At 60.2% G+C, this 53971-nt stretch carries 53 protein-coding genes (1 of these 53 only partly in view); 24 read left to right on the forward strand and 29 right to left on the reverse strand.

All coding sequences use genetic code 11. From position 1 onward, the window contains the following. From CO676_RS18280 to CO676_RS18330, 12 genes are all read left to right on the forward strand, one after another. A protein-coding gene (locus CO676_RS18280) for an NAD(P)-dependent oxidoreductase (RefSeq protein ID WP_046120360.1) crosses the window boundary here: on the forward strand, window positions 1-711 show its 3' portion. The gene continues 174 nt to the left of window position 1, outside the view; only the last 711 of its 885 coding nucleotides appear in the window; its start codon lies off the left edge, out of view; its stop codon occupies window positions 709-711. 10 nt (window positions 712-721) lie between these two features. Next, window positions 722-1018 (forward strand): 3-keto-5-aminohexanoate cleavage protein, encoded by a 297-nt coding sequence (locus CO676_RS36790; RefSeq protein WP_210202622.1) that lies wholly within the window; start codon window positions 722-724, stop codon window positions 1016-1018. Beyond that, complete coding sequence (locus CO676_RS18285; protein WP_210202623.1) at window positions 996-1571, forward strand: 3-keto-5-aminohexanoate cleavage protein; 576 nt, start codon at window positions 996-998, stop codon at window positions 1569-1571. Before CO676_RS36790 ends, CO676_RS18285 begins: the two co-directional genes overlap by 23 nt. 28 nt (window positions 1572-1599) lie before the next feature. Beyond that, complete coding sequence (locus CO676_RS18290) at window positions 1600-2910, forward strand: MFS transporter (RefSeq protein WP_097522132.1); 1311 nt, start codon at window positions 1600-1602, stop codon at window positions 2908-2910. Next, window positions 2798-3496, forward strand: coding sequence for a dihydrofolate reductase family protein (locus tag CO676_RS18295; protein WP_097522133.1), 699 nt, complete (start codon window positions 2798-2800; stop codon window positions 3494-3496). The genes CO676_RS18290 and CO676_RS18295 overlap by 113 nt, the downstream gene beginning before the upstream one ends. Window positions 3497-3529: 33 nt before the next feature. Then, window positions 3530-4363 carry an oxidoreductase gene (locus tag CO676_RS18300; RefSeq protein WP_097522134.1) on the forward strand — a complete coding sequence of 278 codons (834 nt, stop codon included), beginning with the start codon at window positions 3530-3532 and terminating at the stop codon, window positions 4361-4363. A 10-nt stretch (window positions 4364-4373) separates the two neighbouring features. Then, complete coding sequence (locus CO676_RS18305; protein WP_046120356.1) at window positions 4374-5102, forward strand: haloacid dehalogenase type II; 729 nt, start codon at window positions 4374-4376, stop codon at window positions 5100-5102. Between the two features lie 19 nt (window positions 5103-5121). After that, window positions 5122-5937, forward strand: coding sequence for an SDR family NAD(P)-dependent oxidoreductase (locus tag CO676_RS18310; RefSeq protein WP_046120355.1), 816 nt, complete (start codon window positions 5122-5124; stop codon window positions 5935-5937). 368 nt (window positions 5938-6305) lie between these two features. After that, window positions 6306-7214, forward strand: a complete 909-nt coding sequence (locus tag CO676_RS18315) for an alpha/beta hydrolase (RefSeq protein WP_097522135.1) — start codon at window positions 6306-6308, stop codon at window positions 7212-7214. Beyond that, window positions 7211-7543 (forward strand): hypothetical protein, encoded by a 333-nt coding sequence (locus CO676_RS18320; protein ID WP_046120353.1) that lies wholly within the window; start codon window positions 7211-7213, stop codon window positions 7541-7543. The genes CO676_RS18315 and CO676_RS18320 overlap by 4 nt, the downstream gene beginning before the upstream one ends. A 77-nt stretch (window positions 7544-7620) precedes the next feature. Next, window positions 7621-8364, forward strand: a complete 744-nt coding sequence (locus CO676_RS18325; protein ID WP_097522136.1) for an SDR family oxidoreductase — start codon at window positions 7621-7623, stop codon at window positions 8362-8364. A 21-nt stretch (window positions 8365-8385) separates the two neighbouring features. Continuing rightward, entirely contained in the window at window positions 8386-8685 is a 300-nt protein-coding gene (locus CO676_RS18330) for a LysR family transcriptional regulator (RefSeq protein WP_245424348.1), read from the forward strand. A 658-nt stretch (window positions 8686-9343) separates the two neighbouring features. Here CO676_RS18330 and CO676_RS18335 read toward each other — a convergent pair. The 8 genes from CO676_RS18335 to tkt form a co-directional block, all read right to left on the reverse strand. Beyond that, window positions 9344-10789, reverse strand: a complete 1446-nt coding sequence (locus tag CO676_RS18335) for an NAD(P)(+) transhydrogenase (Re/Si-specific) subunit beta (protein ID WP_097522137.1) — start codon at window positions 10787-10789, stop codon at window positions 9344-9346. A gap of 13 nt (window positions 10790-10802) precedes the next feature. After that, window positions 10803-12374 carry a Re/Si-specific NAD(P)(+) transhydrogenase subunit alpha gene (locus tag CO676_RS18340; protein ID WP_179875541.1) on the reverse strand — a complete coding sequence of 524 codons (1572 nt, stop codon included), beginning with the start codon at window positions 12372-12374 and terminating at the stop codon, window positions 10803-10805. A gap of 145 nt (window positions 12375-12519) precedes the next feature. Next, window positions 12520-12993, reverse strand: coding sequence for an RpiB/LacA/LacB family sugar-phosphate isomerase (locus CO676_RS18345; protein ID WP_012707240.1), 474 nt, complete (start codon window positions 12991-12993; stop codon window positions 12520-12522). Then, the gene (locus tag CO676_RS18350) at window positions 12990-13775 is read right to left on the reverse strand and encodes a triose-phosphate isomerase (protein WP_097522139.1); all 786 of its coding nucleotides are present in this window, start codon (window positions 13773-13775) and stop codon (window positions 12990-12992) included. Before CO676_RS18350 ends, CO676_RS18345 begins: the two co-directional genes overlap by 4 nt. Next, entirely contained in the window at window positions 13772-14548 is a 777-nt protein-coding gene (locus CO676_RS18355) for a DeoR/GlpR family DNA-binding transcription regulator (protein ID WP_097522140.1), read from the reverse strand. The genes CO676_RS18350 and CO676_RS18355 overlap by 4 nt, the downstream gene beginning before the upstream one ends. A 34-nt stretch (window positions 14549-14582) precedes the next feature. Next, window positions 14583-15632, reverse strand: coding sequence for a class II fructose-bisphosphate aldolase (gene fba / locus CO676_RS35310; RefSeq protein ID WP_179875542.1), 1050 nt, complete (start codon window positions 15630-15632; stop codon window positions 14583-14585). Between the two features lie 6 nt (window positions 15633-15638). Beyond that, window positions 15639-16661, reverse strand: a complete 1023-nt coding sequence (locus tag CO676_RS35315; protein WP_179875543.1) for a class 1 fructose-bisphosphatase — start codon at window positions 16659-16661, stop codon at window positions 15639-15641. Next, window positions 16658-18649, reverse strand: coding sequence for a transketolase (gene tkt, locus CO676_RS18365; protein ID WP_097522141.1), 1992 nt, complete (start codon window positions 18647-18649; stop codon window positions 16658-16660). The genes CO676_RS35315 and tkt overlap by 4 nt, the downstream gene beginning before the upstream one ends. Before the next feature lie 199 nt (window positions 18650-18848). On the opposite strand from tkt, the gene CO676_RS18370 reads away from it, so the two are divergent. Next, the gene (locus tag CO676_RS18370) at window positions 18849-19829 is read left to right on the forward strand and encodes an aldo/keto reductase (RefSeq protein WP_097522142.1); all 981 of its coding nucleotides are present in this window, start codon (window positions 18849-18851) and stop codon (window positions 19827-19829) included. A 177-nt stretch (window positions 19830-20006) separates the two neighbouring features. On the opposite strand, the gene CO676_RS18375 is transcribed toward CO676_RS18370, so the two are convergent. Beyond that, on the reverse strand, window positions 20007-21020 hold the full coding sequence (locus CO676_RS18375; RefSeq protein WP_097522143.1) for an L-threonylcarbamoyladenylate synthase: 1014 nt from the start codon (window positions 21018-21020) through the stop codon (window positions 20007-20009). Between the two features lie 114 nt (window positions 21021-21134). Between CO676_RS18375 and CO676_RS18380 the strand changes: the two genes are divergently transcribed. The 8 genes from CO676_RS18380 (at window position 21135) to pgi (ending at window position 31250) form a co-directional block, all read left to right on the forward strand. After that, window positions 21135-22664 carry a sugar ABC transporter ATP-binding protein gene (locus CO676_RS18380; RefSeq protein ID WP_210202624.1) on the forward strand — a complete coding sequence of 510 codons (1530 nt, stop codon included), beginning with the start codon at window positions 21135-21137 and terminating at the stop codon, window positions 22662-22664. A 75-nt stretch (window positions 22665-22739) separates the two neighbouring features. After that, the gene (locus tag CO676_RS18385; protein ID WP_097522145.1) at window positions 22740-23726 is read left to right on the forward strand and encodes an ABC transporter permease; all 987 of its coding nucleotides are present in this window, start codon (window positions 22740-22742) and stop codon (window positions 23724-23726) included. 82 nt (window positions 23727-23808) lie between these two features. Continuing rightward, a complete protein-coding gene (locus CO676_RS18390) occupies window positions 23809-24747 on the forward strand; it encodes a substrate-binding domain-containing protein (RefSeq protein WP_245424349.1) in 939 nt (312 codons plus the stop codon). A 56-nt stretch (window positions 24748-24803) separates the two neighbouring features. Then, complete coding sequence (locus CO676_RS18395) at window positions 24804-25853, forward strand: aldo/keto reductase (RefSeq protein WP_097522147.1); 1050 nt, start codon at window positions 24804-24806, stop codon at window positions 25851-25853. A gap of 31 nt (window positions 25854-25884) precedes the next feature. Continuing rightward, on the forward strand, window positions 25885-26925 hold the full coding sequence (locus CO676_RS18400; RefSeq protein WP_179875544.1) for an aldo/keto reductase: 1041 nt from the start codon (window positions 25885-25887) through the stop codon (window positions 26923-26925). Window positions 26926-27402: 477 nt separating this feature from the next. Further along, window positions 27403-28269 carry an N-acyl homoserine lactonase family protein gene (locus CO676_RS18410; RefSeq protein WP_097522150.1) on the forward strand — a complete coding sequence of 289 codons (867 nt, stop codon included), beginning with the start codon at window positions 27403-27405 and terminating at the stop codon, window positions 28267-28269. A 34-nt stretch (window positions 28270-28303) separates the two neighbouring features. Further along, a complete protein-coding gene (gene oiaX, locus CO676_RS18415; protein WP_097522170.1) occupies window positions 28304-29566 on the forward strand; it encodes a 3-oxo-isoapionate-4-phosphate decarboxylase OiaX in 1263 nt (420 codons plus the stop codon). 58 nt (window positions 29567-29624) lie between these two features. Beyond that, window positions 29625-31250 carry a glucose-6-phosphate isomerase gene (gene pgi / locus CO676_RS18420; protein WP_097522151.1) on the forward strand — a complete coding sequence of 542 codons (1626 nt, stop codon included), beginning with the start codon at window positions 29625-29627 and terminating at the stop codon, window positions 31248-31250. A 77-nt stretch (window positions 31251-31327) separates the two neighbouring features. Here pgi and CO676_RS18425 read toward each other — a convergent pair whose 3' ends face one another. The 3 genes from CO676_RS18425 to CO676_RS18435 form a co-directional block, all read right to left on the reverse strand. Next, window positions 31328-32113 carry an SDR family NAD(P)-dependent oxidoreductase gene (locus tag CO676_RS18425; RefSeq protein ID WP_179875545.1) on the reverse strand — a complete coding sequence of 262 codons (786 nt, stop codon included), beginning with the start codon at window positions 32111-32113 and terminating at the stop codon, window positions 31328-31330. A 146-nt stretch (window positions 32114-32259) separates the two neighbouring features. Beyond that, window positions 32260-33141 (reverse strand): 3-keto-5-aminohexanoate cleavage protein, encoded by an 882-nt coding sequence (locus CO676_RS18430; protein ID WP_097522153.1) that lies wholly within the window; start codon window positions 33139-33141, stop codon window positions 32260-32262. A gap of 1 nt (window position 33142) precedes the next feature. Next, the gene (locus tag CO676_RS18435) at window positions 33143-34489 is read right to left on the reverse strand and encodes a four-carbon acid sugar kinase family protein (RefSeq protein ID WP_097522154.1); all 1347 of its coding nucleotides are present in this window, start codon (window positions 34487-34489) and stop codon (window positions 33143-33145) included. A gap of 137 nt (window positions 34490-34626) precedes the next feature. Here CO676_RS18435 and CO676_RS18440 point away from each other — a divergent pair, with 137 nt between their 5' ends. Together CO676_RS18440 and CO676_RS18445 are read left to right on the forward strand one after the other, a co-directional pair. Next, window positions 34627-35418 (forward strand): 3-oxoacyl-ACP reductase family protein, encoded by a 792-nt coding sequence (locus CO676_RS18440; RefSeq protein WP_046117946.1) that lies wholly within the window; start codon window positions 34627-34629, stop codon window positions 35416-35418. A gap of 150 nt (window positions 35419-35568) precedes the next feature. Beyond that, entirely contained in the window at window positions 35569-36270 is a 702-nt protein-coding gene (locus CO676_RS18445) for a FadR/GntR family transcriptional regulator (RefSeq protein WP_046117945.1), read from the forward strand. Window positions 36271-36390: 120 nt separating this feature from the next. On the opposite strand, the gene CO676_RS35720 is transcribed toward CO676_RS18445, so the two are convergent. The 7 genes from CO676_RS35720 to CO676_RS18475 all read right to left on the reverse strand — a co-directional run bounded on the left by CO676_RS35720 (window position 36391) and on the right by CO676_RS18475 (window position 43109). Then, entirely contained in the window at window positions 36391-36864 is a 474-nt protein-coding gene (locus CO676_RS35720) for a 3-keto-5-aminohexanoate cleavage protein (RefSeq protein ID WP_210202625.1), read from the reverse strand. A 31-nt stretch (window positions 36865-36895) separates the two neighbouring features. After that, a complete protein-coding gene (locus CO676_RS35725; protein WP_210202626.1) occupies window positions 36896-37273 on the reverse strand; it encodes a 3-keto-5-aminohexanoate cleavage protein in 378 nt (125 codons plus the stop codon). A gap of 187 nt (window positions 37274-37460) precedes the next feature. Then, the gene (locus CO676_RS18455) at window positions 37461-38183 is read right to left on the reverse strand and encodes a FadR/GntR family transcriptional regulator (RefSeq protein WP_179875546.1); all 723 of its coding nucleotides are present in this window, start codon (window positions 38181-38183) and stop codon (window positions 37461-37463) included. Window positions 38184-38601: 418 nt separating this feature from the next. Beyond that, entirely contained in the window at window positions 38602-39603 is a 1002-nt protein-coding gene (locus CO676_RS18460) for an AraC family transcriptional regulator (protein ID WP_097522172.1), read from the reverse strand. 439 nt (window positions 39604-40042) lie between these two features. Next, window positions 40043-41380, reverse strand: coding sequence for a TRAP transporter large permease subunit (locus CO676_RS18465; RefSeq protein ID WP_097522155.1), 1338 nt, complete (start codon window positions 41378-41380; stop codon window positions 40043-40045). Window positions 41381-41392: 12 nt separating this feature from the next. Beyond that, window positions 41393-41956 (reverse strand): TRAP transporter small permease subunit, encoded by a 564-nt coding sequence (locus CO676_RS18470; protein ID WP_097522156.1) that lies wholly within the window; start codon window positions 41954-41956, stop codon window positions 41393-41395. Between the two features lie 55 nt (window positions 41957-42011). Further along, window positions 42012-43109 carry a TRAP transporter substrate-binding protein gene (locus tag CO676_RS18475; RefSeq protein WP_097522157.1) on the reverse strand — a complete coding sequence of 366 codons (1098 nt, stop codon included), beginning with the start codon at window positions 43107-43109 and terminating at the stop codon, window positions 42012-42014. Between the two features lie 156 nt (window positions 43110-43265). Here CO676_RS18475 and CO676_RS35320 point away from each other — a divergent pair, with 156 nt between their 5' ends. Continuing rightward, window positions 43266-43550, forward strand: a complete 285-nt coding sequence (locus CO676_RS35320) for a hypothetical protein (RefSeq protein WP_097522158.1) — start codon at window positions 43266-43268, stop codon at window positions 43548-43550. Here the strand turns inward: CO676_RS35320 and CO676_RS18485 are convergent. From CO676_RS18485 to CO676_RS18530, 10 genes are all read right to left on the reverse strand, one after another. Further along, on the reverse strand, window positions 43523-44479 hold the full coding sequence (locus CO676_RS18485) for a LysR substrate-binding domain-containing protein (protein ID WP_097522159.1): 957 nt from the start codon (window positions 44477-44479) through the stop codon (window positions 43523-43525). The genes CO676_RS35320 and CO676_RS18485 overlap by 28 nt on opposite strands. 46 nt (window positions 44480-44525) lie before the next feature. Then, window positions 44526-46148, reverse strand: a complete 1623-nt coding sequence (locus CO676_RS18490) for a ribulokinase (RefSeq protein ID WP_348628072.1) — start codon at window positions 46146-46148, stop codon at window positions 44526-44528. After that, a complete protein-coding gene (araD, locus tag CO676_RS18495; protein ID WP_046117939.1) occupies window positions 46145-46855 on the reverse strand; it encodes an L-ribulose-5-phosphate 4-epimerase AraD in 711 nt (236 codons plus the stop codon). The genes CO676_RS18490 and araD overlap by 4 nt, the downstream gene beginning before the upstream one ends. Before the next feature lie 10 nt (window positions 46856-46865). Further along, window positions 46866-47840 carry a ribose ABC transporter permease gene (rbsC, locus tag CO676_RS18500; protein ID WP_097522160.1) on the reverse strand — a complete coding sequence of 325 codons (975 nt, stop codon included), beginning with the start codon at window positions 47838-47840 and terminating at the stop codon, window positions 46866-46868. After that, window positions 47833-49368 carry a sugar ABC transporter ATP-binding protein gene (locus CO676_RS18505; RefSeq protein ID WP_097522161.1) on the reverse strand — a complete coding sequence of 512 codons (1536 nt, stop codon included), beginning with the start codon at window positions 49366-49368 and terminating at the stop codon, window positions 47833-47835. Before CO676_RS18505 ends, rbsC begins: the two co-directional genes overlap by 8 nt. Before the next feature lie 48 nt (window positions 49369-49416). Further along, window positions 49417-50493 carry a sugar ABC transporter substrate-binding protein gene (locus CO676_RS18510; protein ID WP_179875547.1) on the reverse strand — a complete coding sequence of 359 codons (1077 nt, stop codon included), beginning with the start codon at window positions 50491-50493 and terminating at the stop codon, window positions 49417-49419. A gap of 86 nt (window positions 50494-50579) precedes the next feature. Then, window positions 50580-50984 carry a cupin domain-containing protein gene (locus CO676_RS18515; RefSeq protein ID WP_097522163.1) on the reverse strand — a complete coding sequence of 135 codons (405 nt, stop codon included), beginning with the start codon at window positions 50982-50984 and terminating at the stop codon, window positions 50580-50582. Further along, on the reverse strand, window positions 50981-51451 hold the full coding sequence (locus CO676_RS18520; protein ID WP_097522164.1) for a cupin domain-containing protein: 471 nt from the start codon (window positions 51449-51451) through the stop codon (window positions 50981-50983). Before CO676_RS18520 ends, CO676_RS18515 begins: the two co-directional genes overlap by 4 nt. Before the next feature lie 10 nt (window positions 51452-51461). Beyond that, on the reverse strand, window positions 51462-52964 hold the full coding sequence (locus tag CO676_RS18525; protein WP_097522165.1) for an aminoacyl-histidine dipeptidase: 1503 nt from the start codon (window positions 52962-52964) through the stop codon (window positions 51462-51464). A 332-nt stretch (window positions 52965-53296) separates the two neighbouring features. Then, window positions 53297-53971: SDR family oxidoreductase (locus tag CO676_RS18530; protein ID WP_097522174.1), on the reverse strand; the 675-nt coding region annotated here is incomplete at its 5' end.

Genomic DNA, 53971 nt, shown 5'->3' on the forward strand with positions numbered 1-53971 from the left:
GATGCTCTGTCGTCGATCGGCGCCGATACTTATGCTCGCGCGGAGCCCGGGGCGTTCGACGCGATCGTTCATCTTGCCAGCATGCCGCACCCGCGCATGAAGCCGGATGCCGAAGAGCTCCGCATCAACATGATGGCGACTTACAACGTGTTCGAGTCCGCGCGGCGTCTCGGCGTCAAGAACGTCATCTGGAGCGCGAGCGAGGTCGCCACCGGTATCCCCTACGACATGACCGACGCTCCCTATGTGCCCGTCGACGAAGATTATCCGATGCGTGGCTACAACGTCTATTCGCTGAGCAAGGTGCTCGGCGAGGAAATGGCGCGCCAATTCTGTCTCAACGATCCCGAGATGCGCATCACCTGCCTGCGCCTCTCCAACGTCATGAACCCCGAGGAGTATGAGGGATTCGAGGAGTGGCAGGACGACTCCACCAAGCGTCTCTGGAACTTCTGGACCTACATCGACAATCGCGACGTCGCCCAGGCGGTCGCGCTGGCGATCGAATATGACGTCCGCGGCAAGGACGAGTTCTTCATCACCAGCGATGAGACGGTGATGCGGACGCCGACTGCCGAGCTGCTCGACAAGCATTTCCCGAACATCGAGCGCCGCAAGACGTTTAGCGGCAACGAGGTGGTCATCTCCAATGAGAAGGCCAAGCGGGTGCTCGGCTATCAGCCGCAGCATCGCTGGACCGACAAGAAATAGGCCCCGAGCGATGGCGCGCAAACCGCTCATCATCGAAGCTCGGATCAACGAGTACACGCCGCGTAGCGAGAACAGACACATCCCGTTTTCGCCAGTGGAGATCGGCGAAGCTGCGGCGCGTGCCTGTGGGGCGGGTGCCAGCATCGTCCATTTCCATGCACGCCGCGACGATGGCTCACCCGACCACCGTGCCGAAACCTATGCAACGGCGATCCGCGCCATCCGTGAGCGGTGCGAAATCCTGGTCTGTCCGACGCTTGGCCAGATCACCGCTGGCGGCGAGGATGAGGGATCGGATCGCGCATAGCGAGGCGCTGGCGGGCGATCCCACCACACGTCCCGATATTGCGCCGATCGACACCGGCAGCACCTACATCGACCGGTTCGAACATGGCGGGTTCCGCTCCGGCGACCGGACCTGTGTGAACCGCACCGAGATGTTGCGCTTCTTCGCCGAACGGCTGCGCACGCTTGGCGTCAAACCGCAGTTCGTCAGTTGGGCTGTCCCCTTCACGCGCATGTTCGCGGCACTTCGTGAGATCGGCCACGTTGACGCGCCTGCGTGGTTCCTCTTCGAGTTGACGGATGGCGGCATTCTGGGCGGCCATCCTGGTACGATCGACGGTTTGGAGGCGCATCTACGCTTCCTTCCCGACGGACCGCTCGAATGGTCCCTCTCGAATAAAATCGGCAACGTGACCAGTCAGGCCGCGCTCGCCATCGAGCGCGGCGGTCACGGTTGGCCGGAACTCGGCTGCCCGGATAACAGCGCCGTCATCCAGTTCATCGCCAACCTGTCAAGCGCCATGGGACGCGAGGTAGCTTCAGTCGCACAAACCCAGGACATGCTCGGTCTGTGATCCGGGTAGCACGAGAAAGATAAGGACTATGACACAGGACAAGGTTGTTGCCGCCCCGCACGGCCTGGCGCCCGCTCAGATCGCGCTCGGCCTGGGCGGCCTCTTTATAGGAACCGGCGAGTTCGCCGCCATGGGGCTCCTGCCCGGCATGGCGCAGTCCGCCGGCGTCTCCATCCCGCAGGCCGGCAATTTCATCAGCGCCTATGCGCTCGGCGTCGTCATTGGCGCGCCGGCCCTGGCCATTGCGACGTCGCGCATGGAGAAGCGCAACCTACTGCTGCTTCTCGCCGCGATCGTACTGGTGGGCAATCTCGCCTCCGCAGTCACTCCGGGCTTTCTCGGCATCGCGGCTGCGCGCTTCGTCGCGGGGCTGCCGCATGGCGCCTATTACGGAACGGCCTCGATCGTCGCGGCAGCCATGGTGCCGCCCTCACAGCGCGCGCAGGCGATCGGCCGCGTTATGTTGGGGCTGGCCGCTGCCAACCTGTTCGGCGTGCCGCTGACGACGTGGCTTGGCCAGAGCTTTGGCTGGCAGTCGGCTTTCGCACTGGTCGCCGTTGGCGGCGCCTTGCTCTTCATCATGCTGCGCCCCCTCATTCCCGTGATCGAAGCGGACGAGGACGCAAGTCCACGGCGTGAGCTGTCCGCCTTCACCCGCCCGCAGATCTGGTTGACGCTCGCGGTTGCGACGATCGGCTTCGGCGGCATGTTCGCCGCCTACAGCTACATCACGCCGACCCTGGTTCAGGAAGCCGGCGTGGCCGTCGGCACGGTACCGCTGTTCCTCGCGGCGTGGGGCCTGGGCATGATCGTCGGCAACATGGCCGGCGGGTGGCTCGCGGACCGGGCACTGATCCCGTCGATTTTCGGCATCATCGTCTGGAACATCGTGTTCCTCGCCCTCTTTTTTCTCGCCGCACCCAACCCGATCCTGGCCGGCGCGTCGCTCTTCATGATCGGCATCGGGTTCGCGCTCGTGCCTGCGCTTCAGGCGCGCCTTATGGACGTTGCCCGCCAGGCGCAGTCCTTGGCCGCCGCGATGAACCATTCGGCCTTCAACCTGTCCAACGCGATCGGTGCGTGGACAGGCGGGCTCGCGATCGCAGGCGGTTACGGCTGGCCGTCGACCGGCCTCGTCGGCGCCGCGCTGGCGGCGGGCGGCTTGGCGATCATGACGGTCTCGGCGCTGCTGATGCGCCGTGCTGCCCCATCTCAGGAGACGAAATATGAAGCCTCACGTCATCTGCCACATGATGAGCCCGCTCGACGGTCAGCTCGTCGTCGATCAGTGGAGCCCGTCGACGGACCGCTCGTCGGACGATCTGGTTGCCGAATATGACCGCGTGCACGACGAGCTGGAATGCGATGCCTGGATCGCCGGGCGCGCGGTCGGCGAGGAGTTCGCGGATGGCGAGCCCCATCCGCCGAGCGATCATGGCGAGGTCGAAGGGCCGGTCCACGTCGCCCGTGCCGGCGCCGACGATTACGCCATCCTGATCGATCAGGACGGCAAGCTCCACTGGACCGGCCCTGAGGCTTTCGGCGCGCCGATCATCATGGTTCTAGGCCGCGATGTGCCGGATGCGCATCTGGCGGAGCTCGCTGCCGACGGCATCTCCTACATCGTCGCCGAGGGCGAGACGATCGACCTTGCCGCGGTCCTCGAGATCCTCGCCGATCGCTTCGGGATCAGGCTCTTGCTCCTGGAAGGTGGCGGCCGCACCAACGGGACGTTTTTCAAGGCCGGGCTCGTCGACGAGATCAGCCTGCTTCTCTTCCCTGCGATCGGCGGGCGCAGTGGCAGTCGGACCTTGTTCGAGGCCAGTCCCGACGGGCTTGCCGACCATGTTCGCCTCTCGATCAGCGCGAACGAAATGCGGCGCAATGGCGTCGTCCATCTCCGCTACTCCGTCTCCTACGTCTGAGACGGCTTCCCTCCAGCATATAAGGAGCATCTCATGAAGACATGGTTCATCACCGGCGCGTCGCGCGGCTTTGGTCGCGAGGTGGCGTTGGAGGCACTTCGGCGCGGCGACTGCGTCGTCGCGACCGCCCGTTCCCTCGACGCGCTCGACGATTTGGTCGCGATCGATCCCGGACGCGTCGCGGTCGCCCAGCTCGATGTTACCAAGCCGGATGAGATCGCGCGTAGCATCGAGATCGCGCGCGAGCGCTTCGGTAGCATCGACATTCTCTTCAACAATGCCGGTATCGGCTATTTCGCCGCCGTCGAAGAGAGTGACGACGCGCACGTCCGTCGTCTCATGGAGATCAACGTTTTTGGCCTCGCCGCAGTGACAAAGGCGTGGCTGCCGCACCTGCGCGAACAGCGGTCCGGCCTGATCCTCAACACATCCTCGATCGGTGGCATCCGGTCCTTTCCCACCGTCGGCTGGTACAACGCCTCGAAATTCGCGGTGGAGGGCCTTTCCGAGGCGCTGGCGCAGGAGATCGAACCGCTCGGCATCAAGGTTGTGATCGTCGAGCCCGGTCCGTTCGCGACCGACTGGGCGGGCAATTCGGCGGCCGAAATATCGGAGGCCGACGCGATCGCCGACTATGATCAAACCGCCGGCAAGCAGCGTCGCACCTTCCGCGGGAACGTCGGCCAGGAGCCCGGCGATCCCGCCAAGGCCGCGCGCGTCATCGTCGATGTCGCGCACGACGATCATCCGCCGCTGCGCCTGCCGCTCGGCAATTTCGGCTACGACGGCATGCTCGAGAAGTTCGACATGGTCCGCAAGGACGTGGCGCCGCGAGAGGCGGCCAGCCGCAGCGCCGACCGCGACTGAGGAGCCAGCGATGACCATAGACTTCTCCCCCGTCGGCTTTCTTGGGTTCGACGTCTTCGGCACCGTCGTCGACTGGCGTACGGGCGTTGCACGGGCGTCCGAGCCGTTTCTTGCCAGGCACGGCATCGAGGTCGACCCGCTCGTCTTCGCCGACGAGTGGCGGGCCCTCTACCAGCCCGCCATGCAGAAGGTGCGGGCCGGCGAGCGCCCTTGGGTCAAGCTCGAGGTTCTCAATCGCGAGAACCTCGAGACCGTCCTGTCGCGCCACCACGCCGATTTTGGCGGGATTGTTGAAGCCGAGCTGGTCGACCTCAACAAGGCATGGGAGCGGCTGGATCCCTGGCCGGACTCGGTGGAGGGCCTTTCGCGGCTGAAGGGCAAGTTCGCAATCGGCCCGCTCTCGAACGGTGACATCGCCGGGATGCTCAACCTGGCGCGGTTCGGTGCCTTGCCGTGGGACGTCATCACCGGCGCTGAGGTCACGAAGAGCTACAAGCCGATGCCGCAGACCTATCTGCGCTCGGCGGACGCGGTTGGTCTGCGTCCAGACCAGGTCGGAATGGTCGCGGCCCACAATGATGATTTGAAGGCCGCTCGCGCTGCAGGGCTCCGCACCATCTTCGTGTGCCGTCCTCACGAGCACGGCCCCAATCAGACCACCGATCTATACGCCAAGGAAGATTGGGACGTGATTGCCGAAAGCCTGACCGAGGTCGCCGACGCGCTCGGCGGCAACTGAACCTCAAAGGAGAAATCGCATGACGAACCCCGACATTCGTCCGCTTGCGCTCGTCACCGGCGCATCCAGCGGCATCGGTTATGAGCTGGCGCGCCTGTTCGCGGCCGACGGCCACGACGTCATCATCACTGCGACCGGCACCAACGGTGACCTGAACCGCACCGCGGATGCAGTCCGCGCGACCGGTGCAGAGGCAATCATCGTCGAAGCCGACCTCACTGACTACGACGGTGTCGAGAAGCTCTCCGATGCGGTGAAGCAGACAGGTCGCCCCTTGGCGGCCGCGGCGCTCAATGCCGGCTTCGATGTCGGCGGCTATTTCGTCGGCCAGACCGATCTCGCGTCCGAGATCAAGATGATCCAGCTCAACGTGACCTCGCAGGTCCACCTCACCAAGCGCCTGCTGCCCGACATGGTGAAGCGCGGAGAGGGCAGGCTGCTCTATACCGCCTCGATCTCGGGCACGATGCCGACGCCTTATGAGGCAGTGTATGGCGGCACCAAGGCGTTCCTGATCTCCTTCGTCGAGTCCGTGAAGGAGGAGAACAAGGACAGCGGCGTCACTTTCACCCTGCTGCTGCCGGGTGAGGTCGATACGCCCTTCTGGCATCGCGCCGGCATGGACACGACCGAGCTGGGTCTCGGTGTGAAGGCCGCGCCGACCAAGGTCGCACAGGAAGGCTATGAAGCGATGAAAGCGGGCAAAGACCGCATCGTGTCGGGCAAGCCGGGCAGCAAGTTCATCGGCCGCGTCGTCAACAACATCCTCCCCGACACGCTCAAGGCCGCGGCGCACGCTGGCGGCGCCGAGCCCGGGTCGGGCCTGAAGGACTGAGCGCGGCGATGTCGGTGAACACAGCATCCATGACGGCGCCCCGGAGTGGGATCGCCCCGGTCCATCACCGCACGGCGTGGCACTGGCGCGACTCGTTCTGGACCGGGGCGGGTTGTTCATCGGCGCCGGCGGGTTCGCCGCGACGGGGCTCCTGCTGGACTTCGCCCCCTCGGTCGACGTCGGCCTCCCGGAAGCCGGTCATCTCATCAATGCCTAAGCACTGGGTGTGGCGGTCGGCTCGCCAGTCCTCACAGTGGCGACAGCAAGCGCGTTGTCAGCGGGGCCGCTTGCTACCGCTGCGTCATCGACATGAACACGGTGCACGCCTGAGCGCGGTCGTCCGGAGCTCATCAACCAGGACCAAAGCCATGAACACCATTGACCGACATGGAATGCCCGAGCTGCCGCAGCTCGGCTGGCGCTCGGTCGACACCGGGGGCGGCGTCCGGATCCGCTACGGTGTGGCGGGTGATGGCGCCGCCACCATGCTGCTGATCCACGGCTATCCGGAAACCGCGATCGCCTGGCGCAAGCTGGTCGGTCCGCTCACAGCTGCGGGGTTCCGGGTGGTCACACCGGACGTTCGCGGTGCGGGCGGCTCCTCCCGGCCGCTGGATGGCTACGACAAGCTGACCCTCGCGGCGGACTGCGCGGCGGTGCTTGACGATGCAGACATCGAAGGCCCGGTGATCGTCGTCGGCCACGATATCGGCCTTATGATTGCCTATGCCTTTGCCAGGCGATTTCCCAAGCGCACGAGTCACCTCGCCGCGCTCGACGCGCCCCTGCCGGGCACTGATGCGTTCGACAAGGCCTCGCTCGACGACAGCCGCGTCTGGCACTTCCATTTCCACCAGGCGCGCGACATTCCGGAAGCGCTGACGGCTGGTCGCGAGAGTTATTACCTCGATCGCTTCTGGCACGATCTCGCCTATGACGCGGGTGCGATCGATGCGGCCACCAAGGCGTCCTACGTTGCCGATTTCAGTGGCCCCGGCGGGATGCGCGCTGGCTTCGAGCTGTACCGCGCCTTCTCGCGCGACAGAGAGGAAAACCGAGCCGCCCTGGCGCGCGACGGCAAGCTGACCATGCCCGTGCTCGCGATTGCGGGCGAGGCAAGCGCCTTCGCGGCCATTATCGAGCCGATGATGCGTGAGGTCGCCGAGACGGTCACCAAGGCAATCATCCCGCAGGCGGGGCACTGGATCGCCGAAGAGAATCCCGGCGCGCTGGCCAACGCGCTGATCGGGTTCGCCCGCACGGAGGTATGGCCATGAACGACGACATCCTCGCCTCCGGCCGCGTGGCCGTCACCACCGCTGCCGCTGTCGGTCTCGGCGCAGCAGCCACACGGCACTTTACACAGACGGGCATGAGCCTGGGCATGTTCGACGTCGCCCTGTTGATGAACAGTGCCGGCATGGTGGCGATGCCGGAGCCATTCACCACCAATCTCTGTTTGGACCGCACGCGATCCGATGATCGCTTGCGACGCTGTCTCCAGAGGCAGGCTTGCCCGCATCCGCTGGACGAGTCGGGTCTCGTCCCCTCCTTCGAACCGAACTTCACCGAGCCGTCCGCGATCGCCCCCGAGCGGACATCCTGAAGTTCGGCCCGCGAACCCGGGCCATCGCCTTTTGCCGGGATCCGAACAGGCGAGCCGTCAGCAACGGAGACACGACCATGAATTATCTGGAGAATGCAGTAACCGTCATATCAGGCGCCGCGTCCGGCATCGGTGCCGCGTCCAGCCGGCGTCTGGCCGGGGCGGGCGCGCGCATGGTGCTCGGGGACGTCGACGAGGGCGGCCTCAAGAAGGTGGTGGCCGATATCGAATCCGCAGGCGGCAAGGCCGTCTACAAGGTGACTGATGTCACCCGCGTCGAACATTTTGAAGCGCTCGTCGCGCTGGCGAAGAGCACCTACGGCCCCGTCGACATTCTGGTGAATAACGCCGGCCTGATGCTCTTCTCTTACTGGAAAGAGCGCGCGATCACCGACTGGGACAAGATGATCGACGTGAACCTGCGCGGGTATCTGCACGGCATCGCGGCCGTCCTACCCACCATGCTCGAGCGCAAGGCGGGTCGCATCCTCAACATCGATTCCGTTGCAGGCCACCGTGCAGGCGAAGCGGGCGGAGTATATGCCGCGACCAAGTTCTTCATCCAAGGAATGACGGAGAGTTTGCGCAAAGAGGTCGGTGTCTCGCACGGCATCCAAGTTGGAATGGTAAGCCCCGGCGTGGTCGGTACGGGCTGGCCCTACAAGCTACGCGATGGCGAAGCGAAGAACGTCGCCATCGATCTCTCCAAGCAGGCGATCAAACCGGAGGCCGTAGCCGAAGCGGTGGCTTTCGCGCTGAACCAGCCGCCTGGCGTCGCGATCAACGAGGTCATTGTCGCTCCTGTCGATCAGGCCTGGTGATACGCCCGGAAGCCTGCGGTGATGCCGAGGAGCTGGGTGAAATCCTTCACTGCTACGACGCGCCGTTCGCGATGGCTAATCGTTGTGCGGATCGAGTGTCGCCCCCAACGCAGGGATCTCGAAAAGGATTCGAGGGTGCCGGATATCGCCTTTGATTTACGCTATTTGCGATACGCGCTTCGCGCTGCTGAGCATGGGAGCTTTCGGCGCGCGGCAGAAATACTTTCAGTGTCGCAGTCTACCGTTAGCCGGCGGATCCAATACTGGAACGGCGTATTGGTATGGCCCTGTTTGAACGGCATGGCTCGGGCGCCCGCATAACGCCGGCTGGCGAACGCTTCCTCAGGGAGGCGGCGATCGGTGCGAAACACCTTCACAAAGCTTGTTGATACACTCGCTAAGGCCAAACGTGGTTCTGTGGGAGTGCTTCGCGTCGGCTTAACGGTCTGCCTTGCCCATGGCTTTCTGACCGAGCTGCTCGCGGCATATCATCGTCGCTTTCCCGCTATCGAGCCGCTGGAGCAAATTTATTGAACGACGTGAGTTAACGTCTATTCCATGTTTCCGGGCTGTCGACGCTTATAAGGCAAACCGTGCTGCGTCATGCAGTACTACCGGAGTTCCACTTTAAATGATTATATAACCTTAATACCTAATACCTTGAATTCGGATTAAAACGGTCCCACTCCCAACAACGAACGCCTCACAATTGGTATTGGACAGCGGCGTTCGGCGATCTCCGCGGCCGACCGGTCGCCCGAAAGAGGTGTGTTTACAGTATTTCAGATGGACGCATGCCGCCGATAGATTTACTTGCCTAAGAGGGATTGGTGTTTCAGGCACAAAAGAGAATACGGTCCAGCAACTGGCATACAGCCAGTAAAAAAGACCCCGCAGGCAAAGCCTGCGGGGGAAACGCCCTGTATGAGACCGGTGGGAGACCCGGCTCACGTTCACAGAGCGAGGGAATGCTAAGAACTTAGTCTATCAATCTAAGCAGCTTTTCGAGCGAGGACTTGGCGTCGCCATAAAACATGCGCGTGTTGTCCCTGTAGAACAGCGGATTTTCGATGCCCGAGTAACCAGTGCCTTGGCCTCGCTTCGACACGAATACCTGCTTTGCCTTCCAGCATTCGAGCACCGGCATTCCGGAAATTGGAGAGTTCGGGTCTTCCTGTGCTGCAGGGTTGACGATGTCGTTCGAGCCTATGACGATTGCCACGTCCGTTTCCGGGAAGTCATCATTGATTTCGTCCATTTCAAGAACGATGTCGTAAGGCACCTTCGCTTCCGCAAGCAGCACGTTCATGTGACCGGGGAGACGGCCAGCTACTGGATGGATTGCAAAGCGTACGTTCTTGCCCTTACTGCGCAGCTTGCGGGTCACTTCCGAAACCGCACCTTGAGCCTGTGCCACCGCCATGCCGTAGCCCGGAATGATAACGACAGAGTCAGCATCATTGAGCGCAGCTGCAACTCCGTCTGCATCGATGGCCACCTGTTCACCGATTATTTCCGTCGCCGGAGCCGTCGTACTCCCGAAGCCACCGAGGATGACGGAGATGAAGGACCGGTTCATCGCCTGGCACATGATGTAGGAAAGAATTGCACCCGACGAGCCAACCAGAGCGCCAGTGACGATAAGGAGGTCGTTGCCGAGTGTGAAACCGATGGCCGCAGCTGCCCAGCCCGAGTAACTATTCAACATGGAGACCACGACTGGCATGTCGGCTCCGCCAATGCCCATGATCAGGTGATAACCGATGAATAGAGCCAAAATGGTCATGGCAGCGAGCGGCCACAAATCATTACTTTGAAAATAGAACCCCAAGAGGATAACCGAAGCGATCGCGCAGCCGGCATTGAGAACATGGCCCCCCGGCAACTTCATAGCCTTGCCATCAATCTTGCCTGCGAGTTTGGCAAATGCAATGACCGAACCCGTGAAGGTGACGGCACCGATGAACACGCCGAGGAACACCTCCACCTTCATGATCGATACTAAGACACCAGACGGGTCTGCAAGTTTGTGTGCCAAAACTTTCGCAAAGCCCGTCAGACCTTCGCGAGTCGTTTCGGCCATTCCGGCTACATCCGCTAGCTGGAGATGTGCGTTGAAACCGATGAATACGGCAGCGAGGCCAACGAATGAATGCAATGCTGCGACGAGCTGGGGCATTTCGGTCATCTGCACGCGCCTGGCAACAATCGCACCGAGCGCAGCGCCGACGAGGATGACAGGAAGGATGAGCGATAGAGAGCTGACGTCGGGCGAGAGGATGGTGGCACCGCCAGCCAGGACCATCCCGACCACGCCATACCAAACAGCTCGCTTGGCGCTCTCTTGGCCTGATAACCCCCCAAGCGACAGGATGAACAGAACGGCAGCGAAAAGGTAGGTTGCTGATACAAGTCCAAGATTCATTGGTGCCGCCCCCTCACGACCTTTGGAACATGGCAAGCATGCGGCGGGTGACCATGAAGCCGCCTACGATATTGATAGTGGCAACCAGAACCGACAGTGTAGCGAGGATCACGACCAGCCGATTTCCCGAACCGATCTGCAAAAGGGCCCCGATAACCACGATGCCAGAGATCGCGTTGGTAACGGCCATCAGCGGAGTGTGCAGCGAATGGCTTACGTTCCAGATCACCGAGAATCCGATGAAGCAAGCGAGAGCGAAGACCACAATGTGCGCCATAAACTCAGACGGCACATAGGACCCGATCAAGGCTAGAAGCAGAGCACCAATAACGAGCAGCCCCACCTGACTGGTCGTTTGCTTGCGAAAGGCGGCGGCTTCCGCGGCCCGCACTTCTTCCGCTGTCGGCTCCCTCACCTTCTCCTTTGGTTTGGCGGGGGCAATGGCCTGGATCCTCGGAGGCGGTGGCGGATAGGTGATCTCGCCGCCCTTGGTCACGGTCGCGCCGCGAATAACGTCGTCTTCCATGTTGTGGTTGATCACGCCATCCTTGTTAGGCGTGAGATCGGCCAGCATGTGGCGGATGTTCGTCGAATAGAGGATGGAGGCCTGAGCCGCCATGCGGCTCGGGAAATCGGTATAGCCGATGATGACCACACCGTTCGGCGAGACGATACGCTGATCGGGAACGGTTAGATCGCAGTTGCCGCCGCGCTCGGCGGCCAGGTCGACGATGACAGAGCCGGGCTTCATCATGGCGACCATGTCTTCCAGCCAGAGCTTGGGAGCTGGGCGACCAGGTATCAGCGCCGTGGTGATGACAATATCTATTTCTGGCGCAAGGGCTCGGAATTTGGCGAGCTGCTTCTCGCGGAATTCCGGCGAGGAAGGCGCCGCATAGCCACCCGTTGCAGCGCCATCCTGGTTTGCTTCGAATTCAAGGAAGACAAAGTTCGCACCCATGCTTTCGATTTGTTCGGCCACTTCGGGACGAACATCGAAGGCGTGTACTATGGCACCGAGGCTGACAGCCGTACCGATCGCTGCAAGCCCAGCTACGCCGGCACCAACTACGAGAACCTTTGCCGGCTGCACTTTGCCAGCAGCCGTCACTTGGCCAGTGAAGAAGCGGCCGAACTGGTTGCCCGCCTCAATGATGGCGCGATACCCGGCGATGTTGGCCATGGAGGACAGCGCGTCCATTTTCTGTGCACGGGAGATGCGTGGCACCATGTCCATGGCAACGGCCGTGATGTTCTTGTCCCGAAAGGTCTCGAGAAGATCCGGGTTCTGGGCCGGCCACAGGAAGGAAATCAGTGTTTGACCATCTTTCAGGCTCTTCGCTTCATCCCCTTCGGGACTGCGAACTTTCACGACAACATCTGAACCTGCGATGAGAGCCCTCGCGTCAGGCACGACCTCTACGCCCACGGAGCGATATGCATCATCTGAAATACCCGACCTGCTCCCAGCTCCCGCCTCGATCAAGCAATTATGGCCCAATTTTCTCAATTGGACGGCAGATTCGGGAGTCAGCGCTACTCTCGCTTCCTCTGGATACCGTTCTCTTAATGCCCCAATACGCACTGCCGCCTCCCTACATGAGATATCTCTGTTACCTGCTCGACGGCATCGACTTGGAGCAATAGTGCTCACCCCATAGTGATTCAGGGTTTGCCTCGCGCGTGACCAATTGCCCGAGGCGCTCGCCGCCGTCCCCCCAGTTCGACGTCTATCTGCTCGAGCTTGGCGCGCGGGGATGATACTTGCTGTCCAGGTCGTTGATCGCCCTGACATTGCCCGCCGACTGGCCGCCTTCGTCGAACGTCTTGCCCAGAAACGTTTCGGCAATCGACTTAGCGTGCTCCGGCCCGATCACACGAGCACCCAACGTGATGATCTGCGCGTTATTCGAAAGGGCAGCACGCTCGGCGGAATAGGTGTCGTGCGTCAGGGCGGCGCGGATGCCCGGAACCTTGTTCGCTGCGATGCAGACGCCAATTCCGGTTCCACAAACGAGAATGGCCTTGTCGTATGTGCCGTCGAGCACGCCAGAGGCGACGCGCTCCGACAGATTGGCGTAAAACCGATCGGGACCGGCCTCGGTCCGCGAGACTTCATACACGTCAAAGCGACCTTTTAGGTGTTCGGCCAACACCTTAGCGAGACCTTCGCCTGCGCTGTCTCCTGCAATGGCAACCTTCATTCTCTCTCTCCTCGGAGTTTGGCGGCGCATTTCGCAAGGATGTCGAGGTACCCCTCGACGTTCCATGCCGAACGGCCGATGAACAGCCCGTCGATGTGCGGGCTCGAAATCAGTTCTTCGCAGTTCTGCGGATTGACCGACCCGCCATAGAGGCAGGGGACCTTTCGGCCGGCCACCTCTTCGGCGACAGCTATAATTTCGGCCTGACGCGCATCGGCGTACTCGGCGGTTGCCGGAATGCCCTTCTCGCCGATGGCCCAGACGGGCTCGTAGGCAAGGAGGACCTCGGCCGTTTTCTGCGAAGCGGTCAATTTCGAAAGCGCGCCGCGTACCTGGGCGGCCAGAACTTCCGGTGCGTTACCGCTATCGCGGTCTCTCAGTGTCTCACCTACGCAGATCAGCGGAATAAGACCGTGCCGGACGGCGGCTTCGGTCTTTAAGCCCACCGTTTCGTCGGTCTCCCCGAAGTGCTCACGCCGCTCAGAGTGGCCGAGTTCGACCAGATCGAGATTGCAGTCCTTCAGCATGAGCGGCGAGACTTCGCCCGTCCAAGCGCCCTGGTCGGCCCAGTGCATGTTCTGCGCGCCGATCTTTACGGAGGTTTGGGCGAGCATTGCCTTGACCTCGCGAAGGACGGTGAAAGCCGGAATGACGAAACGCTGGATGCGCGGATCACGCGTCGCATCTGCGGCCTTGAGGCCCCGCGCAAAGTGCTCGGCCTCCGCAAGCGTCTTGTTCATCTTCCAGCTGGTGCCAATCCAGAAGCGCGATTTGCCGGTCATGTCGGATCCTGCGTCGATGCAATGGTGAGCTTGATGCCCGCCCGTTCAAATTCGTCCAGAACAGCAGTTCCAGGCGCGCGATCAGTGATAACCGCATCGAACTCAGCTACGTCTGCCAGCACGTTCAAGGCGGTGTGGCCGAACCGCTGATGGTTGACCAAGAGGCAGGCCCTGACCGACGACGAAATCATCGCGCGCTTCGCACGCACGACATTGTCGTCCATGTGATAGGCGATCCTGCCGCTCATGGCGGGGGTCGAAATGAAGGCGATGTCCGCCCTCAACCGAGAAAGCGCATCCTCGGTGACGATGCCGAGATAAGCGTTGAATTTCGCCGAATACATGCCGCCGAGAGCTATCAGCGTTATGCCGTACTCGCCTTTCAGCCGTTCCATGATTTCCGCATTGTTGGTGATTAGGGTGAGTGGCCGCTTCTGCGGCAGCATCCCGCCGAGCACCGCTGCCATCGAGCCGTCGTTGACCATCACCGTCATACCCGGCTCGACCAGTTCCAAAGCGGCCTGCGCCATTCCGATCTTGGCCGCGTTGTCTTGGCGCGCGCGAATTCGAAAGTCGCTTTCGAACCGCGTCCCAGCGTCGATCGTCGCTCCACCGCGGACCTTCCGTAAGACTCCTTCCTGGTCGAGGTCGTCGAGGTCACGATGGATCGTCATCTTCGAGACCGCAAAGTGATCGGCAAGCTCGTCGAGACCGACGGTCTTGTTCTCGACCAGCATATCGATGATTTGCTGCCTGCGCTCGTCCCGCTTCACCAACATCTCCGTTCTAAATCGCCGTTGCCTCGGCCTATATCGAGCCTGCCCGATACCGCTTCGCCATTTCTGCAAGTGGTATGACGTTGATCGAGCTCGCGCGTCCGGCCGTTCCGAAGGCCTCGAATCTTTCGCGACAGAGCTTCGAAAGCGCCGTCATTGCGGGCTTCAAGTACTTGCGGGGGTCGAATTCCGTCGGGTCTTCTGCAAGCACTCTGCGTACCTGCCCCGTCATGGCCATGCGGCAGTCGGTGTCGATGTTGACCTTTCGGACGCCATGCCGAATGCCCCGCTGGATTTCATCGAGAGGCACGCCCCAAGTCGGCTTCATCCGGCCGCCGAAGCTATTGAAGATTTCCTGCAATTCCACCGGGACGCTCGAGGAACCATGCATGACAAGATGCGTGTTCGGCAGCTTTCGGTGGATCGCCTCGATAACATCCATCGCTAGGACGTCCCCGTCCGGGCGGCGCGAGAACTTGTAGGCTCCATGGCTGGTGCCCATTGCGACGGCGAGCGCGTCCACCTTCGTCTCCTCGACGAATTTCGCGGCCTCGTCGGGATCCGTCAAAAGCTGATGGAGATCGAGCTTACCTTCGACACCGTGCCCGTCTTCGGCTTCGCCCATGCCGGTCTCGAGCGAGCCCAGAACCCCAAGTTCCCCTTCCACCGAAACGCCTGCCCAATGGGCCGTCTCGCTGACACTTTTTGTGACCTTTACGTTGTAGTCCCAGTCCGCCGGCGTCTTCCCGTCAGCACGGATCGACCCGTCCATCATCACCGAAGTGAAGCCGTATTGAATCGCGGTCACGCAGGTGCTCGGTTCGTTTCCGTGGTCAAGATGTACGCAAACGGGAATATGCGGATAGATCTCCGTCACGGCATCCATCATGTGCTTGAGCATGATGTCGTTCACATATGCCCGCGCGCCGCGGCTCGCCTGCAGAATGACAGGCGAATCCGTGTCATCGGCCGCTCCCATGATGGCAAGCGCCTGCTCCATGTTGTTGATGTTAAACGCCGGGACGCCGTATCCGTGCTCGGCGGCGTCGTCCAACAGTTGGCGGAGAGTGATCCTGGCCATGAAATCTCACTCGCTGGTTGGATTGGAATTGAGATAGCTCGCGATAAAATCGACCTCGGTCGCCGAACCGAAGACGAGCGGCGTGCGGCAATGGTGGGAGGTCGGGACCTTGTCCAGGATCGCTGAAGTGCCGTCCGTCGCCCGCCCCCCGGCCTGCTCCATCAGGAACGCGATCGGGTTTGCCTCGTACACCAGGCGAAGCCGTCCATTTTGGTACCCCGGTCGTTTGTCGGCGGCGTAGAAGAAAACACCGCCCCTGAGCAGTATCCGGTGGAGCTCTCCGACTGCCGATCCCAGCCAGCGCATATTGAAATCGCGGCCGCGCGGTCCCTCCCTGCCCGCCAGGCAGTCATGAACATACAGGCTGAGACCAGATTGAAGGTGGCGGTGAACGGAAGCGTTGAAAGCGAGTTCCGAGGTGTCAGGCGGTATCCGGACCTGCCTTCTCACAATCAAGAACTCGCCGGTCTGCGGATGCATCGTCGCAAGCAGCATGCCGTCTCCGACGGAGAAGCCGAGGTCGATCGTGTTGCCGAAGGAGACATATCCGGCGGCGACCTGCCGCCTGCCAGAAGTCAAGAACGGGTCTTCAGTTTCGGTGAATGGAATGATCGAGAAGAGCGTGCCCACCGGGGCGCCCAGTCCGACGTTGCCTGAACCATCGATCGGATCGATAGCCACGCCGAACCCCGAACCCTTGAACACAACAGGCTCGTCAGCCTCTTCGGAGAGGATCCGTCCGGCCCCTGCCCGTTCCAGAATCTCGACGAACAACGCATGCGAAGCAACGTCGATGGCCTTTTGCGCGTCTCCGTCGGAATTGGAACCGACAAGTCGCGCCGGATCGCCTTCCAGTGAACCGGTCGCAATACGCTCCGACAGAAGACATGCTGCGTCCAAGATCCCGTTGATAAGTGCCGTCACGCGCTGTCGCGACCGGTCCTCACCCGCCCATGTCGAGAGGTACTCATCGACCGACTCGTGCTGGAAAGAGGCTTCGTCGCTCGCGAGAGTTGCCGGAGTGCTCATTCTTCGCCCCTCACCCTTGCAACTGCGCGCGCGACTATCGCGTCACGGGTAATTCCGAATTTTTCGTATAACGTCTCCGCCGGCGCGGACGCGCCAAAGCCGGACATCCCAATCACGTCGTCTTCGCTGTCCACATACCTGGTCCAGCCGAACTTCGAGAGCGCTTCCACCGCGATGCGTGGCGCGTCCCCCAGCACCGCGTGCCGGTAGTCCTTGGCCTGTTTTTCGAAGAGGTCCCAGCTCGGCATCGAGACGACCGCGGCTGGAATATTTCTCGCTTCGAGCTCTTCGGCGGCCTGGATCGCAAGCGCTACCTCCGTTCCAGTCGCGATGAGCGTGACCGCGCGTTCCCTGCTGGCTTCCCGCAGCACGTAGGCTCCTCGCGCGCAGCGATTGGAGCCGTCGCGTTCCGAGCGGAGCTGGGGAACATTCTGCCGCGATAGCGCCAGGACGGACGGCGTGTTCTTGCTGGTTATCGCGATGTCCCAGCATTCGAGCGTTTCGATCGTGTCCGCGGGCCGGAACACATGCAAGTTCGGCATCGCCCTGAGGCTGGCAAGATGCTCGACGGGCTGGTGGGTCGGGCCGTCTTCTCCGAGACCGATGGAATCATGCGTCATCACGAAGATGGAGCGCGCGCCCATCAAAGCCGCCACGCGAATGGCGTTGCGGCAATAGTCCGAGAATACGAGGAACGTGCCGCCATACGGTATGAAGCCGCCATGAACCGCCATGCCGTTCATTGCGGCGGCCATTGCGAACTCCCTCACGCCATAGCTGACATAACGCCCGCTTCTAACGGCGGTGAAATCGCTGTCGACGGCCGGAACACGGGTCAAGTTCGAGTGGGTAAGGTCCGCCGAGCCGCCAATCATTTCGGGAAGCAACTCCGTCAGCGCCTCCAAGGCGATCTGGCTTGCCTTGCGCGTGGCCACTGATTGCGGCTTATCGAGCAGCTTTGCCTTGGCGGCGTTCACCGTCTCCTCGTAATGCGGCGGCAACGATCCCGCGGTGCGACGCTCGAACTCGCTTTTGACGTCCGGTTCCGCTGCTTCGAGCCGCGCTTGCCACTCTCTGCGGGACTTCGCGCCCTTCCCGCCAATCGCGCGCCATGTCTCCAGGATCGGTGTTGGAATCTCGAAAGGATTTGCCGTCCAGCCATAGGCCGTCTTTGTCGCGGCGGCTTCGCTCGCGCCCAGCGGCGCGCCGTGCACCGAGCTCTTTCCTGCCTTTGACGGAGAACCGAACCCAATGATGGTTTTCAGCGCGACGAGGGACGGTCTCGATGCTTCCGCTTTCGCGTTCGAGATCGCGGCGTCGATTGCTTCAGCGTCATGGCCATCTACGCGTTGCGTGTGCCATCCGTATGCATCGAACCTCGCAAGCACGTCTTCCGAAAAGGCTATCGCAGTCGAACCGTCGATCGTGATGGAGTTGTCGTCGTAGAGGACGATCAGCTTGCCGAGTTGAAGATGGCCCGCCAGCGAGGCAGCTTCCTGGCCGACGCCTTCCATGAGGCATCCGTCTCCACAGAAGACGTAAGTGTGGTGATCGACGAGCGCAGTGCCGAATTCCGCGCCCAGGCGCCGCTCCGCGATAGCCATGCCGACCGCGGACGCAATGCCCTGTCCTAGCGGCCCCGTCGTTGTCTCGACGCCGGCGGTGTGGCCGTATTCCGGGTGGCCTGGCGTTTTCGAATCCCACTGGCGGAAATTGCGGATCTCCTCAATGGTCATTTCCTTGTAACCGGTTAGGTGGAGAAGGCTGTACAGCAGCATCGAGCCATGGCCGTTCGACAGGACGAACCGGTCGCGATCCGGCCAGCCGGGTTCGCTCGCATCGAATTTGAGGTGCTTGCCGAACAGAACGGCCGCCGCATCGGCCATGCCCATCGGCATTCCAGGGTGACCGGAATTGGCCGCCTCCACGCCGTCGATTGATAGGACGCGGATAGCGTTTGCCAGATCGCGGACCGAAACTGCTGTCAACTCTTCCTCCCGTAAGGTATGAGGTATGATCTTCTTCACGGACGCTAATGTCCCGCGTTTTTTTAAAAATCACAAGCGGAAATTACAAAGTCACATGATTTTTGTTATTTTGGGATGATCCGTAACATTCCGCAAAAGTTGACGCCCAGCCATGTCTCTGCTAGAGATGGTCATACCTCATACCTTAGGGAGTGAAAACATGCAATATGTTCGCTTGGGAGCGACTGGACTTAAGGTCTCGCGTTTGGCGTTGGGCTGTATGAGCTTTGGAGAACCTGAAAGGGGGAATCATCAGTGGACGCTTGCCGAAGCCGAGGCGCGGCCGCTTTTCCAGCAGGCGTTGGATGCCGGGATCAATTTCCTCGACACGGCGAACGTTTATTCCGACGGCACCAGCGAGGAGATCGTCGGCAAGCTGTTGAAGGAACACGGCCGGCGTGACGAAATTGTTTTGGCAACCAAGGTTTTCGGGCGGATGAACGCCAGCCCCAACGGCGCCGGCCTGTCGCGCAAAGCAATCCTGTCCGAGGTCGACAATAGTCTCCGTCGCCTGGGAACGGACTACATCGATCTGTACCAGACGCATTTCTGGGACAGCGAAACGCCCATCGAGGAGACGCTCGAGGCGCTCAATGACGTGGTGAAGGCGGGCAAAGTTCGTTACATCGGCGCGAGCAACATGTACGCGTGGCAGTTCGCAACGGCGATCCAGATTTCAAAGCGCAACCACTGGGCTGCGTTCGCATCAATGCAGCTTCATCTGAATCTTATCTATCGCGAGGAGGAACGCGAGATGCTGCCGCTGTGCCGTGCCGAAGGCATCGGCGTGATGACGTTCAGCCCGCTGGCACGCGGTATTCTCACGAAGGGAAGCGGATCCCAGTCCAAACGCGCAGAAACGGACAACGTCACCGGCAGGTTCTACGAGAAGGCCGCGGCCGCAGATCGGGTCGTGGTGGACGAAGTTGCCAAGATCGCCGTGGAACGCGGCCTGCCTCAAGCGCAAATAGCGTTGGCGTGGGTGCTGCAAAAGCAGGGCGTGACCTGCCCTATCATCGGAGCTACCAAGCCAAGCCATCTGCAGGATGCGGTGGGATCTCTGGCCGTCAAATTGACCGACGACGAAATCCAGCGGCTTGAAGCTCCCTACGTACCCCACGACGTAGTCGGCCTGATGTGACGGCTATGGCCGCAGTTTGAAGTTCAAGACGATTGGCAACTGCCGGGCGGCTGCGGCGCGTCGGTGGCCGTTCCGCCTGAACGCGCTTGAAGCGGGAAGGACGTGCGGTCACGTCAAGAAACTATCGGCGGCCGGGCGCCGGGGAACAATCCATGGCCTCCTCGCCGAAACTTCGCATCACCTGGCTTCCTTATTTCGAAGCGCCGCCTGTTCGAGTTCGCCCTGTGTCAGGGTTCGCGGCGCAGCAGCTCGCCGGAGTCGGTCGTTAATCGCCAGCCCCAAGCCCTCGTCCGGTATAGGAACGATTGCTATGGATTCCGCGCCGGCATCGTCGGCCGCTTTGAGGGTCGCATACAATTTCGCCGCAAGCTCCTCGAGACCGCCCTCCGGACTCAGGTTGAAAACGCGCGCGCAGGCCCCTTCGCCCGGGACAATGGCATCGCCGAACTTGAGGAGCGTCTCGCCTGGCCCGACGCGCGTGGCGTTCAGCCTGACCATCGCGCGCGGAGCATAGTGCGATGTCAGCATTCCCGGTGCGAGCACTTTGCGGGACAGGTTTGGGGCGCTGACTTGAAGACCTGCAGCATGCTCGACGAGCTCGATTGCGAGGCCGCCAGGACGAAGCAACTCGATGCCATTTTCGCAGACCCTCAGGATAGTGGACTCGACGCCGATCTTCGTCGGGCCACCATCGAGTATCAACGGTACTCCATCGCCGAATTCGCTCTCGACGTGCGCTGCTGTCGTCGCACTCACCCTTCCCGAGATATTGGCGCTCGGGGCGGCCAGCGGCCTTCCATAGGATCTGATCAAGCCATTGCTGAATCCCATGGGAATTCTGATGGCGACGGTAGTCAGGCCGGCCGTAGTTACGGATGGAAGCCTACCGGGGTTCAAGTTGAGCACCAACGTCATCGGCCCCGGCCAGAACCTTTCCGCAAGACGGAGACTGACCGGATCCAGGGTCGCGAATTCGCCGACCATCTCAAGATCGGAGCAGTGGCAGATAAGCGGGTTGAAACCCGGTCGACGCTTGATATCGAAGATTTGGGATACCGCCGCTTCATTCGTGGCGTCGGCGGCCAAGCCGTAAACGGTCTCGGTCGGCACCGCGATCACAGCGCCCCGCCGGAGCGCCTCGACAGCTGAAGTGATCCCCGCTGCGGGATCGGCTGCGACATCAATGATCATTGAAAAACCCCTTCCGTCTCGCTGTTTGAATAACGCGAAAAAAACCGCTTGTCAAAATAGGTATGACCTTATACCTTATCCTTGGCTGATGAGGAGTTGGCCTTGGGAGGTTTCATGACGATGGGAAGTGTCACATTCGACACCACGCAACACTCGACGACCGGAAACGGTCTTCTGCTTGAGGCGGATGGCGTTGCGAAGGCGTTTCATGGCGTTCCGGCGCTGCGTAACGGGCACCTGAAGCTTCGTCCGGGGACCGTCCACGCCTTGTGCGGGGGAAATGGGGCTGGGAAGTCCACCTTCCTGAACATCGTTATGGGCCTTCTGCGCAGGGACGAGGGCAGCATCAAGATTAAGGGTGAAGTGGTCGATTTCCGCTCCGCCAGCGAGGCGCTCGATCACGGCATCGCCATCATCACCCAGGAGCTTTCTCCGGTTCTGGAAATGACGGTCGCCGAGAACATCTACCTCGGAAGGGAGCCAAAACGTCTTGGGGCCTTCATCGATTTTGCCCTATTGGAGACGCAAGCGCAGAAGCTCCTGGACGACATCGGCTTCCCGATCCGTGCCAACGCCCGCATGGCAAATCTCAGCCTCGCCGAAACCCAGTTGGTCGAGATCGCCAAGGCGCTGAGCTTCGATGCGGATATCGTCATCATGGACGAGCCGACTTCCGCGATCGGCGAGCACGAAGCCCACATCCTGTTCGCGGCGATCGATCGTCTGAAGCATCGTGGCTCGGGCATTATCTACGTTTCGCACAAGCTCTCAGAAATCTTCGAGATTGCGGACGAGTTCACGGTCTTCCGCGACGGCAACTACATCGTAAGCGGCTCCATAAAGGACACCACCCGCAAGGAGCTTGTCACTCATATAGTCGGGCGTGAGGTCAAGGTCGTCGAGAAAGAGCGTCCGAACGCAGGGGCTCCCATCCTGCTTGAGGTCCGCAACCTGTCCCGTGAGAGCGAATTCAAGGACATCTCGATCTCCGTCGCCGCCGGCGAAGTTTTCGGAATCTACGGTCTTCTCGGCTCCGGCCGGACCGAGTTCTTGGAGGCGGTGTATGGGATGGAGACGCCGACATCCGGCGAGGTGATGCTTGCAGGAAGGCCGGTTCCGCGCGGCAAGCCGCGTGAATCGATCAAGATGGGCATGGCGATGGTGTCCGAGGACCGCAAAGACAGCGGCTTGGTCCTGTCGTCTTCGATCGCCCACAACATCACGCTTTCCGCCCTTTCCCTGATGGCGGTCAGCGGCTTCGTGAAGCAGCAGAAGGAACGCGAAGTCGTCGAGGAGATGATCCGCTCTCAGCGGATCAAGGCCAGCTCCTCCGAGCTTGCGGTCGAGAATCTGAGCGGCGGAAACCAGCAAAAGGTCGTCTTCGCGCGATGCCTGACAACCAATCCCCGACTTCTGATCTGCGATGAGCCCACCCGCGGCATCGACGAAGGCTCCAAACAGGAGATCTACGCCTTCCTGCGGGACTTCGCCGCCAAGGGTCACGGTGTTCTCGTCGTGTCGTCCGAGGCTCCGGAGATCCTCCAGGTCAGCGACAGGATTGCGATTTTCAAGGCAGGAACATTGGTCGACGTCATCGACGGCCACGGCGCCACCCAGCAAATGATCATGGAGCTCGCAAGTTGAGGAGCCTGCGCTCCCCTAAGTTCGGCAAGCATTATTGCTGCCGGCGTCGCGGCCGGTAAATTCAGGACGAGTCAAATGAACGCCAACATCACCAAGATTGCCACCGGCACTCCGTCGGAGCGCAGGACAGCCGAGATCACCAAGGACTTCATCAAGTCGTTCAGCATCATTCTGGTGTTTCTCGCAATTTGCGTGCTTTTCACATCGCTGAACCAGTATTTCCTCACCTGGAACAACTGGCTCAACCTTCTTCGCCAATCGAGCATCAACGGCATCCTCGCCATCGGGGTCACGTTCGTCATCCTGACAAAAGGCATCGACCTTTCGGTCGGCTCGGTCATGGCACTCGCCGGAATGCTGGCAGCCAACCTGGTCACCACCGGGAACGAGCACCTTGTGATCTGGAGTATTCTTGCGGCGCTCGGTACCGGAGCCGTCGTCGGCCTCGCGAATGGAATTCTCATTGCCCGGATCAACGTGCCGCCTTTTGTTGCGACGCTCGGGATGCTGAGCATGGCCAGGGGCCTCACTCTGATCTATTCCGACGGAAGGCCGATCGCTAACCTTACCGCTTCCCTGCGGTGGATCGGCAGCGGAAACGTCCTTGGCCTCCCTGTTCCTGTCCTCATTTTTTTCGCCGTGTTCCTGATTGGCTGGCTCACGCTCTCGAGGACGACTTTTGGACGCTACGTCTACGCCGTTGGCGGCAATGAAAAAGCGGCCAGGACCAGCGGCATCTCGACCCGTACCATCATCGCTGCCACCTACGTGATCTGCGGTCTGCTGGCCGGGCTTGCCGGACTTGTGCTGACGTCCCGTACGACAGCGGCACTGCCGCAGGCGGGCATCGGCTACGAACTCGACGCCATCGCGGCAGTCGTGATCGGCGGCACGAGCCTCTCCGGCGGACGCGGCTCGCTCGTCGGGACCCTCTTCGGCGCATTGATCATCGGCACCATCAACAACGGGATGGATCTGATGGGCGTGTCGTCATATTACCAGCAACTATTGAAAGGAGCCATCATAGTCTTAGCCGTGATCGCAGACCAGATACGCAAGTAACCGTTGCCAATAGCAACAAGAAAAATCGGAGGAGAATATGATTAACAGACGTACGTTCATTGCCGCGATCGCAGCCTCGACGATGCTGCTCGGTGCGGACCTCGCCGCAGCCCAAGAGAAGATCCGTATTGCTGCACTTTCTTTCGGCGAGGCAGGCGAATACATGAAGGCTTGGTCCACAGAGATCCAGAACCACCCTGCCGTCAAGGAGGGCAAGGTCGAGATCACGGTTTTTGACGGAAAATACGATCCGCTGATCCAGGCCAACCAGATCGATACCGCGCTGACCCAGCAGTTCAATGCGATCATCATGGCCCCGTTCGATCTTGAAGCGTCCGCCCCGGCCATCGACAAGGCAGCCGAGGCAAAGGTCCCGGTGATCGTCTCGGCGCTCAAAACCTCGTCGAAAAACTATACCGCGTCGATTATCGTCGACGATCGCGAAGGCGGCAGGATCATCGCCGAGGAAATGGCGAAGCGCCTCCCGAGCGGCGGCAATTTGGTCCTCATGGAAGGGCCTATCGGCCAGTCGGCCCAGATTGAACGTCGCGCCGGCGTAGACGCCGGGCTCGAAGCGCATTCGAACCTCAAGCTGCTCGCCGACAAGAGCGGCAATTGGAGCCGCGCCGAGGGCCAGGCTCTCATGGAGAACTGGCTCTCCGCCTACCCCGACCAGATCAATGGCGTCCTCGCTGAGAACGACGAGATGGCGCTCGGCGCCATTGAAGCCATGAAGGCAGCCAACGTTGATCTCAGCAAGGTGCCGGTCATTGCGATCGACGGCATTCCCGACGCAAAACGCGCCGTGGAGAACGGCGAAATGGCGGTCACCCTGTACAAGTATGCCAGGGCGGAAGGGCAAGGTGCAGTAGATCTTGCTTTGCGTCAGGTAATCGGCGCGGAGTACAAGCCGCAGTCGGAGGTATGGAAGGACCTGATGGAGTGGAAGGACGGAACACAGAAGGACTACGTCGTTCCGTGGCTGATCTTGGATAAAGATAACGTCAAAAAGTACATGTGATTATTGTTAGCGAGCCCGAATTTATCGGGCTCGCCACTGTCAGATCAAGGTGAAATATGACTGTGCTAGAGAAGAGAAAGATCGGTAACACCGGAGTCGAACTGACTTCACTGGGTCTTGGTACCTCGCCATTGGGCGGTTGCGGGGTGAGCGTCCCGTTCACCGATTTCGAAGCCGTGATCATGAAGGCCTACGAGCTGGGCGTGCGGTATTTTGATACGGCACCGCTCTATGGCCTCGGCAAGTCCGAGCACAGCCTGGGTCATGTGCTGCGCGTGAATGGCATCATCGATGACGTGATCATCAGCACTAAAGCGGGACGTATCCTCAAGCCCGCGAGCCGCGCGAAGCGAGCGGAGAGCCTCTACGGCATCAACTGGATCGACCCGCTGCCTTACGTCGACGAATACGACTACACCTACGACGGGATCATGCGTTCATTCGAGGACAGCCAGCAGCGCATGGGCGTTGATGGCGTCGACATTCTTTATCTCCACGACGTCAGCGGCGTCTGGCACCGCGACAGCTACGACCTCTACCTCTCGCAGCTCCGCCAGAGCGGCTATCGGGCCTGCGATGAGCTTCGGAGCAGCGGAGCAGTCAAGGCGATAGGGCTGGGCGTCAACGAGACCGCGTCCGTTCTACAAGTCGCTGCCGAATTTAATCTTGATTGCTCGTTGGTCGCGGGCCGCTATACTCTGCTTAACCACCAGCCTCTTGAAGACTTCTTCCCCGAGGCCCAGCGCCGCGGGATCGCAATCATCGCAGGCGGCGTCTACAATTCCGGCGTCCTGGCAGAGGGAAGCAAAGGTGCGGCTGCGGTCCGGACGTACGACTATCAGACAGCCAGCCCCGAAATTCTGAAGCGCGTTGAAGCTCTCGAGGCAGTTTGCGGCGAATTTGGCATTTCGCTTGCGACGGCGGCGACGCAGTTCGTTTACTCGCACCCCGCCGTCACTGCGGTGGTCCAAGGCGCCCTTAGCACTGCCCACGTCGAGGCAAACGTCAAGGCGATTTCCGAGAAGATCCCGCCAGGGTTCTGGTCAGCGCTCAAGGCAAAGAGCCTCATCCCGGAAGCGGCTCCGATCATGGCATCGGCCGCCTGAAAGCTTCGTAGTCAAGACAAGGAATATTGTGATGTCGGACCTGACAAAGCGCCCGCTCGGCAAATCGAATGTGCGGGTAACGTCACTGGGGCTTGGAACGGTTCCCATTTCGGGCTTCAACGCGGACGTATCATACGATGAGTTCGAGCAGACGATTCTGTCGGGATACGCTGCCGGCATTCGATACTTCGACTGCGCTCCCATGTACGGCTTCGGGAAGTCCGAGCATTTCCTGGGCCATGCCCTGAGAGTGAATAAGCTGCGAGACGACGTCGTCGTGAGCACCAAGGTCGGCCGTGTCCTCAAGCCCGCCAGCCGCACGAAAAAGCTCGACACCGTCTATGGAATCGAGTGGATCGATCCGCTGCCCTTCCTGGACACCTACGACTACACCTACGACGGGATCATGAGGTCGTTCGAGGACAGCCAGCAGCGTCTTGGTCTCGATTACATTGATGTCCTGCTCGTACATGATGTCGGACGCGCCTGGCACGGCGATCGAAGCGAGTTCTACTGGGATCAGTTGCGAGCCTCAGGGTACAAGGCGTTGGACGAGCTGCGGTCCACGGGCTGCGTCTCTGCGATTGGCCTCGGAGTCAATGAAACGGATTCCGTCGTCGGCGTCTCCCGGGAGTTCCCCATCGAGTGCGCCCTGGTGGCCGGACGCTATACATTGCTCAACCACGAACCCCTGCACTCCGCCTTCGACGAGCTTTTGTCGAGAAATGTCTCAATCATCGCAGGCGGCATCTTCAATTCGGGTATTTTGGCCAGCGGAACCTCTGGCGCAACGGCGACATACGACTACGGGAAAGTCCCGGCCGCCGTCCTCGACCGGGTCAAATCGATTGAAGCGGTGTGCGAGGAATACCGGGTCAGCTTGCCGGCTGCCGCAATGCAGTTCGTATATGCCCACCCGGCCGTGGCCACATTAGTCATGGGCGCGAAAAGCAGTGCTGAAGTCGATCAGAACGTGGCGGCGATCAACGAGCGCATTCCGCCCGCATTCTGGACCGCCCTGCAATCGGCCGATCTGCTGCCCGCAACAGCGCCACTCCCCCCGGTGGCGTGACGGTTATGGGGTATCAGCGGGGCCTTGTTCCGTTCTCCTGCAACGAAGTCACAAACGCCGTTGAATTGCAGGAGCAGCGGTCTGAACTGGAGACCCTGGTCCGGGCTTACGGCGAGGTGCTCGCACTGTTCTCCTTCATGCACCTCGGCTTGAGAGAGCCCGGCATGAATCTGCTCTTCGCCCAGCTGTCGTGCCGTGCCGCCGATATATTGGAGTCCGTCGGACAGGGGGGCGACAGAAGGAGGCGCTTGGCGGCAACCGAACATGCAGCTCGGCATCTTGGCCGGGCCCGCTCTGACCTTTTGGAGGTCCAGAGGGCATTCGAAGGGCGGCTGGGAAGACAGAGTACCGAGCTCTTGAGGTTGCTGACGAGAGCTTCGTTGGAATTGAAACGGGCATCTGCGCTATTGGGCACCATGACATTCGACGCGAGCGGATGTTGCGCAGGGCCGTTGTTCGCAAACGCGGAGGAAACACATGGGAGCGCATTCCGTTTGGGTGCTTGAGTATGCCCGAAGCCCTGTTCACCCGGTGAGCGGTGTCTATTACGGCGCCCATAACCAGGGAACGATGAATCTGCCATTCGCATACATTCTGATCAGGACGGCCGATGCGGTCGCGCTAGTCGACGTCGGCCACGATGCGAACGATTTCGGGGGAGAGATAGCGAACTCGATCGGAGTAACCGGATGGACGTCGCCGGACATAGTCTTGGGTGAATGTGGCGTCCGGCCTGAGGACGTGACTCACATATTCATAACGCACGCCCATTTCGATCACATTGGCGGCCTGAAGTTCTTTCCCAATGCAAAGATCTTCATCCAGAAGAAGGAGCTTGAATCCTGGATGTGGATCCTTGCCAAGGGCCGCCGGTTTCGATCGCTGTTGGCTGGGCTGAACCCCGCCGATATACTTTATCTTACCCAGGCGAACATCGAGGGCAGACTGGAACTTCTCGAAGGGACGCGGGAAGATGTCCTTCCGGGCATTCACCTGTATCCCGCCCACGACACTCATACCGCAGGCTCCCAATATGTTGTGGTGCAAAACGGAGGCAGCGATGACAGGCTGGTGTTGTCCGGAGATGTCGTCTACACCTACCGGAACCTCACTGGCGACGATCAACTCGATCCTTGTTTCGTCCCCCCAGGGCTTGCGAATGGCAGCCAGACGAAGCTGATCCAGGCAGCCGAAGAGATGCTGGGCATCGTGGGAAATGACGAGCGTCGGATCATTCCGGTGCATGAGGAAAAATTGGCCCAATTCTATCCCTCCCGCCTGAGCGATCACGGGCTGCGGATAGTCGAGATCTGCGTCGCGGACGGAGAGCAATCGAGGGTTTGATCCTTCTGTTTTGATTACGAACGGTGTGCACGACATGAATAGAAACGACTGCGTCATCATGACGTATCTGATCGAATGCGACGGGGATCCTCAATCGTTTGCAAGCAAGATCGCCAGCGATCAGTCGACGGGCACGTTCGTCGACCTCCCGGGGGAGACGCCGGAGCTGAAGGCGCGGGTCGCCGCCCGCGTGCTTGACGTCCGCGAGCTTCCCCCGATCTCCGTGCCCTCGATCCCCCAAAACGCGTCGGGACCTTCGTATCGGCGAGCGGAAGCGGACATCGCCTTTCCGATTGAAGCGGTCGGTGACGATCTTTCCGCTTTGATGACGATCACGATCGGCGGAGTCTTCTCGATCCGAGGCTTCACCGGCATACGTGTCTTGCGCATGCAATTGCCGCATGCGTTCGGGGCTTCCTACCCGGGGCCTCAGTTCGGCATAGCGGGGACGCGGCGCCTGACAGGCGTCTTCGACCGTCCTCTGATCGGCACGATCATCAAGCCGGCGCTAGGGCTGCGTCCCAACGAAACGGCCGAGATGGTGAGTGAGCTTATCGACTCGGGCGTTGATTTCATCAAGGATGACGAGAAGCTCTGCGGTCCGCCCTATTCGCCGCTCGAGGAGCGGGTGAGAGCGATCATGCCTCTTATCAAGGACCATGAGCAACGGACCGGCAAGAAGGTAATGTATGCCTTCAACATCTCCCATGTCGATCCCGACGTGATGATGAGAAACCATGACGTCGTCGCCGATGCCGGCGGAAACGCGGCCGTGATCAACATAAACTCTATCGGGCAAGGCGCTTTCCTGTTTTTGAGGAGGCGTTCAAGACTGGCGCTGCATGCCCACCGTAACGGATGGGACATCCTCACCCGCCACCCCGGCCTTGGGATGAATTTTTCTGTTTACCAGCAGTACTGGCGGCTGTTGGGCGTCGACCAGTTCCAGATCAACGGTATTGGATCAAAGTATTGGGAGCCGGACGATTCGTTCGTCCAGTCTTTCCACGACCTCGCAGCCCCTTTCACGTCCGCAGGGGAAAAGCCCATGCCGGTCGTTTGCTCGGGGCAATGGGGTGGACAGGCGCCTGAGACATATCGTCGAACCGGAAAGACGCTCGATCTCCTGTACCTCTGCGGCGGAGGCGTCGTCAGTCATCCAGACGGTCCAGGTGCGGGCGTCAAAGCCGTTCGACAAGCATGGGAAGCCGCGCGCGAGGGTGTTGACCTAGATTCGTACGCGCAGAACCATCCCGAGCTCAAACAGGCGCTGGCCAAATTCGGCAAGCGCGATTGAACCTTCCCTGGCGGAAATGACGGCGTCTTAACTCGCGCTTTGGGTCGCAGGAATCCCCATGAAGACCATCGTCGAACAGCTCAAGTCCGCCGTTTCGGCCACTAATGCAACCGACATCCGGGCCGCCTTTGCGGCCGATCCGAACCGTTTTTCGCGCTTCAGCACGAGGCTCGGCGATCTCCTCCTCGACTATTCGAAATGCGCCCTGAACGACAAGGTCCTTGCTGGTCTCGAGGCGCTGGCGAAGGCCGCCAAGGTAGAAGAGAAGCGTGACGCCATGTTCCGTGGCGACATCATCAACATCACCGAGGAACGCGCCGTCCTGCATACGGCGCTCCGGAACCGCTCGAACCGGCCGATCCTCGTCGGCGGCAAGGACGTCATGCCGGACGTCAACGCCGTTCTCGATGCGGTGGGCGCCTTTGCCGACGACGTCCGTTCCGGCGCCTTGAAGGGTGCCACCGGCAAGAAGATCACCGACGTCATCAGTATCGGCATCGGCGGCTCCGACCTCGGCCCGGTCATGGCGACCCTGGCGCTCGCCCCCTTCCATGACGGCCCGCGGCTGCATTTCGTTTCCAATGTCGACGGCTCCCATATCGCCGATGCGCTGAAGCTGCTCGACCCGGAGACCTCGCTCTTCATCGTCGCTTCCAAGACCTTTACGACGATCGAGACGATGACCAACGCGGCGACGGCCCGCGCCTTCATCGCCGGCAAGCTCGGCGAGGCGGCGGTCGGCCACCACTTCGCGGCGGTGTCCACCGCTCTCGACAAGGTCGCCGCCTTCGGCATCGACGCCGCCCGCGTCTTCGGTTTCTGGGACTGGGTCGGCGGCCGCTACTCGATCTGGTCGGCGATCGGCCTGCCGCTGATGATCGCCGTCGGAGCTCAGAATTTCGGCCGTTTCCTCGACGGCGGCCACGCGATCGACGAGCACTTCCGCACGGCGCCGGTGCGCGAAAACATCCCGATGCTGCTCGGTCTCATCGGTTTCTATCACCGCAACGTGCTCGGCTACCCCTCGCGGGCGATCCTGCCCTACGACCAGCGCCTGTCACGCTTCGCCGCCTATCTGCAGCAACTCGACATGGAATCGAACGGCAAGGCGGTCACGCTCGACAGCAAGCCGGTGGAATTTCAGACAGGGCCGGTCGTCTGGGGCGAGCCCGGCACCAACGGGCAACACGCGTTCTACCAGCTCATCCACCAGGGCACCGATATCATCCCGGCCGAATTCATGATCGCCGCGAACGGCCATGAGAAGGACCTGCGCCACCAGCACCAGCTGCTGATCGCCAATTGCATGGCGCAGTCGGAAGCGCTGATGAAGGGCCGCACACTCGCTGAAGCCAAAGCGCAGCTCACCTCGAAGGGCATGGACGAGGCAAAGGCCGACAAAATTGCGCCGCATCGCGTCTTCACCGGCAACCGGCCGTCGCTGACCTTCGTCTACGACCAACTCGACCCCTTCGCGCTCGGCCGGCTGATCGCTCTTTACGAGCACCGCGTCTTTGTCGAGGGCGCGCTCTTCAACATCAACTCCTTCGACCAGTGGGGCGTCGAGCTAGGCAAGGAATTGGCGACCGGCCTGCTGCCTGTCCTCGAGGGCAGGGAGAGCGCCGATGGCCACGATTCCTCGACCGCCGGCCTCGTTGCGGCACTGCTGAAGGCTCAGGGCTGAGTGACCGAATTACAAACGCCGATAGAGCGTCCGATCGCGGGCAAGCGCTCCGGTAGGCCGCACGATGGCTAGCTTGGTTATCTTCCTATTCGCGCTATCGCGGCATGGCGCGCCGCTTTGACGGTCTCTGTCAGCTTGCGATTTTCGATCACCACCTGTTTGGTCGCATCGTCTCCACCCACGACATGGTCAATGTCGTTCATAAGAGCATCGAACCCCTGCTTCGCGACGAGTTCCCGATCGTTTTTCAGCGCTTTTCCGATCGGCGTGTCGGCCATGCCAGCATTGGCATGGAATTCTGTATTCGTCGCGCCTGGAAGCAGGGCCGTTACCGTAACACCCGTTCCTCTCAGTTCTTCGCGCAGCGACTCGGCGAACGAAAAACCAAACGCTTTCGAAGGACCGTAGGTTGTTTCGAAGGGCGTGGGGGATGTGGCGGAAACCGACGATACAATCAGAATGCGGCCATTGCCGTTCGCAACCATATGCCGGACGACGTGTTTCGCCATGTGAACCGTTCCGGTGACGTTGACTGCTATAACACGCAGATCATCCTCCAAAGCAGTCTCGGCAAAGGCTCCGCCTACTGCAATGCCCACATTCAGCGCGCACGCATCGACCGGACGCTTTAGATGCATCACGAAGCGCCAGAAAGCTTCGACTCCTTCGTATGTTCCTGCGTCGGCCCGTAACGCGAATGTTTCAGTGCCGTCACTCCGAAGTTTTTCAGCTGCCTCGAAGATCTTTTCGCTGGAGCCAGACAGCGCGATATCAAATCCCTTTTTCGCAAATTGCCTAGCGAGCTCGAAACCAATACCGGACGAAGCGCCCGTCACCATTGCCAAAGGACGACCGCTATTCATTTTAAATCTCCTTCCTAGAGTCCGCTCTTTCTCGTCAGCCATTCAATGGCGCCCCGCCAGTCAAGCGCGCGACCGTTTTTCCGCCGTAGTTACTCGCGCTTGCTTTTTTTCAGAAGCGGCGCGGTGTAGGTTCCGCCAACACCGAGTTAGTTACTCAGATCAAGCATTTGACGGACCTCCTCTGGAGTAGCTGGCTCCCTTCCCGCTGCCCGAATGACCCGAACAGTCTCGCGGATCAAAACTTCGTTTGAAGGATAGTCGAGCTCGGGATAAGGATAGTCGCCGATGCCCATGGCTAGGTGGCCGCCCCGTGTGGCAATGGTATCTGCGAGTGCGAGCAGGTTGCCGCCCAGCACGTTTGCCGTCCATTCAATCCGTCGGTCTGGCGGCAAGAACATCAAATGTGCCTCGAGCCCCTGCCGGGTTCCGGGATGACCGGTAATCGTCTTGCCGTCCGTCATGTGAAACAGCATGTAGCCCGGTTCATCGATTAATCCCATGTCCATCAGCATGAGCGCCCGCCTGGTAAAGCCGACGGACCAGCTTACCATCTTGGGCTTCACGCCTGCCTGCTTTAGTTCGCGAGCATAATGCACGAGCGAGTCGGTTGTGTTGACGTAGATGCGCTCGGCAAAGGAAACGTTGCCGCTTTCGCGGTCGAAGGTCTCGAGATTGGCGCTTCCGGTATCGATGGGTGCGATATCCGGCTTCGTTATCGGGTCTTGCGCAAGCCGAACCACATTATCGATCCGGTTACGGGCATCGGCATCGTTCGAGATGAAGCCGAGCGTGGGAAGGATGAGAATGTCCGACTTAGCCTTCACCTTACGAATGATATCATCGTAAGCTTCGAACGTATTCAATGGCTGGCCGTCGACCGTTCGCGCGTGGAAGTGCAGGATCGACGCGCCTTCTTCACGCACCCTAGCTGCGGTCTCCGCAATCTCGTCGGAGGTCCAAGGAACGTTCCTATTGTGGTCGCGCATTGCATACTCGTTGATGCGCGCCTCAAGGATAAGCTTCTTCATCCTAAGCCTCCACGTGCTGCTTCTCGGTGCCGTGAAGCACGCGCATGAAATAGTCGTCGTCGCCGACCTGACCTCCTTTGAGGAGAACTTCGAGCCCGTCCAATCCCCCGCCCATCAGCTCGCAAAGATGACCGTGCTGAACCCGATCGAAGACCTTGATGGTCAGCGACTCCGCGGCGCTCTGCCGGACCGCGTAGCTCGAACTATCGCCGCCGGCTAGGACCACACGCTGGACATCCGTCTCCCTTCTGGCCGCGACCATGAGATTGGCATAGGCTTCGCCAATGAGCTGGGGCGGAATGTCCTCGAACCTGTCGCGGTCCATTGCGTGACCCCGTGCGGTGTAGACGATCGTCGGCCGCTCATTGGCGAGGTGGGCCATGATCTGCGGTTTGACGAGTTCGATTTTGCGTGCGACCGCCCGACTGTCGGTAAGCTCGAGCGGATTGAGCTCAAGCGCAGCCCAGCCCGCCTGAACCGCAGCGTCGATCTGGCGGCCCGTCTGAATGGCGCAGCTGCCCGACAGCACCAGCAGGTTGGACGCGGGTGCGATGGTCGTTCCTACGTCGAGAAGATCGAGCGGATTCTTGTGTTTCGCCAGTTGCTTGCCGAGCGCCTGAGCAAGACCCTGGGCCGCTATCGCGAAAACCGGCCGTTTTTTGTGATGCTCCCAAAGCGCGCTGGCAATATTGTCGAGATCGCGATTGTCCACGCCGTCGAAAACAACGCCCTTCCTGTCGGCAAGCAAATTTTCCAGCCGTTTCGACAGTGTCGCTTCGTCCCGGATCTCCGGCAAGAATATGTTGGCGAAATCGAGGGAGCACAGGTCGGCCAGGTGCCGCCGGAGATCAGATTCCTTCATCGGAGTACGTGGATGGTTCGACATGCTCGGATGCCTATCCAGTCGCACGATCTCGGAACCGAATTTCGCATAGTGGTTGCCAAACGCCGTGTACCGGCCGAAGTCGGGCGTTGCAGCCAAGACAACCAGGTCGTATTCGCCTCCGCCCCCCGCGAGCTGTTCCGCGGCGAACCCGAAGTTGCCGACCTGCGGGGCGGAATCGAAGGTCGAGCAGATCTTGTACTGCAGGAACGTGCAGCCTAACGCTCGGAGCGCTTTGAAGGCCGGAAATACTTCGGCTGTGATCTGCGAGTTATCCAGTGCTCGCGCCGTTCCCGCAAATCCCACGACATCCAGGTCGCGAGTTGCTTCCGCCAGGGTCTCCTGCGATGGAACCCGCAGATAAAGCCTGGTTCTCAGGCCGTTGCGGTGAAACTGCGCGAGGTTTTCCGACGAGCCGGTGAAATCGTCACCGTAAAAGCCAACGAGTGGCCTCTTCCCTTCCATTATTCTTCCTCCCTGCGGCGCGCCCACATGACCGCGCACCCACAACCACTTGACAGCAGTAATAAGGAAGGATCATAACATGGTCAAGGTCATACCTCATACCTTTATCGCAACTGGAGCTATTTGGGAGGTCATCTATGCGATTGAACGGGAAAACAGCCATTGTGACGGGCGCCGCCCGTGGCATCGGCAGGGCCATCGCCGTTGCTTTTGCCCGCGAAGGGGCTCAGGTCGTGGTCTGCGACCGCGACGAAGACGCGGCCAAGCTCACGGCGGAGGAAATCGGTTCCGCGGCGGTGGCCGTCCGTGCGGACATCTCCGTCGATGAAGACGTGAGCAGTCTAGTCGATCAAGCGCTCGCGCGCTTCGGGAAGATCGACATCTTGGTGAACAATGCGGGGATTGGCGCGACAACCCTGTTTTTGGAAAGTTCGAGGGAAGAGTTTGAGCGGGTCGTTCGCATCAATCTCACGGGCACGTTCCTGGTGTCGCAGGCGGTCGCGCGGACTATGGCTGAACGCAAGAGCGGTTCGATCGTGAATATCGCTTCGCTGTCTGGACAAAAAGGAGGCGTCGGTCGGTCCGCTTACGGCGCGTCAAAGGCTGGCGTCGAATTGCTCAACAAGGTCATGGCCGTGGAACTGGCCGACCACGGCATCAATGTGAACGCAATCGCTCCCGGACCGATTCTGACGGAAGTTTCGCGTACCATGCACACCATCGAGACCAGGGAAGCCTATCACCGTCTGGTTCCACAACGTCGCTATGGCGAGCCGGAGGAAATTGCCGATGCCGCTGTATTCCTCGCTAGCGAGGAAGCGCGCTACATCACGGGCCATACCTTGAATGTCGATGGCGGCTTCCTCGCCGCAGGACTGTTGTTCCCGTTTGATCCTAAGACATCGAAAAAGCTCGGCGACGAAAGGTGACACCTAACGTGAAGCTGGACACGGCGTCTTGCCGCTGGCCTTCTTCTGCCGTTTGACATCTGTTTACGAGTATCCGGCCGGGGTGGTATAAGGTCTCACCACCACCCCGACTCTGCGAGGGTGCAGATTGGATGCTGAAAGGGAAACTGTGTGTTGAACGGTCAGAAGAAACCGCAGACGCGGGTTGAGTTCGCTTTGGATTACATCACCAAGGAGATCGCCAACGGCAATCTAAGAGCCGGCGACAAGCTTCCCAACGAAAAGGACCTGGCCGAGCAGCTGGGAATTAGTCGTACTCCAATTCGCGAAGCGATGAAGACGCTCGCCGTCGCCGGTTTGATCGACATTCGGCACGGCCATGGAAGCTATGTTCGCGAGGAAAAGGGCGCTCCCGCGCTGCCCCTCAATCTTTTCCAGTTATATCTTCAGGATTCGACGCCCGAAATGCTGATGGAGCTGCGGGACATCTTCGACCGCAATTGCTCAGAACTCGCTGCGCAGCGCCGCACCGACGAAGATCTGGCGAGCATGCGTGAATGCATCGACAGGCTCAAGGCGCTCACGGAACAGCCCGACGCGTCGCTGGACGACATGTTGAAGGCTGATCTGGATTTTCATCGAGCAATCTACGAGGCCACCGGAAACAAACTCATTGTGACGGTAGCCGAGTTCGTCTTGAACATGGTCGCCCCATGGGTCCGAAAATCGCTCGATGTCAGCGGCCGTGTGAGAGCGGTCGATCTCCATGAACAGATCTACGATGCCATTCTCAAGCGAGAGATAGGCCCTCAGAACCGCATGAGCGTCGACGCCAACATGAAGCACTTCATGCAGTCGCTCGATCAAGAATGAGAGTGGGCGTCGTTCACTGAATATTCGTGGTCTCCTGCTTCGGGGCCTTCGGCAGGCCTGCGTGGCGGCACCGACTGCGTGCGACGACACCTTCAGCCGTGAATGGCCGCTGCGGGAGCACTACTGAAATCCAAGCATCTCCCGCGCCTCATCCGGGGCGGCAATTTCGCGGCCCATGGCCCGCGCAAGATTTGCGATGTGGCGGACAACATCGCCGTTGTTGGGGGTACCCAGCTCCGGCCAGCCGTAGTCACCGAGGCCGACGGAGACATGGCCGCCCATTTCTATAGCCGCCGCTGCCGGGGCGGTGATGTTGCCGATTTTGTTGCAGACACTCCATTCGAGCGGTTGCGCCGGCAGGAAATCGAGGTGAGCAAACAATCCCTTGACGGTTCCGGGATGCCCTCCAAGGATCCCCTGATCTGTCAGCTCGAACATCAAGTACGCAGGATCAGCGACGAGCCCCATCTCTCGGAGGGCCGCGAAGGTTCGCGTGAAGGCCACCGTCCAGCTCACAAATTGCGGCTTGACGCCGAGCTCTGGCAGCCTGTTGGCAAACAGCTTCAAGGTCGCGACGTCGTTTCGATAGGTCATCGTGTCGGAAAGAAAATTCCGGGTTTCTGGATCAAAACGGTCGATATTTGTACTCCCCCGTGTCGATAGGAGCGATGTCGGGGCGCGTGGCCGGATCCTTAGCTAGCACCTCGATATGAGCAAGGCGGCTTTCCCGACCTTCCTTCGTGATCTGGCCCAGCGTCGGGTAGACCAGGCAATCACACGCATCTCGGATCGCTCTGATCGCTTTCGCATAATCTTCTGCGCCGTGGGCCGGCGCACCCTCCGCGTCTCTCGCATGAAAATGAACGATGCTCGCGCCCGCCTCCCGCGCTTTCGCGGCTTCCAATGCAATCTCTTCCGCTGTGAAAGGCACGTTCGGATTCGCAGAGCGGGGCATGTACTCGTTCAAGCGTGCCTCGATGATCAGTTTTCGTTTGGCTGACATCTTTTCTTACCTTGGCCTCTCTTTTCGGCCCGGCTACTCGTGAGCAAGCGACAGTAAGATCCTGCTGTGAAAAGCAAGCTCTTTGCAGCGGCAAATGAACAGCCGCAGCCTTGCACTTGAACATTCGCTGCCCATCTTCTTTGTTCGCCTTAGAATCAGGTGCTTACGCGTATTTTCGTAGGTATTTTTATCCCGCTTTTGAAGTTGCTGTGTCCAGCGATTGCTTGAAGTGCTGCATGTTCGCTTCGACGCTCAAGCGGTTTTTCTGGCCGACCGTGCGATCGCGTATCGAGCCATACATCTGTTCGTGCAGCTCGACGGCGCGGACGCGCCCGCTTACATCCAGCGATTTTCGGACCCATGGGGCGACCATGTTCAGAACGAACTCGGCAATAGTCACGATCAGTATGTTGCCGCTGGCCTCGTAGACAGCACGGTGAAAATCGAGGTCGGCCTTCAACATGTCGTCCAAGGAAGCACCGGGCTGGGCTGTTAGCGCCTTTAGGCGATCGATGCATTCTCGCATCTTCGCCAGATCTTCCTCCGTTCGTCGCTGTGCTGCGATTTCGGTGCAATTGCGATCGAAGATATCCCGAAGCTCCATCAGCATTTCGGGGGTGGAATCCTGAAGGTAAAGCTGAAAGAGGGTGAGCGGCATGGAGGGCAGGCCCGGCTCTTCTCGCACGTAGCTTCCGTGACCGTGCCGAATGTCAATAAGTCCCGCCACCGAAAGGGTCTTCATCGCCTCGCGAATGGGGGTACGGCTTATGCCTAGCTGCTCGGCCAGGTCCTTCTCGTTTGGAAGCTTGTCGCCGGCCTTCAAATTGCCCCGGGCAATCTCCCCGGTAATGTAGTCCAAGGCCAACTCGAGGCGAGTCTGAGTCTTCTTCGGCTCGTCCAACACTCTCATCCTTCCAATCTTTCACGTCAGCCGGAACGGCATTGATGGTATTACGTTATACCATTAGGAAGGATACTGGAACCGAAAGTCGCATAGACGAACAAACAGACGCGGCAGAGTTGGTGAGCCGGTCCGAATTTTCGTGCACGAGCTTCACTTCACGTCTCGCGTGAAAGGGGGACAGCAGCCCGGCGGCAAAACCCACCGTCGACATTTAGCGTATCCCCTGTCTGCAGCGGGCCTGCGCCTCTGACTCTCGGAAGACGGCTGCATCGAGTATTTCCTCCCGCACATGACGGCGCTTCGGCACCAGTCGGCGGAACACTTCGAGCGGTCCGGTGTATATACCACCGCCAGGATGGGATCGGGCGCTACATCTGGGGGGCTTTTCCCAATGCCCTACGCGGTCCTACTGCAGACCTCAGATCTAACCCGGTGGTCGGATGCGAAAACTTGACGACCGCAAAGTCTGTGAAGGTGCTTGCCCGAAACGCTTTCGGTAGTCAGCGGCGAAGCGGCCGGAATGAGGGAAGCCCCATCTAAGAGCGATGTCGCACACCGTTTGCGAGGGCTTAGCTTGCAAGAGTTCTTGGTGAACGGCGTCAAGCCTCAAATACTGCAGATAAGAGCTCGGAGTTGTCAGTTTGAAACGTCGAAAGCCTTCTTGAAGGCTTCGTATTCCGGATCCCGATGCCAGCGCGATCTCTTGAATGGTCAGGGGTTTTGAAAGGTTCGCTCTCATGAAATCAACCGCCCGCTTGACGTGACGAGGCATGGGCGACGTCGGCCGATTTAGTTTCGATGTATGACGGTGTGGCAAGCTCTCCAGCAGCAGTTCAACCAGGCCGTTGGTGAAGCTGGTACGAGCGACCGGCGCGTTGCGCAACGTCGCGCTTGCGGCCAGACCCGAGTGGAGCGCCGCGGCCGTCTGGGTAATTAGCAAGCCAGGTCCAGCGGTTAAGTCGATCTCCGGAAAGAAATCGAATCCTCCCGACACCGGCACCTCCAGCATGTCCATTAAACGGCTGGAGAGCGTCGCCCGGTCGACCACTATGACGAGATGCTCCATTGGGCCAGACAAGGTGAGGCTCTTGGTCTGCTGGCAGGCGACTATTGCGCCTCGCGTGGGTGAGGTCAGAACCTTTACGCCGTTCACATCGATTGCGGCGAAACCATATCGTGGGAGGAAAATCAGGTATTTTTCATTTGCACTTTCGTGCTCGAAAACAGCACTTCCTCGGTAGCGACAGAGGGCCAGACCTAAAAGTTCAGCAGCCGCGTACTCACACTTGAATTGGATCCCAGATCTTGTAGTAGGCTTCACAGTAACTCTCGATTCAGAGCCGGAAAGGATTGATGAGAGTTCAGCCGGATCGGTGCACTCGACGACGACGTAGTCTTCTTTATACGCAATATTCCCACGACGCATTTGAAGCTCCATCTAACCAAGCTCGCAACCTAGATCCTTCCCGGGTGGGGAGGCTTCGTTCGATCCTCGCTGATGAACCAGGCAGGATGAATTGGATGAAACTTTCACACCTCCACAAGCACCCCATCCTGGCTGGCAGCTACCATCTCCCCTGGGCATGAAACCAATACGGCCTCGCTGCCCGGCCACGTAGAAGCTGACCTTAAATTAGCAGAACAATGGTACAACGTCATACCTATTCGGAGTGCTCCGATGTTCGGCGAGAAAAGGCCGACAAACTGCAACAATTCATCCAGGACTCCGAAGAGTACGTCAAAGGTGCGCCGAATTTATAGATCGGCCGCGCCAAGATACTGTTCTTCCAACGCGCTTAAATAGCTGACGCCGCCGTTACGAACTCGCCCCGCGCTGGTCAAGCGCAATAGTAATCTCGATGGATTTACTTAAGGACGGACGGAAACCAAAGCACTAGTGACGGCCACATCAGCAGGGCGATCAAGAAAACTATCTGGATCACCATGAACTGCCCCATCCCACTGTAGATCGATTTCAAGCTCCACTGGGGAACGACGTTCCTCAAAAAATACGCCGACATCGCCACCGGCGGACTCAAATATGCGGTCTGGAGATTAACCGCGACAAGTACACCGAACCAAAGCAGGAGTTCCGGCCTCGTCATCCCCAGGTCGAGCTGGAGGACAATCGGCGTGAAGATCGGGAGAAACACCAGAACAATGGCGGGCCACTCAAAGGGCCAACCAAGAGCGAATATGATGACCATAATAATTACGAGCTTCCACATGTCGGAGACAGGAATGCTCGTAACGACGTCCGTGATGATCGCCGCCCCACCTAATTGAGTGAAGACAGCGCCGAAAACATTCGACGCTACCGCGAGGAGGAGAACCATGCTCGAGGTAACTACCGTGGCCACTGCGGCATTCTTCAGCGTCCAAAAACTAAGCTTGCCGTAAGCGAGTGCCAAGATTGTTGCCCCCACTGCTCCGCAAGACGCTGCCTCGGTGGGGGTGGCCAATCCGGACAGAATGGAGCCGAGAGTTGCAACGATAAGCAGGCACAGCGGTAGAACGCCGACAACAAACTCACGCGCGATCTCGATCGCGCTACCTACCCGCTCCTCAATGGGTAGAATCGGACCAACGCGGGGATTTATATAGCTTCGTGCGACGCAGTAGACCGCATAGCACACAGCAAGCATGAAGCCGGGTGCCATCGCGGCTCCGTACAGCTGGTTGACGGGCACTCCAAGAGTCGGTCCCATGACAACGAGCATCACGCTCGGCGGGATGAGGATCCCGAGCGTGCCACCGGCTGCGATGGCACCCGCTGACAACTTCTCATCATAGCCCGCCTTTATCATCATCGGCCCGGCCATGATGCCGAGAACGGTCACCGCGGCTCCCACGATGCCCGTGGCCATCGCAAAGATCGTCGCCGTGAGAAGCACGGCAAGAAATAGGGAACCGTTCAAGGGAGCCATGATCTGACGCATGGAGCCGAACAATCGGCTCATCAGGCCCGCCTGCTCCGTCATGTAACCCATGAATATGAAGAGTGGGACCGCCGGGAGAATGTCGTCCTTCATCGTCCCGAAAATCTGTAGATAGGCGAGGCTGAAGGTTATGTTCACACCGATCCCGATCGAGCCGAAGACAAGTGCGATAAAGAGAAGCGTGAACGCGATCGGAAAGCCGACGAAAATGAAAGCGAGCATGCCACCGAGCATGGCAACGCTGAGAATGTCGTTGAAGCTCATCGTGTTGACCTTTCAGATCTCGATCTTTTCGTGGGTCTCGAACGCCCGCCCGGTGGTCACTGCGAACAGTGACTTGAGCAGTTCCGAAATTCCCTGGAAAAAGAGAAGAACAGCGGTCAGTGGGATGACGCCTCGCAGCGGCCAGATAACTGGCATCCATAGACTCAGGGTGGATTTCTCGTTGATTTCGTATGAGTAGAGGAAGTCGTCCAGCGACATATAGAAGATGATGGCCATCACCGGAAGAAACAGGGCGACATAGCAGACGGCATCGATCGCGCCCTTCTTTCTATCGCTGAAGCTTTCCCAGAACATGTCGGTTCTCACATGTGCGCCCTTCAGCAGGGCGTATGATGACCCGAGCATGAATATCGCGCCATATGACATCACCGTCGCGTCAGCTGCCCAGATCGTCGGAGACGAAAATAGATAGCGCGAGACGACTTCCACTGTGTTGGATAGAACCAACGGGATAGTGAGGACAGCGACCAGAAGTACGAACTTCTCGGTGAAGCCATCGATGATCTTGATCGCCCGGAGTGCCGCGGGCGAGAATGGGGGTGCAGGTTTGCTCACGAACTATCTCCGGGCAATCGAGAAGAAGGCGCGGCTTAGCCGCGCCTTGTAAATCCTACTTAGCTTCGGGCCAGTAATGGTCCGCACCGAGATTGTAGGGAGCCTGGATTAGCCGCTTTGCGGGAACGACTTTCGACGCGTAGTCGCGTTGGGAGTCATATACCTTCTTGAAGAAGGCGTTGGACTCGCTTTCCTTCTTCGCGATTTCGTCCCAAGAGGCGAGAATGTTCCGTAGAATGTCGTCGGGGGTACGGTGAACGGTCACGCCGTCTTCGTTGCGCATCTTGTCAAGCGCATCGGCGTCGAGCTTGCCTTTCCGGATATGCGACCTCAGGGTCGCTTCGCTTGCGGCAGCCTGCATGATGGCCTGGAGATCCGGAGCCAGCGAGTTCCAGACGTCACCGTTCACAAGGAAATCGACGATCGTCGCGGGATTGTGTGTCGACATTGGATAGAAATGTTTCCAGATCGTCTGGAACCCGATGCCCATGTCTTCGGCCGGGCCGACGAATTCAGCGCACTCAATGACACCTCGCTCACCTGCCGGGACGATCTCGCCGCCGGGCATGTTCACCGTAGACATACCCGAGGAGGCGAAAACTTCAGCTGTCACGCCAGTCTGGCGGCATTTCCGGCCTTTGAGGTCCGCCCAACTCTCAACCGGGCGTGCAAACCATCCCAGCGCCTGGTTTGCGCTCGTGACGGACGGGATTACTTCGATGTTGGTCTTCAGCTCTACGCGATAGTAGTCGCGGTAAAGCTCAATACCGCCTCCCTCGTAAAGCCAACCGACGTAGTCGAGGATGTCCATGCCGAACGGCCCCCCGGCAGCGTCGCCGAAGAGTGTTCCTGCCCTATGTTTGCCGATCCAATAGGCGACAGTGGAATGGCCGCCATCGATCACGTTTTTGTTGACCGCGTCCAGCACCTCGAACGCAGGGACGATCGTACCTGCGGGCATGAATTCGATTTTCAGCCTGCCGCCCGAGAGTTCTCCGACGCGCTTCGCCCACGTCTCCGCGGACATGTAGATCGTGCTGGATGCCGGATATGCCGATTGAAAGCGTAGCGTTCTGGTCTCGGCCTGAGCCGAAGTGGTTATTGCGACGATCAACGCGGCAATGCCACCGCAAATAAGCGATCCAATGCTCATAGAATCCTCCCTCTAGCGCTCTTCCGCCCTCCTCGGCTTCTTAGAGCTTTTATGGTATGAGGTCATACCATCACCAGACAAACAGGTAGCGTCACGGCTGTCAAGAACTTCGTTGAGAGGAGTCAGCGAAGGCCCTGGCGCAGGAGCACTCCGCCCGTGGATCCTCTCGACGTTCTGAATATGGAAGATCTCAAGGTTCCAACGGCGCAACATGGCGTCGCTCCGGAACGGTACAGCCCGGCACAATTAAGCGAAATCAACCGGAAGGCAGATGATGTGGACCAGCTCGAGGGTAGAAACGCCCTGCTGCGCAACGAAATCCTGCCGCACGAGCTCATTATTAGAAACAGCGCGGCGCGGCCCAAAACCGTCCAGCTAGAACGCGAGATCGGCGGTACGCGAAGATTCGGATATCAAAGACCGAAGGGGCGCTCTTGGTGACGATCACCCACTGAAGCTCGTGAGCCCATCTCGAGAGCCGCGGCGTCCTCGAGCCAAGCGCTCTCAAGCCACTGCTTGAAGGCGCTCACCTTTTGCGACCTCAGCCGCGACCTGACATAAGTGAGCGTGTGGCAACGCAGATTGGGTCCGGTCATTCCGAACGGAAGGACGAGGTTCCCCCTCTCGACGTCGCGCTGCAGCAACCGATAGCTTTCCAAGCAGACGCCGCGGCCTTCGACCGCTGTGGCGATCGACATGAACGCGTCGCGGAAACGCGATCCCCGGTTCAGATCGATCTCGAGACCGTGATCCTTCGCCCATTGACGCCAGCTATAGAGGGTTTGCTCCGACTTGATGAGCGTATGGCCGACGAGGTCCGAAGGCCGCCGTATCGGCCTCTCCCCGTTCGCGACCTCGGGAGCGCACGCTACCACGATCGTCTCGAGGGGAAACTCCTCGGTCGCGATGGAGCCGAGACGGGGCACGCTGCCGTAGCAAATGTCGACGTCCACTGAACCGTCGCTCAGTTTGGTTGGCTCCGATGAGGAAATCAGCCGGATTTCAAGCGAGGGATGGAGCGACTCGAATTGCGGAAGTCGGGGCATCAGCCATAGCGACGCGAGGCTCGGAGCGCAGCCGACGCTCAGGACGTCGACGCTGTTTCGCCTGGAAACTTCGTCGGTGGCGCGCTCGATCAACGATAGCGCTTCGGACAAGTCACGGTGATACCGTTCGCCGATCTCGGTGAGGGTGACGTTCCGCCCGATGCGGTGAAAGAGCTTTTCTCCGAGGTCCTCTTCCAACAGCCTGATCTGGTGGCTGACGGCCGACGGCGTCAGCTGCAGCTGGGCCGCGGCCTCCAGGAAAGAACCCCTCCTCCCCGCCGCGACGAAGGACAGGATGGCCCGGATTGACGGAATCGACGTCATGGCGCCTGCGATCCCTGAAAGCGGGCCTTGTCGAAACGCGGCCGGTTCATAGCGAAGCGACTTTCCGAGGCACGCGGTGGCCGACGTCGGATCGTACGGCCTCTCCGGCCGCGATACGCTTGATGTCTCCGAGAACCTGTGAGAAATCGCCCAGACTCGACGTGCCGAAGCCCATGTAGACCTGCTTGTAGAGCTGGTAGAGCAGCTCATACCGGGAACGAGTCGACGGATCGGGGTCGAATTTCTTGAAACCCACGCACATCGCCGCCTGGGCGGCCTCTATGGTGGCGTGGTCCTTCGACGCGAGGCTAGCGAAGATGCCCGACCCAAGGCCGGTGGGAAGGCCGTCAGGGACTAAGATTGGCTTTCCCAGAACGTTCGCATAAATCTGATTGAGCACGGGGTTCTTCTGGGGAACGCCGCCGCCATTGATCACTCTGTTCACCGGGACGCCATGCTGTTCCATACGCTCCAATATGATCCGCGTGTGAAACGCCGTTCCCTCGATCGCCGCATAAAGTTCGTCCTGTGCGGTGTGGCCGAGGTGCCAACCAATGGTCATGCCGCCGAGATCGGAACGCACCAGCACGGTTCGATCCCCGTTGTCCCACGAGAAGCGCATCAGCCCTGTCTTGCCGCCCTCGATCGTCTCCAGGCCTTCGGACAGTTTCGATACCGTGGTGGAGGCCCGGCGGGCGATCGCGTCGAAAATGTCGCCGGTCGCCGAGAGACCCGCCTCGACCCCCACGAGATCCGGATGCGCACTCCCCGGCACAACGCCGCAGACGCCTGGAATTAACTTGACGCGCTCGCTCACCGCGATGATGCATGTGGACGTGCCGATGACGTTGACCACATCGCCCAGTCGGCAACCCGCTCCGATTGCGTCCCAGTGCGCGTCGAAGGCTCCCACCGGGACCGGGATGCCCTCCTGCAAGCCGAGCTTCGCGGCCCACTCGGAGCTGAGACCCCCAGCAAGCTTGGCGGAGGTCTGGTACGTGCCTCCGATTTTCTCCCTGACGCCATCGAAGAGCGGATCGACACGCGAGAGGAAAGCTTGCGAGGGCAAACCGCCCCACTTGGGGTTCCACATCCACTTGTGCCCCATCGCGCAGACGCTGCGGACGACCGCGGAGCTGTCGGTCACCCCAGTGAGCACTGCCGCCACCATGTCGCAATGCTCGAGCGCGGTGCCGAAGCGGCCCCGGAGCTTTGGATTGTGCCGGAGCCAATGAAGGAGCTTGGCGAAACCCCATTCGTGGGAATAGGTGCCGCCACACCACTCGATAGCCTCGAGATGGGTCTCGTGCGCCATGGCGGTGATCTCCTCCGCCTCAGATTTCGCCCGGTGGTCGCACCAGAGGTAATAGTCGCTCAAAGGATTGAGGTTCCTGTCGACCGGAATCACGGAAGAACCTGTCGTATCCACTGCGATGGCCCGTACGGCCTTTGGATCGACGCCGCAGTCCTTGATCGCCCGCTTCATGGCGAGCACGAGGCCATCCATGTGGTCGGCGTGCGCCTGTGTCGCCAGATCGGGGTCGGACCGTGTTCGTCGAAGAGGGTATTCGGCTATCGCCGTGCCAAGCGGCCCGGTCAGAGTGTCCGCTAAGGTCACCCGAACGCTCAAAGTTCCGAAATCAACACCAGCTACTATCGACATCGTCATACCTGTTTTGATCGCCCGGTCTGGCCGTATGTCGCCCCGCTGCCGTGCTTTCGTTGAAAGTGCCGATCGAGCAGAGCCGCCGAAATCTCGGGGCTCTCCAAGCTGATCTGGCGCGAATGGAACGCAATCTTGGCCACCGCCTCGAGCATCTCGGCATTGTGGACTGCGTCGGCGGCGTCCTTGCCCCAGCAGAAGGGGCCATGGTCGTTGACGAGAGCGGCAGGAATCGACAGCGGATCGCGGTTCCCGAGCGCCTCGGCGATCACCCTGCCTGTGTTTCGCACGTAATCGTCCCGGATTTCACTGTCAGTCAGCTGACGCGTCACCGGGATGGTTCCGTTGAAGTAGTCGGCGTGAGTCGTGCCCATCACCGGGATCGGCTGACCGGATTGCGCCCAAGCTGTCGCGAAGAACGAGTGCGTATGGACTACCGCGCCGATCGTCGGGAAGCTCTTGTAGAGCTCGATGTGCGTGTCGAGGTCGCTTGAAGGGCGCAAGTCGCCGTCTACAACGCGGCCGTCCAGATCGGTGATGACGATGTCGCCCGTGTCCATGGCCTTGTACGAGACGCCGCTGGGTTTGATCGCGACGACACCGTTCACTCGGTCGATGGCGCTGACGTTGCCGAACGTGGAGATCACGAGGCCGCTCTCATAGAGTTCGAAATTCGCGTCCAGGACGGCTTTGCGCAGTGCTGAGTGCTTCACGGTCGCCCCCTCACATCTTGCGGCTGCGGTTGAAGCGGTCGGCGGCGACGGCGACAAGAATGATGGTGCCGATGACCACCTGGTGCCAGAACGTGTTCACATTGAGCAGATTGAGCCCGTTGCGAACCACCGCCATAAGCACCGCGCCTACCACGGTTCCGAACAGCGTCGCCCTGCCGCCCGACAGTCCGGTTCCACCGATCACAACCGCGGCGATGACGTCCAGCTCATAGCCCTGCCCGGCTTCCGGCATCGCGGACTCAAGTCGCGAGGTCAGCATGATCCCGGCAAAGGCGGACAACACTCCGGCCAACACATAGACCGCGATCTTGACCTTGTCGGTCGGGATACCGACGAGACGGGCGGCGTCGGGATTGCTACCGATGGACAGCACGAAGCGCCCGAAACGGGTGTAGTAGAGAAGATAGAAGGCGGCTGCGAACACGATGACGGTCAGGACCACCGGAACCGGGACCCCGGCCAAATAACTCTGGCCGATCATTCGGAACGCCGGATCGGATGCGCCAGTGATCGGTATGCCTTGCGTGTAGACCATCACGACACCGCGGCTGACCACCATTATGGCCATCGTGGCTATGAAGTCCGTGATGCCGATTTTCGTGATAAGAAGGCCGTTGATGGCTCCTATGAACGCGCCCAGAGCTAGACCCGCGAGGCAGGCGACGGGCACCGGATATCCGAGAACCAAGAGGTTCGCGGTAACGAGTCCGGTAAGCGCAAGCGTGGAGCCGACCGACAGGTCGATGCCGCGCATCCCGATGACGAACGTCGCGCCGAACGCGATGACGGCGATCGGCACCGCCTGCCTCAACACGTCCGTCAGGTTCCCGACCGTGAAGAACCGCGGGGCCGCGAAGCCCAGCGCGATGAGCAACACGACGAATGCGATATAGACACCCGCATTGCCGCTGGCGAGGCCAAACTTGAAGGCGTGCCGTGGACGCGTGACTGCAACTTCAGCCATTGATTCCTCCCACTGGATGAAGGGGTTCCGGAGGCCTCACCGAATGGAGCGCCAACGTCTCTTCCTTGGACGTGGCGGCATCGACCACCGTTGTGATTTTGCCTTCGAACATCACCGCGACGCGGTGGCAAAGGCCGAGCAACTCGGCATTGTCGGCCGACACCACGATGACGGTGCACCCGTCCTGGGCGGCCGCCTGAACCAAGGCGTAGACCTCGGATTTGGCGCGGACGTCGACGCCCCGCGTCGGCTCCTCGAGCAGGAGCACCTTGGGTTGGGTGAGCAGCCAACGAGCCAGCATGACCTTCTGTTGGTTGCCACCGCTCAGAGAACTGATCTCCGCCTGCGGCCCCTCGCACTTCACGCCGAGCTTCGAGATGTAGCTCGCCGCGACTTCCTTCTCCTTGGAGGGCCGCAGGGTGATCTTCCCGAGGACGCCCAAGTTACCGATCGATAGATTCCATCCAACCGAATGCTCGGGGAAGATGCCCTCGACCTTCCGTTCGGCGGGCAGAAATGCGAAACGCTCTCTGATGGCGTCGGTGATGTCCGTCAGTTGGACATCCTTGCCTTCGACCTTCACGGTGCCGCGTTCATAAGCCCGCTGGCCGAAGAGGGCTCGGAGAAGCGCGCTCTTGCCCGAGCCCTCCAGGCCGGCAATCCCAAAAATCTCTCCCTTCGCAAGCGAAAAGGAGATGTCGTCGAAAGCTCCCGCTCTCGACAGGCCGCGCACTTCCACCGAGGGATCGGACCTCGGAGGGACGCGGGGAGGAAACTGTTTGGAAAGGGCACCGCCGATCATCGCGGCGACGACTTTGTCGACGTCGAGGTCGGCGACCGGAAGGTCGGCCGCCGTGCGGCCGTCGCGAAGCACCATGACGCGGCTGCAGATGCCGAGCAGTTCCTTGATCCGGTGCGAAACGTAGATGATGGCCTTTCCGGCAGCCTGCAGACGCTTGATGATGGCGAAGAGCTGTTTGCGTTCGACCTCCTCGAGCGCCTCGGTCGGCTCGTCCATAATGATGATGTCGGCGTTGCTGTTCAGCGCCTTGGCGATCTCGATCATCTGGCGGTCGGAAAGGCTCAGTTCCCGGACCGCGCGGTCGATCGCGACCTCCACGCCAAGCTCCTCGGAAAGAAGGCGGCGCGCTTCCCTGCGCATCTGCCCGTGGCTCAGCGGGGCGAGCGAGAAGCCACTGCGCCGCAACTCGCGTCCCGCGAAAATGTTCTCGGCCGCGTTGAAGTCCGGGAACAGACTGAGTTCCTGGTAGATGATCGCGATGCCGGCGTCGGCTCCGGCCTTGGGGCTGTCGAGCTCGACTTCCATTCCCCGCACCGCGATCGTGCCGCCGTCGCGTGAATAAGCGCCCGCGAGAATTTTCATCAACGTGGATTTGCCCGCACCGTTTTCACCGACCAAGCCCAAGACTTCGCCGCCGCTGAGCGCCAGGTCGATTCCCTGCAGAGCGACCATGTTGCCGAAGCGCTTGCCTATGCCCTTCATTTCGAGAAGCGGATTGTTGGCCATTTGAATCTCCTCGGGGTGCGCGGCCCTCCGGAGAGGGCCGCAACGTCCTCACATCTTCTGCTGGGGGACGTAGTCGTAGTCGGTCTGGTCGAACGTCTTGATGTTCTTGGCGTCGTAGACCTTGGGGGCGACGAAGATCTTCTTCGGAAGGGGATTTCCCTTCATCAGGAACTCGTCGACGGCGCGCACGATGTTGCGCCCCTCTTCCTTGGCTCCGGTGTCGACCGTTGCGGAGAAGTCGCCCGTCAGTATGGCGGCGTTCGCTTCCTTCATGTTCTCATAGCCCACGATGGCGACTTTCCCGTTCAGACCCTTGGCCTTGAGGGCCTGCAGCCCACCGAGAGCCATCTCGTCATAGAGCGCCACGAGGACTTCGGTATCCGGGTTGGCGGTGAACATGTTCTCGGTCACTGAGAGACCCTGTGCGCGGACCCAGCCGGCGGGCTGCTGAGCGACGATCTTGAAGTTCGGATGCTTCGAGATGATCTCGTTGAAGCCCTTCATACGCTGGCTGGTGTGCGGACCTGGCAGGCCTTCGAGGATGCCTATTTTGACTTCCTTGTCGCCATAGGTGTCCACGAGCCACTGGGCCTGCGCGCGGCCGCCGTCCGACTGGTCGTAGCCGATGTCGCTGACGTAGTACGGGTTGTCTGCGACCGGGGAGTTGAACAGAAACACCGGAATGCCGGCTTCCGTGGCGCGGCGGATCGACGGCAACAGAGCGCCTTCGTTGTAGAGAGCGACCGCGATCGCGTCGATGCCGTCGTTGATCCAGGCTTCCATGGCCCTGATCTGGTCGTCTGTCGCAGACTGGCTGCTCGGTGCCTGGACGAGGAGCTCGATCGCTTCTGCGCCGCCGCGCTTGTCGATCTCCTCCTTCACGCCGGCCAGAACGCGCTGGTAGTAGGTGTCCATCGCGGTGGGCAGGAAGCCGAGCTTGAGAGGACGGTTGTCCTTCTTGACGGGCTTCATCTCCTGCCCCGTCGGCTTGATGTCCTTGTCCATCAGGATGCCGGGAAACACGGCGTTGTAGTCAGGCTCGGCGGCGAATGCGGGCTGAAAGCCGACAGAAGCGGCGAACGCGACCGCTGCGCAAAGCAATGTACGTCTTTTGAAAGTCGTCACGAGGTCCTCCCTTGTTGTGACAAGACACACTCCTCCCGTCCCCAGGATCGCCCCGAGGAGGAATTCTTCGAAGTTTGATCGAGGGCTCAGAGGCCAGGCGCTATGGTGAAGACCATGCGGATGGGACTGGAGCCGTAGTTCAGGCACTGGTAGCTGACGCCCGCGGGCAGGAAGAACACCTCCCCGTCCCGGATGTGGAACGTCTCGTCGCCGACCGCGACATAAAAAGTTGCCGGGCCTTTCAACACGTAGAAGACAGCGTCGCCATCGTGACTGTTGGGCTCGCTCGCCCTTGGACCGACACCGCCCACGGGGATGACGATCTCGCCGACATGCATGTAGTCGTTCGAGACGCAGAGCTCCATGAGGACCGGATGGTCCTGGCCGAAGATCAGATGCAAACGGTCTTCCTTCGCAACCTTCACCAGGTCGCCCTTGGAACGCGCCTCAGCGCCGACGACGGGGTACTTGCCGAGTTTCTCCAGACTCATTCCGAGACCCTCCTTTCGGATTTGAAGAGACGCGTCGCGCCGAAATATCCAGTCGGCGGTCCCTTCTCGTCCCAGATGCGCGGCGCGATGCAGAACAGGATCACGGCTGCCTTGTCCGTGAAATTGTATCCGCGGTGTGGGACGCCCATGGGGATCAGGATCGAGTCCCCAGGCCCCATTCGCTCGGTATGGCCCGTCTCCGGATTGAGAAGATGCACCTCGCCCTCGAGGACGTAGTAGACCTCGTCTCCGGCGTGGATGTCGGCGGGATCGAAGTTGCTGCCCGGGGCGAGCTGATAGATGCCTGTCGTCATCTTGTCCGTGCTCGCCAGCAGGTAGTTCAAGTCGCTCGAGTACGGCTTGTTGCCCGTATAGATGAACATCTTGAACTTATCCGCCGTCAGGTGGTGCGGCTTCTTTTCCCCTGGCGGGAACGGGAAGTTGCCGAAGTATGCAGGTATGGTCATCGGGAGAGCCTCAGGTCCTGAGTTCCGAGAGAAGCGCCTTGAGCAGACGCCAAGTGGAGTCGACGGTGGTGTGGTTCAAACGCTCGCGCGTGGTGTGGACGTCGAAGGCCTCCGGTCCGATTGACAGCATGTCGATGTCCGGTACCTTCTTGCGGAAGAGGCCGAGCTCGAGGCTCGAATGCGAGACCTCCACATGGGGCTGTTCGCCGAATTCCTTTTCGTAGGCGGCGCGGCCGGCATTCAGCATCCGCGAGTTCGGATTGTAGGGCCATTCCGGGCAATCGGCGAAAGTCTCGACGGTCGCGTCATTTCCGACCACTTCGGCGAGCTCTCGGATTTTGTCGACGATGTTGTAGCGACGTGAGCTGACGGCGCTCGGCACTGTGGACACGATTTCGATGCGTTCCTGATCGTTAGAGATCAGCGCCACGGTGTTCGAGCTCTCGACCAGATTGTCGACGACAAGACTCCGGCTCTGCACGCCGTTCGGCAGAAGGTTCAAAGCGGAGACCATCGCCTTCGCGACCGGCGGCGCGAACACCGAGCGGGCGTCGCTGTCGGTTTCGTTCAGGGTGACTTTCAGACCCGGGTCGCTCACGGAGTACTCCGCGGCGATTGCCTTGCCTTCGTTCTCGATGGCGGTCTTCAACGCGTCGAACCGCGACGGATCGAAAGAGATCACAGCTTCGGCTTCGCCGGGAATCACGTAGCGGTTTACGCCGCCGTTCACACCGATTACGCCGATGTCGGTTTCCTTCGACGCCAAGCGGAGCAGACGGCCGAGAAGCACGACCGCGTTGCCGCGCTCGAGGTGGATGTCAAACTCAGAGTGACCGCTGCTGAGTCCGGAAATGCGGAGCAGCGCCGCCTTCTGTCCGGCCGCGCGGTCGGTCCACTTGAGCGGAATCTGGAATTTGGCGGAAATGTCCCCCGCGCATCCGGCGAACAGCGACTTGGGATCGTGCCAGTTCATGTCGAGCAGGCGCTTGCCAGTCAGCTTGGAACCATCGAAATGCTGGGCACCTCCCTTCCCGACTTCTTCCTGCACCGTCAGGACGACCTCGAGCGGCGGATGCGGGATGTCATCGGAGGCGAGCAGCGACATTGCGAGCGCGACGCCGACCGTGTTGTCCGCGCCGAGCGTCGTGCCGGTTCCGTGGATGAAGTCGCCGTCGATGCGCAGCTTGATCCCCTCGTTGACGAAGTCATGCTCGACGCCCTCGTCGCTCTCGCAGACGATGTCGGTGTGGCCGTGGAGGATCAGGGTCGGCGCGTTTTCATAACCAGGCGTGCCGGGTTTTTTGATGAGCAGGTTCCAGATATCGTCCTGGTAGACTTCGAGGCCCCTGGCGCGAGCGAAGGCTGCGATGTGATCGCTGACCTGCTTCTCGTTGTAGGAACCTCGCGGGATCGCGCTCAGCTCTTCGAAGAAACCGAAGAAGATGGCAGGCTCCAGCCCAGCCAGAACAGAACTACTTTGAGGATGCGAAACTTTGTTGGCAGACACACTCATCTACTTCTCCTCCCATGATGTCAATAGGCAATACTTCCTCGTTCGCGGAAGCCAGTCCACGACAACAATACTTGGATGTAGTGCTCTTTACTCTACATTCGCCTCGGGGCAATTCCATAGCGACCCTCGGCACAATGAAACATCTTACCTTCCGCGCAACATTTCAAACGCATTATTTGTCGAAATAGGTGAGAAAAATTCATCTGAATTCGTCACCGTGACGCGACGTCCCGTTTGACTAGAACCCACACCAATACCACTTGCGCCGTGGGCCGATTGAAGCACTCGGACCCTTGGGGCACGCTCGTGACCGTCGCCTTGTCGTTCCTCAATCACTCCGCCAGCCAGCGGGCGAACTCGTCCGTGTAGTCGGGGTGCCAGCGCGAGAGCGCGGGCCTGTTGCGCACCATGTCTTCCGCCGCCCAACGGATGCGTTTGGCGTCCAAGGCCGGGGTCACGGCGTTGTCCGGGCAGATGATGTAGAAGTCGCCGTTTCGGAAGCGCTCGATGAAAAGCTCGATCACTTGCTCGGCGGTCCATGGTTCGTCGGGCTTGCTGCCGGGCGCGAAATCCGAACCGGGGAAGTTCATGGGAGTCCAAGTATAGCCAGGCACCAGAAGGTGCGCCGAGACCCGGCCGAGCGTCACCTTGCGAAGCTCGTGGGACAGCTGCTCGGTGAGTACTTTGATACCCGCCTTGCTGACCGAGTAGGCCGCGTTGCCAGGAGGTGTCGTGATTCCTTCCTTCGACCCAAGGTTCACGACTGCCGAGGGAAGCGTCTGCTCAATCATGCCCGGCACGAACAGATGCTGCGCGGTGACCACGGCGAAAAAGTTGACTTCGAGCTGCCGCCTCCAGAGCGCCGGATCGTCCCACGGCCCTGCACCCTTCGTGATCCCCGCGTTATTGACCAGAAGCGCAACGTCTTCAAAGCGGTCCCGCGTGTCATCCCTGAGCCGCTGCAGGTCCGAGGCGTTCGAAACGTCGCCTACGACGACCACGTGATC

The sequence above is a fragment of the Sinorhizobium sp. BJ1 genome, from assembly GCF_002531555.1.
GTDB lineage: Bacteria > Pseudomonadota > Alphaproteobacteria > Rhizobiales > Rhizobiaceae > Sinorhizobium > Sinorhizobium fredii_B.

Bases quoted from the DNA above. Each gene is read 5' to 3' on its own strand.
- CO676_RS18320 (WP_046120353.1), top strand. From the start codon at position 7,211: ATGAACGACGACATCCTCGCCTCCGGCCGCGTGGCCGTCACCACCGCT.
- CO676_RS18380 (WP_210202624.1), top strand. From the start codon at position 21,135: ATGACGATGGGAAGTGTCACATTCGACACCACGCAACACTCGACGACC.
- CO676_RS35725 (WP_210202626.1), bottom strand. From the start codon at position 37,273: ATGTCAGCCAAACGAAAACTGATCATCGAGGCACGCTTGAACGAGTAC.
- CO676_RS18330 (WP_245424348.1), top strand. From the start codon at position 8,386: ATGCCGAGGAGCTGGGTGAAATCCTTCACTGCTACGACGCGCCGTTCG.
- CO676_RS36790 (WP_210202622.1), top strand. From the start codon at position 722: ATGGCGCGCAAACCGCTCATCATCGAAGCTCGGATCAACGAGTACACG.
- CO676_RS18465 (WP_097522155.1), bottom strand. From the start codon at position 41,380: ATGAGCTTCAACGACATTCTCAGCGTTGCCATGCTCGGTGGCATGCTC.
- CO676_RS35315 (WP_179875543.1), bottom strand. From the start codon at position 16,661: ATGAGCACTCCGGCAACTCTCGCGAGCGACGAAGCCTCTTTCCAGCAC.
- oiaX (WP_097522170.1), top strand. From the start codon at position 28,304: ATGAATAGAAACGACTGCGTCATCATGACGTATCTGATCGAATGCGAC.
- CO676_RS18515 (WP_097522163.1), bottom strand. From the start codon at position 50,984: ATGAGTCTGGAGAAACTCGGCAAGTACCCCGTCGTCGGCGCTGAGGCG.
- CO676_RS18290 (WP_097522132.1), top strand. From the start codon at position 1,600: ATGACACAGGACAAGGTTGTTGCCGCCCCGCACGGCCTGGCGCCCGCT.
- CO676_RS18455 (WP_179875546.1), bottom strand. From the start codon at position 38,183: ATGAGAGTGTTGGACGAGCCGAAGAAGACTCAGACTCGCCTCGAGTTG.
- CO676_RS18345 (WP_012707240.1), bottom strand. From the start codon at position 12,993: ATGAAGGTTGCCATTGCAGGAGACAGCGCAGGCGAAGGTCTCGCTAAG.
- CO676_RS18315 (WP_097522135.1), top strand. From the start codon at position 6,306: ATGAACACCATTGACCGACATGGAATGCCCGAGCTGCCGCAGCTCGGC.
- CO676_RS18395 (WP_097522147.1), top strand. From the start codon at position 24,804: ATGACTGTGCTAGAGAAGAGAAAGATCGGTAACACCGGAGTCGAACTG.
- CO676_RS18505 (WP_097522161.1), bottom strand. From the start codon at position 49,368: ATGGCCAACAATCCGCTTCTCGAAATGAAGGGCATAGGCAAGCGCTTC.
- CO676_RS18335 (WP_097522137.1), bottom strand. From the start codon at position 10,789: ATGAATCTTGGACTTGTATCAGCAACCTACCTTTTCGCTGCCGTTCTG.
- CO676_RS18430 (WP_097522153.1), bottom strand. From the start codon at position 33,141: ATGAAGAAGCTTATCCTTGAGGCGCGCATCAACGAGTATGCAATGCGC.
- rbsC (WP_097522160.1), bottom strand. From the start codon at position 47,840: ATGGCTGAAGTTGCAGTCACGCGTCCACGGCACGCCTTCAAGTTTGGC.
- CO676_RS18285 (WP_210202623.1), top strand. From the start codon at position 996: ATGAGGGATCGGATCGCGCATAGCGAGGCGCTGGCGGGCGATCCCACC.
- CO676_RS18400 (WP_179875544.1), top strand. From the start codon at position 25,885: ATGTCGGACCTGACAAAGCGCCCGCTCGGCAAATCGAATGTGCGGGTA.
- CO676_RS18385 (WP_097522145.1), top strand. From the start codon at position 22,740: ATGAACGCCAACATCACCAAGATTGCCACCGGCACTCCGTCGGAGCGC.
- CO676_RS18440 (WP_046117946.1), top strand. From the start codon at position 34,627: ATGCGATTGAACGGGAAAACAGCCATTGTGACGGGCGCCGCCCGTGGC.
- CO676_RS18390 (WP_245424349.1), top strand. From the start codon at position 23,809: ATGCTGCTCGGTGCGGACCTCGCCGCAGCCCAAGAGAAGATCCGTATT.
- CO676_RS18295 (WP_097522133.1), top strand. From the start codon at position 2,798: ATGAAGCCTCACGTCATCTGCCACATGATGAGCCCGCTCGACGGTCAG.
- CO676_RS18460 (WP_097522172.1), bottom strand. From the start codon at position 39,603: ATGCGTCGTGGGAATATTGCGTATAAAGAAGACTACGTCGTCGTCGAG.
- CO676_RS18475 (WP_097522157.1), bottom strand. From the start codon at position 43,109: ATGAGCATTGGATCGCTTATTTGCGGTGGCATTGCCGCGTTGATCGTC.
- CO676_RS18350 (WP_097522139.1), bottom strand. From the start codon at position 13,775: ATGACCGGCAAATCGCGCTTCTGGATTGGCACCAGCTGGAAGATGAAC.
- CO676_RS18310 (WP_046120355.1), top strand. From the start codon at position 5,122: ATGACGAACCCCGACATTCGTCCGCTTGCGCTCGTCACCGGCGCATCC.
- CO676_RS18300 (WP_097522134.1), top strand. From the start codon at position 3,530: ATGAAGACATGGTTCATCACCGGCGCGTCGCGCGGCTTTGGTCGCGAG.
- CO676_RS18410 (WP_097522150.1), top strand. From the start codon at position 27,403: ATGGGAGCGCATTCCGTTTGGGTGCTTGAGTATGCCCGAAGCCCTGTT.
- CO676_RS18435 (WP_097522154.1), bottom strand. From the start codon at position 34,489: ATGGAAGGGAAGAGGCCACTCGTTGGCTTTTACGGTGACGATTTCACC.
- pgi (WP_097522151.1), top strand. From the start codon at position 29,625: ATGAAGACCATCGTCGAACAGCTCAAGTCCGCCGTTTCGGCCACTAAT.
- CO676_RS35720 (WP_210202625.1), bottom strand. From the start codon at position 36,864: ATGACCTATCGAAACGACGTCGCGACCTTGAAGCTGTTTGCCAACAGG.
- CO676_RS18490 (WP_348628072.1), bottom strand. From the start codon at position 46,148: ATGACGATGTCGATAGTAGCTGGTGTTGATTTCGGAACTTTGAGCGTT.
- CO676_RS18525 (WP_097522165.1), bottom strand. From the start codon at position 52,964: ATGAGTGTGTCTGCCAACAAAGTTTCGCATCCTCAAAGTAGTTCTGTT.
- CO676_RS18485 (WP_097522159.1), bottom strand. From the start codon at position 44,479: ATGACGTCGATTCCGTCAATCCGGGCCATCCTGTCCTTCGTCGCGGCG.
- CO676_RS18425 (WP_179875545.1), bottom strand. From the start codon at position 32,113: ATGAATAGCGGTCGTCCTTTGGCAATGGTGACGGGCGCTTCGTCCGGT.
- CO676_RS18370 (WP_097522142.1), top strand. From the start codon at position 18,849: ATGCAATATGTTCGCTTGGGAGCGACTGGACTTAAGGTCTCGCGTTTG.
- CO676_RS18375 (WP_097522143.1), bottom strand. From the start codon at position 21,020: ATGATCATTGATGTCGCAGCCGATCCCGCAGCGGGGATCACTTCAGCT.
- CO676_RS18520 (WP_097522164.1), bottom strand. From the start codon at position 51,451: ATGACCATACCTGCATACTTCGGCAACTTCCCGTTCCCGCCAGGGGAA.
- CO676_RS18305 (WP_046120356.1), top strand. From the start codon at position 4,374: ATGACCATAGACTTCTCCCCCGTCGGCTTTCTTGGGTTCGACGTCTTC.
- fba (WP_179875542.1), bottom strand. From the start codon at position 15,632: ATGGCCAGGATCACTCTCCGCCAACTGTTGGACGACGCCGCCGAGCAC.
- CO676_RS18325 (WP_097522136.1), top strand. From the start codon at position 7,621: ATGAATTATCTGGAGAATGCAGTAACCGTCATATCAGGCGCCGCGTCC.